The sequence below is a fragment of the Streptomyces sp. YJ-C3 genome (assembly GCF_053891275.1).
Genome location: NZ_CM132685.1, coordinates 1,194,501 through 1,251,482 on the forward strand (window position 1 = coordinate 1,194,501; position 56,982 = coordinate 1,251,482).

The following is a 56,982-nucleotide window of genomic DNA, read 5'->3' on the forward strand; positions in this document are numbered from 1 at the left end:
GCGGCGTCGGTCAGCAGCTCCATCACGCGCTCGCCGTTGAGTGAGTCGAGCGCGCCGGTCGGCTCGTCCGCGAACAGCACCCGCGGGTTCGTCACCAGGGAGCGGGCCACGGCGACGCGCTGGCCCTGACCGCCCGACACCTCGCCGGGCCGCTTGCCCGCGAGGCCGTCGACCTCCAGGCGCTCCAGCCAGGACGCGGCCCGGCGCTCGGCCTCCTTGCGCTTGACGCCGGTCAGCCGCAGCGGCAGCGCCACGTTCTCGACACAGGTCAGCTCCGGGACCAGCTGGCCGAACTGGAAGACGAAGCCGAACTCGGTGCGGCGCAGGGCGCTGCGCTCGGCGTCCGACATCGCGGTCAGGTCGCGGCCGTCGTACGTGATCGAGCCCGTGTCCGGGAGGACGATGCCGGCCAGACAGTGCAGCAGCGTCGACTTGCCCGAGCCCGAGGGGCCCATGACGGCGACGATCTCGCCCGGGTGGATGGTGAACGAGGCGCCGTCCAGGGCGGGCGTCGGCCCGTACGACTTGCCCAGATCGCGGGCGGCGAGGAGGGATCCGGCAGGGGTCATGAGGGGCGCACCTCCGCGGCGAGCCTGTCGAGGCGCGCGGCGGTCAGCTCCAGCCAGCGCAGGTCGGCTTCCAGGTGGAACAGGGCGTGGTCGCAGATCAGCTGGTCGGCGAGGTCGCCCTTGCGCTTGCGGTCCGTGAGGATGCGCATCAGACGCAGGTGCTCGGCGCGCTGGGTGTCGAGGATCTCGCCCGCGTCGCGCTCGGTGAGCAGGGCGAGGACGACCTTGGTGTAGAGCGTCGACTGGAGGTACGGCTCCGGCTTCTCCGGGGTCGCCAGCCACTGCTGGACGTCCGTGATGCCGGCTTCCGTGATCGCGTAGCGCTTCCGCTCCGGGCCGCCGCCGGCCTCTATCCCGTCGACCTCCACGAGGCCGTTCTTCAGGAGGCGGGACATCGTCGAGTAGACCTGCCCGTAGTGCAGCGGCTTGTCGTGCCCGAACGTGTCGTCGAAGGTGCGCTTCAGGTCGTAACCGTGGCGGGGCCCGGATTCCAGGAGCCCGAGAAGGGTGTGGCCGATGGACATGCGGAGCACTGTACACGGTGTGTATACCCGAGGTGTATAGGTGGGGTTCGTCACCGGGTGCGGGTGCGGGTGCGGGTGCGGTGCGGGGCGGTGGGGGCTGGTCGCGCAGTTCCCGCGACCAGCCCCCCCCGCTAGCCGTCGGCCGCCGAACCGTCCGTACCGTCCGGGCTCCGGGGCGGACGCCCCCGCCGCGGGATGGGCCCGGCCGAGCCGGGCAGCCGCCCCGCCTCGGCGAGGGCCCGGCGCAGGACGAACTCGATCTGCGCGTTCGCGGAGCGCAGCTCGTCCCCGGCCCACCGGGCCAGCGCCTCGTGCACCGCGGGATCGAGCCGCAGCAGAACCTGTTTGCGTGCCGGAGGCGGCGTCACTGGTAGAGCGTCCCGGTGTTGACGACCGGCTGCGCGGCCCGGTCCCCGCAGAGCACGACCAGCAGATTGCTCACCATCGCGGCCTTGCGCTCCTCGTCGAGGGCGACGAAGTCCTGCTCGGTGATCCGGGCGAGCGCGTCCTCGACCATGCCCACCGCGCCGTCGACGATCAGCCGGCGGGCGGCGACCACGGCGCCGGCCTGCTGGCGCTGGAGCATCGCCGAGGCGATCTCGGGCGCGTACGCGAGGTGCGTGAAGCGGGACTCGATGATCTGCACGCCCGCGGCCTCGACCCGCGCGTGCAGCTCGACCGCGAGCTTCTCGGTGATCTCCTCGGCGTTGCCGCGCAGCGAGAGCCCGCCCTCGTCGTGCGCGTCGTAGGGGTACTCGATGGCGATGTGCCGGACGGCCGCCTCGGTCTGCGTCGAGACGAACTCCAGGAAGTCGTCCACCTCGAACGTGGCCTGCGCGGTGTCCTCGACCTTCCAGACGACGACCGCGGCGAGCTCGATCGGGTTGCCGTAGGCGTCGTTGACCTTCAGCACGGCGGTCTCGTGGTTGCGTACGCGCGTCGAGATCTTGGTGCGCGAGGTGAGCGGGTTGACCCAGCGCAGGCCGTCCTCGCGGATGGTGCCCCGGTAGCGGCCGAAGAGCTGGACGACGCGGGCCTGGCCCGGCGCCACCATGTTCAGGCCGCCCATGGCGAAGAGCGACGCGATCGCGAGGAGGATGCCGACGACGATCAGCGCGGCCTTGGCGCCGGCCGAGGTGAGCGTGGCGCCGGTCGCTACCAGGACCACGCCGACGATCAGGCCGATGAGCCCGAGCAGCAGCGCGAGCCCGCCCCCGATGCTGTGCGCCGTGAACTCGCGCACACGGGCCTTCGGCATCGTCGGTACATCCGGTGTGGCGTCCGTCTCGGACATGGCAGTCCCCGTTTCTCTGAGCTGGAGGTTCGTGGCCGTCGCGGCCCGACCCTGTCTAGCAAAGTGATATCACTTTACTCCGCTCGGCAACCATAGGCACCCCTGGATCGTCGGTTCCCATGGGGCAGGTGCTGATTGTCACGTCCGGAAATGACCGGATCGGCAGGGTTTTGCCTTAAGTGGCGGTGTTAGCTTCATGAGCTGATTCGGCACAGAAGTGCACGGAAACACCAGTCGTGATCACGAACGAGAAGCGGAGCAACTGAGGTCATGGGCCGAGCGGATGCGAGGAAAGCGCAAAAGCGCGCGGCGCGGCCGTCGGGCATACGCCGCTTCTTCACGTGGAAGAAGCTCCTGGGTGCGTTCTTCGGGTTCGTGCTGCTGTGCATGGGCGCGTTCGTGGTGCTGTACCTGGTGATCGACGTGCCCGAGGGCAACCCCGACGCCAAGCTGCAGAGCAACGTCTACAAGTACAGCGACGGCACCACCATGGCCCGCACCGGTGAGGTCAACCGCGAGATCGTCGACCTGTCCGAGGTGCCGAAGCCGGTCCAGCGGACCTTCGTCGCCGCCGAGAACAAGACGTTCTACAAGGACAAGGGCATCGACCTGAAGGGCACCGCCCGCGGTGTCCTCAACACGGTCACCGGCAAGGGCAAGCAGGGTGGTTCGACGATCACCCAGCAGTACGTGAAGAACTACTACCTCACGCAGGACCAGACCGTCTCGCGCAAGCTGAAGGAACTGGTCATCTCGCTCAAGGTCGACCGCAAGAAGTCCAAGGACGACATCCTCGCCGGCTACATCAACACCAGCTACTACGGCCGCGGCGCCTGGGGCATCCAGGCCGCCGCCAACGCCTACTACGGCATCGACGCCTCGAAGCTGACGGTGGAGCAGGGCGCGTACCTCGCGGCGCTCCTCCAGGCCCCGAACCAGTACGACTGGGCGATCGCCTCCGACACCGGCAAGACCCTGGCGAAGCAGCGCTGGAACTACGTCCTCGACAACATGGTCGACATGCACTGGCTCAGCGCGAGCGAGCGTCAGGGCATGAAGTTCGAGGAGCCCGAGGCGCCGAAGGCGGCCGCCGGACTCCAGGGGCAGGAGGGCTACCTGTACACGGCCGCGAAGGAAGAGGTGCAGAAGGACCTCAACCTCACGGACGAGCAGTTCGCCGCGGGCGGCTACACGATCACCCTCAACATCGACCGCAAGAAGCAGAAGCAGCTGGAGAAGTCGGTCAAGCAGCAGCTCTCCGACAACCTCAACCGCAAGAAGAAGCCGGACTCCCGGGTACAGGCCGGCGCCGTCTCGGTCGACCCGAAGACCGGCAAGGTGCTCGCGCTGTACGGCGGCGAGGGGCTCAGCAAGCACTACGTCAACAACGCCACGCGCACCGACTACCAGCCGGCCTCCACCTTCAAGCCGCTGATCCTCGCGGCCGCCCTGGAGAGCAACGCCAAGACGCAGACCGACCAGTCGATCAAGGCGAGCACGGTCTACGACGGCACCAACAAGCGCCCCGTGGTCGAGAACGGCAAGAAGGTCGGCTTCGCCCCGCCGAACGAGGACAACCGCAGCTACGGTCCGGTCACCGTGCAGACCGCCATGAACAAGTCCATCAACTCCGTCTTCGCGCAGATGGGCGCCGACGTCGGCATGGACCAGGTCATGTCGATGGCGAAGAAGCTCGGCATGGACGACGCCGACCTCAAGCCGTACTACGCGCAGACCCTCGGCACCATGGGCGCCAGCCCGATGGAGATGGCGGGTGTCTACGCGACGCTCGACAACCACGGCAAGCAGGTCACCCCGCAGATCGTGAAGTCGGTCTCCAAGCAGGGCCAGCCGGTCGATCTGCCGAAGGCGATCGGCGAGCAGGTCATCAGCCGCGGCGCCGCCGACTCGGTCACCTCGGTGCTGACCGGCGTGGTCGACGACGGTACGGCGAAGACCTCGGTGCGGGACAACCCGGCCCGCGACGGTCAGCAGGTCGCCGGCAAGACCGGTACCTCCGACTACAATCGTTCGGCCTGGTTCACCGGGTACACCCCGGACCTGGTCACGTCGGTGGGCCTGTTCGGCGAGGGCGCGCTGAAGACGTCGGAGGCGGGCAAGCACGTCTCGATGGAGGGCGCCGGCGGCCTTCCCCGCGTCGACGGCGGCAGCTTCCCGGCCCGCATCTGGGCGCAGTACATGTTCAACTCGACCAGCGCCAACAGCAAGTTCGACCTCGACACCGACATGGGTGCGGGCGTCGAGCCGACCACGACGGCACCGTCGACGCCGACCCAGGAGCCGTCGACCCCGTCGACCCCGAGCGACACGCCGACCACGACGCCGCCGTCGACCCCGTCGACGCCGACCGAGACCCCGACCACCGGGCCGCCGACGGACGAGCCGACGGACGGCACCCCGTCGACCCCGTCGGACACCGGCTCGCCGACCTTGGGCATCCCGGAGAACCCGCTCGACGGCAACAACGACGACGGCAGAGGCGACTAGCAGAGGCGACTAAGGGCCACCCGCCCGAGACCGCCTCATATGCCGAGGGGCCGGAACCCAGCTGGGTTCCGGCCCCTCGGCACTGCGCTGTCCGGCCGCTGCCGCGCGGCCCGGCTCACTCCCCGTCCGGGGCGCGGTCGCCCGCGGGCCGCGCCAGCTCGAACCAGACGACCTTCCCGGTGCTCAGCCGGGTCGCTCCCCAGCGCCGGGCCAGCCGGTTCACCAGGAACAGGCCGCGCCCGCCCTCGTCGGTGGCCCGCGCCTGCCGCTGCCGGGGCAGCTGCGGCACGTCGTCACCGACCTCGCAGCGCAGCACATCGGTCCGCAGCAGGCGCAGCGTCACCGGCCGCGAGGCGTACCGCACCGCGTTCGTCACGACCTCGCTCACCAGCAGCTCGACCGAGTCGGTCATCTCCTCGAGCCCCCAGCGGGCCAGCGCACTGCGGGCCAGCCGCCGCGCACGGCCCGGCGCCGCGTCCTCCGGCTCCAGGAACCAGTACGCGACATCGCTCGGCGCGATCCCGTCGAAGCGGGCGGCGAGCAGCGCGATGTCGTCGTCCCGGTCGCCCGGACCGAGCATGTCGAGGACGTCGTCGCAGAGCGCCTCCAGCGGCGGCGGATGGTCCGGGCCCGTCAACTGCGCCGTCGCGGCGAGCCGTTCGCGCAGCTGCTCTATGCCGGTCCACACGTCCCGCAGCCGCGACTCGACCAGCCCGTCGGTGTACAGCAGCAGCGTGGCGCCCGCCGGGGCGTCCAGCTCGACGGCCTCGAAGTCGACGCCGCCGACCCCGATCGGCGCGCCCGGCGGCACCCGCAGCACCTCGGCGCGGCCGCCCAGGTGCAGCAGCACCGGCGGCGGATGCCCGGCGTTGGCGATGGTGATGCGGTGCGCGACCGGGTCGTACACCGCGTACAGGCACGTCGCCATCCGGTCCGTGCCGAGCCGCTGCGCCTGCTCGTCGAGATGGTGCAGCACCTCCTGCGGCGGCAGATCGAGCCCGGCCAGGGTCTGCGCGGTCGTGCGCAACTGGCCCATGATCGCGGCCGAGGTCATCGAGTGGCCCATGACGTCCCCGACGACCAGCGCGACCCGGCTGCCCGGCAACGGGATCGCGTCGTACCAGTCGCCGCCGACCCGCGCCGTCTCCGCCGCCGGCAGATAGCGCGAGGCGAGCCGCACCCCGGTCGGACGCGGCAGCGTCTCCGGCAGCATCGTGCGCTGCAGTTCGTCCGCGATGTACGCCTCGCGCCCGTACAGCACCGCCTTGTCTATGCCGAGCGCGCTGTGCGTGGCCAGCTGCCCGGCCACCAGCAGATCGTCGCCGTCGAACGCGGCCCGGTCCAGGCGGCGCAGGAACACCGCCGCGCCGATCACCCGGCGCCGCCCCCGCAGCGGCGCCAGAATCGCGCGACGCCCCGTGGGCAACGCCCGCTCCCCGCCGAGGAGTTCGGGCAGCGCGGCGAGCGCGGCGGGCGAGTCCGCGAAGACCGGCCGCACCCCGCGCAGCACCTCGGCCAGCGCGCCGCCGCCCCGCACCTCGCACAACTCGGCGCTGTCCGGAGCGAGTTCGACCTGCGGCACAAGGATGCTGGGCGCCGGGACGCCGTCCGCGTCCAGGTCCTCGGCGGCGTCCGGAACCCGGTCGCTGCGGCGCAGCCGCAGCACCATCGGGCCGGTCGGGCGCTCGTCGCCGACCGGCAGCGGCTCGCGCAGATAGACCAGGATCGCGTCCGCGAACGTCGGCACCGTCGCCCGGCACAGGCCCATCACGATCTCGTCGAGGTCGATGCCGCGCGCGATGCGCCGGGTCGCCGCGCCGACGAAGCGCAGCCGGTCACCGTCGCGGCGCATCGCCGTGGGCTGGCCCGGCGGCCGCGGCTGACCGGAGCGCCGCTCGCCGCCGTCCGGCGGGCCGGCCGGACGCACCGGCTCGGGCGAGGGCGAACGCGGCTGCGAGTGCTCCGCGTCCGCCGAGGCCGACGGGACGGAAGAAGGGGTGGCAGCGCGCCGTGGCTGCTGCGGTAAGCCGTCGCCGGCCGGGGTCCCGGAGGCCTGTGGGGTACGCCTGAGGGCCCCGCGGGGCTCGGCGGGGCGGGCCGCCGTGCCGTGGTGGCGGCCTTCGTGGGAGCCTTGATGAGAGGCTGAGTGCTCCGTCACGCGTGTCGAATCCGTCCGTCCGGGGCTGCGCGCCGTGTCACTGGCCGGTGCGTCGGCAGTTGAGGAACAGCTGGTGCTCGGGTGGGGCGTGGGTGCTGGCGGGAGCGTACGCGTACGTCTCCTCCCCGGTGATCTCGAAGCCCGCATCGCGTACGACCTGGCGCAGTTCGTCCCGCAGGAAACCCGATACCCGGATTGTGTGGCCCAGGAACGGAATTTCCGCGTCATCCAGGTCGGCCTCGACCATGGACAACGCCAACAGGCCGTCAGGCCGCAGCAGCGAGCGCAGCAGCCGCAGCGCGTCCGGTATCTCGGCGCGCCCCAGCATCAGCAGCGTGAAGAAACAGGTGACGACGTCGAACTGCCCCAGACCGTCCGGGCCCTGGGCGCTCAGCGTGGTCAGGTCGGCCTGGTGGAACTCCGCCTCGGGCACCTGCTTGCGGGCCAGCTCCAGCATGCCGGCGGACAGATCGACACCGACCACCTGGTGCCCCGCGTCCACGAGTTGACGGGCCGTCGGCACACCGGTGCCGCAGCCCACGTCGAGGACCCGCGCGCCGGGCCTCAGCTGCGACAGGAGCCGCTGCACGGCCGCCAGTTGGCCCTCCTTGTGCGGAAACGCTTCGTCATAGCGTCCGCCGATCGCGTCGAACGCCGCGGCCTGACCCGACCGGTCCGTCCTGTCCGTTCCGCCCACGTTCACGGTCTCCCGCCGCCCCTCGATGACCTCATTGACATCGTTGACATCGTGTCAGACCCACCGTATGCGCGAAGAGTTGCTGCTGGAGCCGCTCTTTGTGCTGCCTCCCGCGACACTGTGCGCTCTTGCGGAGGACGATCCTACGTTTCCCCCATGGGGGCGCATCAAGGGTCTCATGAGGACACGTGCGCGGGCGTACGGTCCCAGTCCGCCGGAAGCGCCGGGACCGGCCACGCGGGGTCGGGCCGCCAGTGCTGCCAGCCGTCCGAGAAAGGGTGCCCCCAGTCCTCGATCACCTCGATCGCCCGCTGCCCCGCGGCCCGCACCCCGGCGGCCCCCGCGGCACTCATCAGGCCCACGGCCTGCGCCTGAGCGAACTCGTCCTCGTCGTGCCAGCGCCAGCTCCCGTCCGGGTACACCGACAGATCGAGGAAGTGGTCCTCCGAGTCGACGCCCCCGGACCAGCGCACGCGCGGCTCCTCCAGGTTCACGTACCAGTTGCGGAACGACCAGTCCGGCTCCCAGAACAGCCACACCGACCAGGGCTCGCCCGGCCGCGCCACCTTCAGCACCCCCGCGCCGAACCAGCGGTCGCGCTGTACCGTGCGCGGCTTCGTGTAGCGGGTGGCGAGCGGCTCGCGGTGCACCGGGGTGCCGTCGGCGAGCACCGGCTTCACGCACTCGGTGCCCGGCGCCATCCACACGGCGAGCAGCTCGGGGGAGTCCTGGACGACCGTGACGGGACGACAGATGTGAAAACCGTCTCCCCCATTGGCGCGGTAGCGCCACAGGATCGACTCCCCGGGCACCCAGCGCCCGCCACCCTCGTCAGCCCGGTCGTAGTCCGTCATGGACAGATATTAGGTGCCGTTGGCATAGGACGCTGCGGTGCGCGTCACGAAATACGTCAACCGGCCACGAGCTGTTACGGGTGGGTCATCCGCAGGACATCCAGCGCCTCGTCGAGCTGCTCCACCGTCAGGTCCCCGCGCTCCACGTACCCGCCCGCCAGGACGACCTCACGGATCGTCCTCCGCTCGGCGAGCGACTTCTTGGCGACCTTCGCGGCCTCCTCGTAGCCGATGTACTTGTTGAGCGGCGTGACGACGGACGGCGACGACTCCGCGTACTCGCGGGCCCGCTCGCGGTTGGCGGTGATGCCGTCGACGGTGCGGTCGGCCAGCAGCCGCGACACGTTCGCGAGCAGCCGGATCGATTCCAGGACGTTCTTGGCGATGACCGGCAGCATCACGTTCAGCTCGAAGTTGCCGGCGGCGCCCGCCGCGGCCACCGTCGCGTCGTTCCCGGTCACCTGCGCGGCGACCATCAGCGTCGCCTCGGGAATGACCGGATTCACCTTGCCCGGCATGATCGACGAACCGGGCTGCAGATCCGGCAGGTTGATCTCGGCGAGCCCGGTGCGCGGGCCCGACGCCGCCCACCGCAGATCGTTGGCGATCTTCGTCAGGCCGACCGCGATGGTGCGCAGCTGCCCGCTGGTCTCCACGATGCCGTCGCGCGCGCCCTGCGCCTCGAAGTGGTCGCGGGCCTCCGTCAGCGGCAGCCCCGTGGCCCGGGCGACCTCGGCGATGACGGCGGCCGAGAACCCGGGCGGCGTGTTGATCCCGGTGCCGACCGCCGTGCCGCCCAGCGGGAGTTCGGCCAGCCGCGGCAGCGACGCGGTGAGCCGCTCGACGCCGTAGCGGACCTGCGCCGCGTAGCCGCCGAACTCCTGGCCCAGCGTCACCGGCGTCGCGTCCATCAGATGCGTACGCCCCGACTTCACGACGTCCGCGAACTCGGCGGCCTTGCGCTCCAGCGACGCCGCGAGGTGCTCCAGGGCCGGGATCAGGTCGTGCGTGACGGCGGCCGTGGCCGCGATGTGGATCGAGGACGGGAAGACGTCGTTCGACGACTGCGAGGCGTTCACGTGGTCGTTCGGGTGGACGTCGCGGCCCAGGCGCTCGGTGGCGAGCGTGGCCAGCACCTCGTTCGTGTTCATGTTGGACGAGGTGCCGGAGCCGGTCTGGAACACGTCCACCGGGAACTCGTCGTCCCAGCGGCCCGCGGCGACCTCGGCGGCCGCGTCCGCGATGGCGCCGGCGATGTCCTTGTCGAGCACGCCGAGCTCCGCGTTCACCTTCGCGGCGGCGGCCTTGATCCGGGCGAGCGCCTCGATGTGCGCGCGCTCGAGACGTGCGCCCGAGATCGGGAAGTTCTCCACGGCGCGCTGCGTCTGCGCCCGCCACTTGGCGTCCGCGGGCACCCGCACCTCGCCCATGGAGTCGTGCTCGATCCGGAACCCGTCGTCGTTCGGCATGCTCGTCTTCCTCCTCGTGGCTCTGTCCGTGCCAGCGTCGCGCACCCGGCGGGTATTCCGGCCGTGTCCGGTGCGGGTGTCGTGGGAACCCGCGGGACATGACGACGACACTCGGAGGATTCGTCCTCGGTACCCCCGACCCCGCCGCCCTCGCCGACTTCTACCGCGCCCTGCTGGGCTGGGAGGAGGCCGAGCACCAGCCGGAGTGGGTACGGCTGCGCGACCCGGCACAGGAGCGCCCCGGCCTCGGCTTCCAGCGGGAGACCGACCACACGCCCCCGGTGTGGCCGCAGCGGCCCGGCAGCCAGCAGATGCAGGGGCACCTCGACCTCCAGGTCGACGACCTGGAGGCGGAGACCGCGCGGGCCCGCGCGCTGGGCGCGACGCTGGAGGCGCACCAGCCGCAGCAGGACGTCCGCGTGCTGCGCGACCCGCACGGCCACCCGTTCTGCCTGTTCCTGCCCGGCGCCTGACGCGCGAAGGCCCCCTCCGCGCCGGGAGGGGGCCTTCACGTACCGAGAGATCAGGACAGCTGCGAGCCCTGGCGCACCGGGATGCTCGTGAACGTCGGCGCCGGGGCCGGGTCCTTGAAGAAGTCGTTGCCCTTGTCGTCGACGACGATGAACGCCGGGAAGTCCTCGACCTCGATCTTCCAGACGGCCTCCATGCCGAGCTCCTCGTACTCGACGACCTCGACCTTCTTGATGCAGTCCTGCGCGAGACGCGCGGCCGGGCCGCCGATCGAGCCGAGGTAGAAACCGCCGTGCGCGTCGCACGCGTCGGTGACCTGCTGCGAGCGGTTGCCCTTGGCGAGCATCACCTTGGAGCCGCCCGCCGCCTGGAACTGCTCGACGTAGGAGTCCATGCGGCCGGCCGTCGTCGGACCGAAGGAACCGGACGCGTACCCCTCGGGGGTCTTGGCCGGACCGGCGTAGTACACCGGGTGGTCCTTCAGGTACTGCGGCATCTCCTCGCCCGCGTCCAGGCGCTCCTTGATCTTGGCGTGCGCGATGTCGCGGGCCACGACCAGCGGGCCGGTCAGGGAGAGGCGGGTCTTCACCGGGTACTTGGTGAGCTCGGCGAGGATCGCGTCCATCGGCTGGTTCAGGTCGACGTTCACGACATCGCCCTCTTCCAGGTGCTCGTCCGTCGTCTCCGGCAGGAAGCGCGCCGGGTCCGTCTCCAGCTGCTCCAGGAAGACGCCCTCGGCGGTGATCTTCGCGACGGCCTGGCGGTCGGCCGAGCAGGACACGGCGATGGCGACCGGGCAGGACGCGCCGTGCCGCGGCAGGCGCACCACGCGCACGTCGTGGCAGAAGTACTTGCCGCCGAACTGGGCGCCGATGCCGATCTTCTGCGTCAGCTCGAAGACCTTCTCCTCCAGCTCCTTGTCACGGAAGCCGTGACCGAGCTCGGAGCCCTCGGACGGGATCTCGTCCAGGTAGTGCGCCGAGGCGTACTTCGCGGTCTTCAGCGCGTACTCGGCGGACGTGCCGCCCACCACGATCGCCAGGTGGTACGGCGGGCACGCGGCCGTGCCCAGCGAACGGATCTTCTCCTCCAGGAACTTCATCATGGAGCCCTCGTTGAGGACCGCCTTCGTCTCCTGGTAGAGGAACGACTTGTTGGCGGAGCCGCCGCCCTTCGCCATGAAGAGGAACTTGTAGGCGCCGCCGTCGGTCGCGTACAGCTCGATCTGCGCGGGCAGGTTCGAGCCGGTGTTCTTCTCGTCCCACATGGTCAGCGGGGCCATCTGCGAGTAGCGCAGGTTCAGGTTCTTGTACGCGTCGTAGATGCCCTTGGAGAGCGCCTTCTCGTCCTCACCTTCGGTGAGGACGTTCTGCCCGCGCTTGCCCATGACGATCGCGGTGCCGGTGTCCTGGCACATCGGCAGCACTCCGGCCGCGGCGATGTTCGCGTTCTTCAGCAGGTCGAGCGCGACGAACTTGTCGTTGTTCGACGCCTCGGGGTCGTCCACGATGCGGCGCAGCTGCGCGAGGTGGGCCGGGCGCAGGTAGTGCTGGATGTCGTGGATGGCCTCCTCGGCGAGCTTGCGCAGCGCCTCCGGCTCGACCTTCAGGAACGTACGGCCGTCCGGCCCCTCGGCGGTGGTGACGCCCTCCGAGGTCACCAGGCGATACGGGGTGGTGTCCTCGCCCTGGGGGAGCAGATCGGTGTACGCGAACTCAGGCATCTCGCCCATTCCTCTTTCGGCCGGTGGCAGCTGGCATCCGTTGGCAGCGCCAACCAGCGTAGAACCTGGCCGCGCCGGCGGGCCTGTGAGGTAAGGCTCAGTTCGCACCTCGCAGGCTCTGGGGTCTGCCCGGCGGGTCAGGTCGCGTCCGGGTGGCGTGCTGGTCGGCGTGCCAGGCCCCGCGCCCGCGACAAGATCCGCCGGACAGACCCTAGTCGCGATCTATCGCGTTTGGGTACGCTGCTGTCGTGGACCTTGAGAAGCGCCCCCAGCAGAGCGCCCCCGTGGCGGAGCCGACCGACCTGCGTGCCTCGGACGCCGACCGCGACCGCATCGCGGACATCCTGCGCGAGGCGCTCGCCGAGGGGCGGCTCGACGCGGAGGAGCACGCCGAGCGCGTCGAGGGGGTCTACCGCGCCAAGACGGTGGGTGAGCTGGAGCCGTTGGTCAGGGACCTGCCCGGCGCACACACGCCCCGCCCCGAGGTGGCCGCGGGCCCGCCGCCGAGCCGCCCGGCGCCCGGCACCATCCCGGCCGTCGCGAGCGAGAACCTCGTGGCGGTGTTCAGCTCCACCACCCGCAAGGGACGCTGGCGCGTGGGCCGCCGCACGCACGCGTACGCCGTGTTCGGCAACGTCGAGATCGACCTCAGCGAGGCGATCTTCGAGTACCCGCAGGTCTACATCAAGGCCGTCTCGGTCTTCGGCAACGTCGAGGTCCGCGTTCCGGAGAACATCTCGCTGCGCGGCAGCGGCGGCGGCGTCCTGGGCAACTTCGAGGTGGACACGCTCGACGCCACGGAACCCGAGGCGCCCGTCGTGTACGTCGACGGCATCGCGGTCCTCGGCAACATCGAGGCGCGGCCCAAGCGCGGCCGGCTCGTCCGCAACCTCGAGAAGCACCTGCGCAAGCACCTCGGCTGAGGCGCGCGCTCCGCCGCCCGAACTCCCGTATGCGCTCGGGAACTTCCGTGCTTCGGAACTCAGTGCATAGGCGTCGACACAGCGGGTAGAGCTTGCTGCATCGTCTCTCGCTCGCGAAAGCCGTCGTAAGCCGTCGTCAGGAGTAGACCGTGCTGCATCCGCCGCATCAGTCCCTGCAGGTCGCTGCCGTACCGCCCCAGCGGGTGCCAGTGAGTGACAGGGATCAGGACGCACCGTGGCACACGGAGGCCGTGTGCAGGCGCGACGAGGCGGGACTCTTCTTCGCCCCATCCAAGGAACCCACCGCCGCGCGCCTGTCGCGCGAGGACGCGGCCAAGCGGGTCTGCGCCCGCTGTCCCGTCCTGGTCGAGTGCCGCGAGCACGCCCTGCTCCAGCCGGAGCCGTACGGAGTGTGGGGCGGCCTCACCGCGGCCGAGCGCCGTGTCGTCCTGGCGCGCAGGCGCCGCCGCGAGGTCGAGCTGAAGAAGGCGGCTCCGACGACGGTGGCGGCCGCCGGATAGACCGAGCGTGAACGTGGTCGGGGGCGCCCCCTTGCACAAGGGGGCGCCCCCGACCACGTGTCCGCCGAAGCGGCTCCGGACGGCTCCGGACGGCTCCGGTCCGGCTACTTGGCCCGGTCGAAGTCGATCGCGCTGTACGCCCTCAGCTTGCTCAGCCGGTGCTCGGAGTCGATCTGCCGGATCGTGCCGGACTTGGACCGCATCACGAGGGACGACGTCGTCGCCGTCTCGGAGCGGTAGCGCACGCCGCGCAGCAGTTCGCCGTCGGTGATGCCGGTGGCGACGAAGAAGACGTTCTCGCCGGAGACCAGGTCGTCCGTGGACAGCACCCGGTCCAGGTCGTGCCCGGCGTCCACGGCCCGCTGACGCTCCTCGTCGTCCTTGGGCCACAGCTTGCCCTGGATGACGCCGCCCAGGCACTTGATCGCGCAGGCGGAGATGATGCCCTCGGGGGTGCCGCCGATGCCGAGCAGCAGGTCGACACCGGAGTCCTCGCGCACCGCGAGGATCGAGCCCGCGACGTCGCCGTCGGAGATCAGCTTGATCCGGGCGCCGGTCTCGCGGACCTCCTTGATGATGCCCTCGTGGCGCGGCCGGTCGAGGATGACGACGGTGACGTCCTCGGGGGAGGCCTTCTTCGCCTTGGCGACCCGGCGGATGTTCACCGACACCGGCGCGTTGATGTCCACGTAGTCGGCCGCCTCGGGGCCGGCCACCAGCTTGTCCATGTAGAAGACGGCGGACGGGTCGAACATCGTGCCGCGGTCGGCGGCGGCGAGCACGGCGATCGCGTTCGGCATGCCCTTCGCGCACAGCGTCGTGCCGTCGATCGGGTCGACGGCGATGTCGCACTCGGCGCTCGTCCCGTCCCCGACCCGCTCGCCGTTGAACAGCATCGGCGCCTCGTCCTTCTCGCCCTCGCCGATGACGACGACACCGTTCATCGAGACGGTGGAGACGAGGGTCCGCATGGCGCGCACGGCCGCGCCGTCCGCGCCGTTCTTGTCCCCGCGGCCGACCCAGCGGCCTGCGGCCATCGCCGCCGCTTCCGTGACGCGGACGAGTTCCAGGGCGAGGTTGCGGTCCGGGGCCTCGGAGGGGACCACGAGTTCGGACGGCAGCTGGTGATGTTGCTCGGTCATCGAGGCGCACCTTTCTGTTCCGGCTTTTCACCGGGATACGACGACGGCCGGATGAGGGTTGATGGCGACGACTCTATCGCCAGTCCGACAATCTGAGCAGACCGCCCCACGGATGAGCGGACCCGGCGATGTCGGGCCGCACATATCGGGACCTCCCGGCGGAGATCATCCGGCGACCTGCGACGATGGGGCGCGTGGCAGGAAGAAATGGCAAGAAGACGGTCGGCAGCCTGGTCCTCTCGCTCGGCGTCTGCGTCGTCGCGGCGGGTGTCGCGTACGTGTTCATCCCGCACGACGACTCCAAGGAACCGCAGGTCAAGCGGGTGGACTACCGGATCGAGCTGCTGACGGCCCGGCGCGCGGCCTCGTACCCGGTGGCCGCTCCCACCGGTCTCCCGACGGCCTGGAAGCCGACGTCCGTGCGCTACCAGGGCGACCCGAACGAGGCCTGGCACCTCGGCTTCCTCGACCCCGACGGCCAGTACGTCGCCGTCGAGCAGTCGACCGACAAGCCGGTCCGGTTCATCGACGACGCGAGCCAGGGCGCCGAGGAGACCAGCCGCACACAGACCATCGGCGGCGAGAGCTGGCAGCGGTACAAGGGCGAGAAGTACGACGCCCTGGTGCTGAAGCAGAAGGGCTCCACGACCATGGTGACCGGCACCGCCGGCTTCGGTCAGCTGACGAAGATGGCCGAGGCGCTGGAGATGAAGAAGGAAAAGGCTTCCTAGTACGCGCGCGCCGGTGCGTGCGCATGCGTGAAAGGGCCCCGGCTTCGAGTGAAGCCGGGGCCCTTTCAGGTATGCGTGGGGGAACCAGGCGTCCTCGCCGGGCTTGCCGATGTTGACGACCATGAGCGGGGTGTGGTCGGCGTCCAGGAACTCCTTCTGGAGGCTGGCGAAGTCGACACCGGTCATCGGGCCCGCGGCGAGCCCGGCGGCGCGCACGCCGATGATGCTGTGTTCTCCCGGGGGGTGACACCCGGACCCCCAGCCGGACAAACGGGTCGCGCCGGTGCGGGGGTGTGCGAGAGGGCCCCGGCTTCACTCGAAGCCGGGGCCCTCTCGCAGGTGCGGGTGTGGCTCAGACGGTCGTGATGACCTGGTCCAGCTCGAGGCGCGGGGAGCGGGGGAACCAGGCGTCCTCGCCGGGCTTGCCGATGTTGATGACCATGAGCGGGGTGTGGTCGGCGTCCAGGAACTCCTTCTGGAGGCCGGCGAAGTCGACACCGGTCATCGGGCCCGCGGCGAGCCCGGCGGCGCGCACGCCGATGATGAAGTAGGCGGCCTGCAGCGCCGCGTTCAGCAGGGCGGCCTGCTCGCGGACCGGGCGCTCCGAGAAGAAGGCGTCCTTGGCCTGCGGGAAGTGCGGGAGCAGCTGCGGGAGCTCCTCGTGGAACTCGTTGTCCGCGGAGAGGATCGCGACCAGCGGGGCGGTGGCGGTCTTCGGGCGGTTGCCCTCGGCCATGTGCTGCACGAGGCGCTCGCGGGCCTCGGGGGAGCGGACCAGGGTGATGCGCAGCGGCGACTGGTTGAAGGCGGTCGGGCCGAACTTGACCAGGTCGTAGATCGCCTGAACCTGCTCGTCGGTCACCGGCTCGTCGGTGAAGGTGTTCGCGGTGCGGGCCTCGCGGAAGAGCAGGTCCTGGGCGGCGGGGTCAAGAACGAGAGACATCGATCAACCTTCTCGGTACGACGTGACGGCTGCGGCGATCCGATCCGTCCGGATCAGCCGGTGCGTCCGACACTACGCCGATGAGGTTCAACTTTCAACCAAACCCCTCGTGACCCTGTTCACAAGCGTCCCTCACTCCTCCTCGGCGTCGTCCCCGGCGGCCTCGCCGTCGCCGTCGTCCGTCTCGGCCAGCGCCGCGTCGAGCCGGGCCCGCGCCCCGTCCAGCCAGCGACGGCACACCTTCGCCAGCTCCTCGCCGCGCTCCCACAGGGCGAGGGACTCCTCCAAGGACGTGCCGCCGGCCTCCAGCCGCCGTACGACATCGATCAGTTCGTCCCGCGCCTGCTCGTAGCCGAGCGTCTCGTCGGCCGTCTTCGTGGTCATGCTGCTGTCCGTCCTCACGCTTCGGTTTCTGTGGCCAGTGCTTCCGTGGCCGGTCCATCTGTGTCCGGTGCCTCTGCGGCCGGTGCCTCTGTGACGCGTACGGTGAACTCGCCCTCCGCGACCCTGGCCCGCAACTCCTCGTCCGGCGCCGCCTCGGCCGGGGCGCGCACCACATGACCGTCCGCCTTCTGCAGCACCGCATAGCCGCGCTTGAGCGTCGCCGCGGGGGAGAGGGCGACCACGCGCGCGTGCGTGTGCGTCAGCTCGGACTCGGCGCGGTCCAACAGATGGCCGAGCGTGCGCCGGGCCCGCTCGGTCAGCGCCGCGACCTGCTCCTCGCGCTCGTCGACCATGCGGTGCGGGTCCTCTATCGAGGGCCGGGACAGCGCCGCGGCCAGGCCCCGCTCCTCGCGCTCGACGAACGCCTCCACGCTGCGCCGCGCCCGGTCGCGCAGCCAGCGCACCCGCTCGTACTCCTCCCCGACGTCCGGCACCACCTTCTTCGCCGCGTCGGTGGGCGTCGAGGCGCGCAGATCGGCGACGTAGTCGAGCAGCGGGTTGTCCGGCTCGTGCCCGATGGCGGAGACGACGGGCGTACGACAGGACGCCACCGCCCGCACCAACTGCTCGTCCGAGAACGGCAGCAGGTCCTCCACGCTGCCGCCGCCCCGCGCCACGATGATCACGTCGACGTCGGCCCGCGCGTCCAGGTCCTTGACCGCCTGGACGACCTGCGGCACCGCGTGCACACCCTGCACCGGCACATTGCGCACCTCGAAGCGGACGGCCGGCCAGCGGTGCCGCGCGTTCTCCAGCACATCGCGCTCGGCCGCCGAGGCGCGGCCGCAGACCAGCCCGATCAGCTGCGGCAGGAACGGCAGCGGCTTCTTGCGGTCGGCCGCGAACAGCCCCTCCGCCGCCAGCGACTTCTTCAGCTGCTCCAGACGCGCCAGCAGCTCACCGACCCCGACCGGGCGGATCTCGGCGGCGCGCAGGGAGAGCTGCCCGCGCGGCGCGTACCACTCCGGCTTCGCGTGCACGACGACCCGGGAGCCCTCGCGCACCACGTCCGCCACCGCGTCGAACACCTGCCGGTAGCAGGTGACCGACACCGAGATGTCGTACGACGGGTCGCGCAGCGTCAGGAACACCACGCCCGCCCCGGGTCTGCGGGACAGCTGGGTGATCTGCCCCTCGACCCACACGGCGCCGAGCCGGTCGATCCATCCGCCGATGAGCCGGGAGACCTCGCCCACGGGCAGCGGGGTCTCGGGGGACGTGTTGGCAGCCATGCCGCGAGGGTAGCCGCCGGGACCGACAGCGATGTGGGGCACACGGGTTGTCCTGACCGGGCCCCGGCGTGACCTCCCGGGCTCGCGCGCGCACCGTCCTTAGCGTCGGCCGGTATGACAAGAGTGATCAAAGCAGCGGTCCCGGCCGCGGCGGTGGCGACCTGTGCCGTGTGCGCGGGCGGGCTGCTGCTGGCCGCGGGCCCGGTGAGCTCCGCGCCGGCCGCCGCCCTGCGCGACACCGTGACCATCGGCAACCCCGTCGCCGGGAACAACGGCTTCGGGGTCGTCACCGAAGACGACGCCTACCTCGGCAGCACCGAGTCGGAAGGGCCCGTCGCCGTCGGCGGCGACCTGCGCTTCGGCGCCGGCTACAACGTCTCCCTGAACACCGCCGGCTCCTTCACCGCCCCCGGCGACACACGGCCCACCGCGCTGCTCGTCGGCGGCCGCGTCCGCTACGACCAGAGCGACCCGTCCGGCGTCCTCAAGGTCCTGCAGAACGGCTACGTCAAGATCGGCGACATGACCGGCGGGCACGCGCTGGACACCGACAGCAACGGCGCCTCCGTCAACACGCACGTCAACGCCGCCGGCGCCCCGTACGACGCCACGCCTCGGATCGAGCTGAGCACGCGCCAGGCCGCCGCGAGCGTCGGCCCCGCGAACCTGATGGACTTCCCCGGCCTGTTCACCACGTACCGGGACCGCGCGCAGCAGATGGCGACCTGTGCGAACAACGTCGTGCTGCGCGACGGCAACGGCGATCCGCTGCCCGACCAGACGACCGTCGCGCCGAACTCCCAGATCAAGATCTCCCTCGACAGCGGCCGCACCAACGTGCTGCACGTCACCGGCGCGATGCTCAACAACATCTCGACCCTGACACTGCTGAACCAGCCGACGGCCGACGCGCCCCTGGTGATCGTGGTGGACACCAGCGCGGAGGGCGGGGACTTCACCTGGCACACGCCGACGATGGCCGGGGTCGGCAGCTCCCAGACCCACATCCTGTGGGACTTCCCGGACGCCACGAAGATCACCAACCCGGACGGCGACGAGATCGAGGGCACGGTCTACGCGCCGAGCGCCGAGTTCATCGACCTCGACTCCTCGAACATCGAGGGCGACGTCATCGTGAAATCGCTGGTCCAGGGCTCGACCGCGGCCGTAGGGGGCAGCGCGGTGAACGCGGGGGAGATCCACTACCGCCCGTTCGACGGGAAGGTGCAGTGCGAGGACGAGCCGACGCCGACCCCAAGTCCTACGCCGACGAAGTCGCCCGACGGCGGTACGGCCACCCCCAGTCCCACGCCGACCCCGACGCCCACCGCGACACCGACGGGGAACACGTCGCCGACCCCCTCGCCCACCCCCACCCCGACCGGGAGCACCTCGACGCCCACCCCGACGCCCACCCCGACCGGGGGCACGAACACGCCCACGTCGCCCGCCCCGACCCACTCGACGCCCACGAGCCCCTCGCCGACCGGCCCCGCGCTCGCGCACACCGGCTCGGACCGGCGGACCTCCGCCGTCCTCGGCGGCATCGCGGTCGCCCTGGTCGTCACGGGTGCCGGAGCGATCGCCCTGGGCCGACTGCGCAGGAACGGACGCCACCGCTGACCCCCTGACCAGCCCCAGGGGCGGGCGGCGGCCGGACTACGCCGGGTCCGCCGCCCGCCCCCGCTGCGCCACCAGCACCACGAGCCCCACGACCAGCCAGATCGCACCGACCACCTGGGCCGCGCCGGACGCCTCCACGATCACCGCGACGGTGATCGCCGCGCCGAGCACCGGGACCAGGACGTGCCGCCACCAGCTCACCGGACCGCCCCGGCGCCGTACCGCGAAATAGCCGACCACACTGGCGTGCAGCAGCGTGAAGGCGGTCAGCGCGCCGATGTCGACGACCGAGACCAGGTGGTCCATGCCGTCGTCGCGCCGCGCCGCCCACACCGCCGCCACCAGCGTGATCACCGCCGCGATCAGCAGCGCCACCCGCGGCACCCCGGAGTCCGTCCGGGACAGCGCCTTCGGCAGCCGCCGGTCACGGGCCATCGCGAACAGCAGCCGGCCCGCCGCGGCCTGCCCGGCCAGCGCCGCGAACGCCGCGCCGATCGCCTTGCTCACCGCCACCAGGTCGTGCAGCCACCCGCCGACCGACGCGTCCACGGCGTCGTAGAACGCGGACCCCTGCTTGCCCGGATCCGCCGCCAGCTGCGCCGAGGTCGTCGGCTCAAGGAGCGCCACCAGGTACGTCTGCAGCACGAACAGCACACCCGTGAACGCCAGACAGAACAGCACCGCCCGCGCCACCTTCGCCGAGCCGCCCGTCACCTCCTCGGCGAACGTGGCGATCGCGTCGAAGCCCAGATACGAAAGGACCGCCACCGATACCGCGCCGATCACCGCCGACAGGGCGAACGCGCCCTGTGTACCGTCCCCGGTCAGCGGCGACAGCCAGTCCCGCTCCGCGCCGTCCCGGGCCAGCACCACGATCGCGGACACCACGAACACCAGCAGCACCACGATCTCCAGCGCCAGCACCGCGAAGCCGACCCGGGCCGCTGCCCGTACGCCCCACAGGTTCAGCAGCGTCGTGATGACCACCGCCAGCGCCGTCCACACCCACCGCGACACCGACGGCACCAGCGCGTTCATGGCGATGCCCGAGAAGAGATACGCCACGGCCGGGATCAGCAGATAGTCCAGCATCGCCATCCAGCCCGCGATGAACCCCGGCCCCTTGCCGAGGCCCACGCGCGCGTAGGCGTACACGGACCCCGCCCGCGGAGCGACCCGCACCATCTGGGCGTAGCTGAATGCGGTGAACGCCATCGCGACCGTCGCCACGATGTAGACCAGCGCGACCGCGCCGTGCGACTTCGCGTCGAGGGTGCCGAAGACACCGACGGGCGCCATCGGGGCGATGAACAACAACCCGTAGACGACGAGGTCCCGGAAACCGAGAGAGCGCCGCAGCGCCGCCTCTTCATGGGTCGTGTCGGCGGACATCCTGCCTCCGTGGGTCGCGAGGATCCCAGTCTCACCAGACGGGGGATCTTTGGCCTCCTGGGCGCGCCCTTACGATGGGAGGCATGACTGCTACGACTGGCTCCCGCCGCGTCCTGCTCGCCGCCCCCCGTGGCTACTGCGCCGGTGTGGACCGTGCCGTGATCGCCGTCGAGAAAGCCCTGGAGCAGTACGGTTCCCCGATCTACGTCCGCCACGAGATCGTGCACAACAAGTACGTCGTGCAGACCCTCGAGCGGAAGGGCGCCATCTTCGTCGAGCAGACGGACGAGGTCCCCGAGGGCTCCATCGTGATGTTCTCCGCGCACGGCGTCGCCCCGACCGTCCACGAAGAGGCCGAGCGCGGCAAGCTCGCCACCATCGACGCGACCTGCCCCTTGGTCACCAAGGTCCACAAGGAAGCGATCCGCTACGCCAACGACGACTTCGACATCCTCCTGATCGGCCACGAGGGCCACGAGGAGGTCATCGGCACCTCCGGCGAGGCCCCCGACCACATCACGCTGGTCGACGGCCCCGAGGACGTCGCCAAGGTCGAGGTCCGCGACCCGGACAAGGTCGTCTGGCTCTCCCAGACCACCCTCTCCGTCGACGAGACGATGGAGACGGTCGACGCCCTCAAGACCAAGTTCCCCGGTCTCGTCTCGCCGCCCAGCGACGACATCTGCTACGCCACGCAGAACCGCCAGCTCGCCGTGAAGCAGATGGGCGCCGAGTCCGACCTCGTCATCGTCGTCGGCTCGCGCAACTCGTCGAACTCGGTGCGCCTCGTCGAGGTCGCCAAGCTGGCCGGCGCGAAGGACGCCCACCTCGTCGACTTCGCGAGCGAGATCGACGAGGCCTGGCTGGACGGCGTGACCACCGTCGGCGTCACCTCGGGCGCCTCCGTCCCCGACGTCCTCGTCGAGGAGGTCCTGGAGTACCTCTCCCAGCGCGGCTACGCGGACGTGGAGATCGTCAAGGCGGCCGAGGAGTCCATCACCTTCTCGCTGCCGAAGGAACTCCGCCGCGACCTGCGCGCCGAGGCGGCCGCTCTGGTGGACGGTTCCCCGGCCGAGAAGTGACCGGAGCCACGGCGTCGTACCGTGGTGCCCATGGAGATCTTCGGTGTGGACATCGGCGGATCCGGGATCAAGGGCGCCCCGGTCGACCTGGAGCGCGGTGATCTCGCCCAGGAGCGGTTCAAGGTACTGACCCCGCAACCGGCCACGCCCGACGCCGTGGCCGACGGGGTCAAGCAGGTCGTCGACCACTTCGAGGGCGGCTGCGACCGGGTCGGCATCACCTTCCCCGGCGTCGTCACCGGCGGCTCCACGATCCGTACCGCCGCCAACGTCGACAAGAGCTGGGTCGACGTCGACGCCCGGGCCCTGCTCAGCGAGAAGCTCGGCGGCCTGCCCGTCACGATCCTGAACGACGCGGACGCGGCGGGCGTCGCCGAGATGAGCTTCGGCGCGGGACGCGGCCGCAAGGGCACCGTGCTGCTGCTCACCTTCGGCACCGGCATCGGCAGCGCCCTGTTCAGCGAGGGCGTCCTCGTCCCCAACACCGAGCTCGGCCACCTGGAGCTCGACGGCCACGACGCCGAGCACCGCGCCTCCACCAAGGCCAAGGAGGACCACGACCTGAGCTGGGAGCACTGGGCCAAGCGCGTCACGAAGTACCTGGCCCACGTCGAGATGCTGTTCTCGCCGGAGCTGTTCATCATCGGCGGCGGCGTCAGCCGCAAGGCCCACAAGTTCCTGCCCCTGATCGAGGGCATCAAGGCGGAGATCGTCCCGGCGCAGCTGCAGAACAACGCCGGGATCGTGGGCGCGGCGATGACGGCGTCGCGCACCTGAGGCAGGCCCTGGCCGCTCTCGCTACGCGGTACGCCGCCGAGGGGCCGGGGCCTTCGACGGCGGCGCGGACCGGTCGGCCCGCCGCTGCGCGGCCCGGCGGGCCATCAGCCGGACCTTGCGCACGGTCACGATGACACCGGCGACGAGCGTGCCGCCGTACAGCCAGCCCGCGTTCATGGCGAGCGTCGTGAAGACACCCATCAGCTGCGCACCGAGCCCGCCCGCGCCGTCGGCGATCGGCACCGCTCCGACGGCGAACGCGATCGGCACCGTCACCGGCGCCGTCACCAGGTCCGCCTTCCGCACCCACACCGCCGTCAGTCCGCTGACCAGCAGGAACAGCACGCCGTACACGGCCGGCGCCCCGCCGAACAGCAGCATGTCCAGCAAGCCGAGCACCAGCATCACGGCCGCGCAGAACAGGCCGCTGCCCAGCCCCGTCAGCCGCGGGTTCGGGAAACGGCGCAGGGCGAGCACGATCGGCGGCACCCGGCGGCCCTGGCGGGCGGCCCGGTAGACGGTGGCGGACTCGGCGGTCGTGGCGGCGCGCTCGCCCTGCGCCTGCGGCGGCAGCGGGGCCGTGCGGCGGGGGCGGGATTGCGGGGGACGCGTCCTGGGTTGCTCCACACGCCCAACATAGGTGGGCTTATGTGCGGAATAGGCCACGGGACACGCCCTTTGGCCGAGCTTGACTGTCGCTGGTCGCGTGTTCGATACATCGCCGGGGCGGGTGCGGTGAGGCCGTAGACTGGTGGACTGCCCACACCTCTCCTCTTGTACGGGAAGTCGCAACGTGTCGCTCACGATCGGAATCGTCGGTCTGCCGAATGTCGGCAAGTCGACCCTGTTCAACGCCCTGACCAAGAACGACGTGCTCGCGGCCAACTACCCGTTCGCCACCATCGAGCCGAACGTCGGCGTGGTCGGCGTCCCCGACACCCGCCTCACCAAGCTCGCCGAGATCTTCTCCTCCCAGAAGGTCCTCCCGGCGACGGTCGACTTCGTCGACATCGCGGGCATCGTGCGCGGCGCCAGCGAGGGCGAGGGCCTGGGCAACAAGTTCCTGGCGAACATCCGGGAGTCCGACGCGATCTGCCAGGTCATCCGCGCCTTCAAGGACGAGAACGTCGTGCACGTCGACGGCAAGGTCTCGCCCAAGGACGACATCGAGACGATCAACACCGAGCTGATCCTCGCGGACCTCCAGACGATCGAGAAGGTCCTGCCGCGCCTCCAGAAGGAGTCGCGCATCAAGAAGGACATCGCGCCGAAGGTGAAGGCCGTCGAGGAGGCCAAGGAGATCCTGGAGCGGGGCGACACGCTCTTCTCGCAGGGCATCGTCCAGGGCTCCGGCAACGAGGAGCTCCTGCACGACCTGCACCTCCTCACCACCAAGCCCTTCCTCTACGTCTTCAACGTCGACGAGGACGAGCTCACCGACGACACCTTCAAGGCCGAGCAGAGCGCCCTGGTCGCCCCGGCCGAGGCGATCTTCCTCAACGCCAAGCTGGAGGCGGACCTCGCCGAGCTCGACGAGGAGGACGCGATGGAGCTCCTGGAGTCCGTCGGCGCCGAGGAGCCCGGCCTCGCCACGCTCGCCCGCGTCGGCTTCAACACCCTCGGCCTCCAGACCTACCTGACGGCCGGCCCCAAGGAATCCCGCGCCTGGACGATCAAGAAGGGCGCCACGGCCCCCGAGGCGGCCGGCGTCATCCACACGGACTTCCAGAAGGGCTTCATCAAGGCCGAGGTCATCTCCTTCGACGACCTGGTCGAGACGGGCTCGGTCGCGGACGCCCGCTCGGCGGGCAAGGCCCGTATGGAGGGCAAGGACTATGTGATGCAGGACGGGGACGTGGTGGAGTTCCGCTTCAACGTGTAGCCGCAGACGCACCGCTACGTCGCTGATCCGGCAACACCCAGCTCATCGGGGGCCCGACTCTTCGCCGTCGGGCCTCCGCTCTTTCCCGGGTCGTCATTGCTCCTCGGCCAGGTCTTCGGCGACGCCACGTTTCGGCATGAATGCTAACGTCAATGTTACTAACATTGTTGTTAGTCTCATGCGTGGAGGTCGGCAGACGTGGTGGACTTCGTTGGCCGGCGCCAAGAGCTGGCGACGCTGGAGCGAGAGCTCCAGAAGGTGGCGGCCGGGGTCGGCGGGGAGCGGCCCGGTCGGTGCGTGATGTTGCGTGGGCGGCGCCGGGTGGGAAAGTCGCGACTGGTCGAGCGGTTCGCGGAACGCTCGGGGGCCCCCTTCTTGTTCTACGCCGCTACCGGGGCGTCCCCGGCGGATGATCTGGCACGGCTGGCCCGGGACGCCCAGGCGTCGACGCTGCCGCTGGCGCGGCTGGTGGCCGCCGCGCGGCCGGAGAGCTGGGACGCCGCGTTCGATGTGCTGGCCGCGGCGCTGCCCGCCGACCGGGCGAGCGTGCTGGTCATCGACGAAGTGCCGTATCTGATGGACAGCGGCGGCGCCTTCGAGGGGATGCTGCAACGGGCCTGGGACCGGGTCCTGGAGACCAAGCCGGTGCTGCTGGTCCTCATCGGCTCCGATCTTTCGATGATGGAGGCGCTGAACGGTTACGGGCGCCCCTTCCACCAGCGCGGCCGGGAGATGGTGCTGGGGCCGCTGAACCCCGCCGAGGTGGGGAGGATGCTCGGGCTGGATCCGGCAGAAGCGTTCGACGCCGCGCTCGTCACCGGTGGGCTGCCGCTGATCTGCGCGGAGTGGCCACGGGGCGCGGGGCTGTGGGACTTCCTCGGTGAGGCGCTGAGTGACCCGGTCTCCGCCCTGCTGGTGTCGGCCGAGCGCTCGCTGGCGGCCGAGTTCCCGCCGCAGGCGCAGGCACGCACGGTGCTGGCGGCCATCGGCAGTGGCGAGCGGACCTTCACCAACATCGCCCGTGCGGCCGGCGGCATCGGGGCCACGCCGCTGCAGCGCGCGCTGGAGCTGCTCACGGACAAGCGGATCGTCGCCGCGGAGCTGCCCGTGTCACCGCGTCCGTCGAAGGACCGCCGCTACCGCGTGGCAGATCCCTACCTGCGGTTCTGGCTGCACCTGCTCGGCCCGTCCATGGAGGAGATCGAGCGAGGGCGGGGCGATCTGACCCTGGCGCGCATCCGGGAGAACTGGACCAGTTGGCGCGGCCGGGCAGTCGAACCCCTTGTCCGTGAGGCCCTGGCGCGGATGCTCCCCGACGACCGGTTGCCCGCGGCCCCCGCGGTGGGCGGCTACTGGACCCGCACCAACGACGTCGAGATCGACATCGTCGGCGCGGACCGTGCCCCCGTCGCCAAGGAGCTGTTCTTCGTCGGCTCCATCAAGTGGCTGGAGCGGTCCCCCTTCGACCGGCACGACCTGGCGGCTCTCCACCGACACCGGGCCGCCCTCACCGACGGACCCGTTCCGGTCGTGGCGGTCGCGCGCAGCGGCGTCGACGCTCCGGGCCTCGATGCCGCCTACGGCCCCGGCGATCTGCTCGCCGCCTGGCCGCTGTGAGGGGGCGGGACGGTCTGTCCCGCCCCCTCACCCGGGCGGATCAGCCCAGCTTCGCCGCCTGTGCGTCGATCACGGCCGTCGGCTGCTCGAACGCCTCACCGCGGGTGACCGCCGCGATGTTGAAGGAGGAGAACCCGGCGAGCGTGTTGCCCTGCCGGAAGACGACGACCTTGGTGTCGGCGGGAGTGCCGTCCTGCTTCGTCCCCACCGTCCAGGCGACCGCGTCCTGCCCGGCGGCGACCTTCTCCTCGCTGACCTTCGTGACCTGCTGCTTCTCCCCGTCGACCGTCATGGTGAAGCCGCCGGCGCACTTCTTGCCGGCCTCCCGCAGCGCGGTGAGGGCCCGCTCGGCGCCGTCGGCGTCGTAGGACCACAGGGAGGTGAGGGTCTTGGTGATGTCGAGCGAGTCGATCGTCGCGTCCTCGGCCTCCTTCTCCGTCATCTTCCCGAGCTCCGCCGTCGAGGGCATGCCCTTCTTGGCCTTCTCGGACTTGTGGACGACGAGCCGCTGGACGGTCGCGGCGGGCTCGCCCGCGGGGAGGGCCGACAGCGCCTGGGCGACGGGCTTGCACTGCGACTTGTCGACGGACAGCGCGTCGGCCTCGAAGACGTCGTCCTTGCCGGGCTTCGTGATCTCGTGGTCCTTGACGTCGCCCTGGGCGACCGCGAGCTTCTCCAGCTCGCCGGCGGTGAGGGTCTTCGCCGCCGTCTTCTCCGCCGCGGCGCCGCCCGCCTTCTTGTCCCCCTCGTCCGAGTCGCTGCCACCGCAGGCGGTGACGAGAAGGACGAGGGAGACCGCGGAAGCGGTCAGGGCGGTACGGCGAAGGGTGGTGGCTCGCATGGTGCTTCTCCAACTGATCAACGCCCCGCGCTCGGATGCGGCGCGGGGTTCACGTGAGCAGGACAAACATGGCCCGGCCAGGGTTGTGCTCTCTCCCGCAATTGATCGAACTCGAACGGCCCGCCGCGGGCGCCGCCCGCCTGACTAGGGTCGACCCGTGACCACAGCCCTGAACCCCGCCGCCCCCCTCGACCCCCTCGACCAGCGGATCGTCGCCGCCCTGCAGATCGACGGCCGGGCCTCCTGGCGGCGGATCGCCACCGCGCTGGAGGAGCCGGAGCGCAAGATCGCCCGCCGGGGACTGCGGCTGCTGGAGAGCGGGGCCGTCGTGGTGCGCGGGCTCGTCGTGCGGGGCGAGACCGTGATCCTGCGGATGAACTGCCGGCCCGGCGCGGTGCGGGACACGGCCGTCGCCACGGCCCGCCGCGAGGACGCCATCTTCTCGTACGTACTCGCGGGCGCCGCCGACTGTGTCGCCGAGCTCCAGTGCGCGCAGGGTGGGCTGGCGCGGCTGATGCTGGACGAGGTGCCCGCGCTGCCGGGGCTCGTCGAACAGCAGGTCTCGCCGGTGCTCCGCTACTTCCGCACCGTGCACGAGTGGTCGCCCGGGATCCTCGGCGCCGACGAGATCGAGGCGCTCGGCGGACGGTCACCGGTGACCGACGGGGTCGGGGCGCCGGACGCCGAGGCGGCCGGCCCTGAGGAGCGGGCGATCCTGCGGGCGCTCGCCGAGGACGGCCGCCGCACGCACGACGAACTCGCCGCGGCCGCCGGGGTGTCGGTGGCCACGGCCCGCCGCCGCGTGGAGTCCCTGACGCAGCAGGGACTCGTCAGCATCCGGGCCGCCGTGGAACCCGCGCTGCTCGGGCTGCCCGTCGAGGCGCTGCTGTGGATCAGGACCCGGCCCGACGAGGTCGAGGCGGTGGGGCGACTGCTCGTCGAGTCGCCGCTCGTGCGCTACGCGGCCGTGGTGATGGGCGAGCACCAGCTCCTGGTCGACGTGACCCAGCCGTCGAAGTCCGCGCTGCACGCGTTCCTCACCGAGTCGCCGTGGGTGCGGCGGGTGGAGGCCGTGCAGTCGCATCTGGTGGTGGAGGCGTGGAAGCGCAGCGGGGTGCCGACGCGAGGGCCGGTGCACTGAGTCTCACGACCACCCGCTACCGCGAAGTCGTCCAGAAGTTTCATGTAAATGAATTCAGCGTCTTAAAAGTTCATGGTGTACGAGTCATTGACTGAAACGGTCATCGGCCCGCAGTGTGGTGGCGCACACCGTCGCCTCCCGCCCGAGGACCGCCATGCCCGCACGCCCCACCGGTTCCGATGACCTCTGTGCCCTCGACGCCGTCGAGCTCGCCACCCGGATCCGCCGCCGCGACCTGTCGGCACGCGAGGTCGTCACCGCCCACCTCGACCGCATCGAGCGGATCAACCCGGCCGTCAACGCCATCGTGACCCTGGATGCGCAGGGCGCGCTCGAAGCGGCTGACCGTGCCGATGAACTCGCCGCTTCCGGTGCCGAGTTGGGGCCGCTCCACGGACTGCCCATCGCCTTCAAGGACACCCACCTCACCCGCGGGATGCGCACCACGCACGGCTCCCCGCTCTTCGCCGACCACGTGCCCGACGAGGACGAACTCCTCGTCCAGCGCATCCAGTCGGCGGGCGCCATCCGCATCGGCAAGACCAACGTCCCCGAGTTCGCCGCCGGTTCGCACACCTTCAACCCCGTCTTCGGCGCGACCCGCAACCCGTACGACCTCACCCGGTCCGCCGGCGGCAGCAGCGGCGGCGCCGCGGCCGCGCTCGCCGCCCGCCTCCAACCCCTCGCCGACGGCTCCGACATGGGCGGCTCGCTGCGCAACCCGGCCTCGTTCTGCAACGTCGTCGGACTGCGCACTACCCCGGGCCGAGTGCCCTGCCTGCCCTCCGGCGACCTGTGGGAGACCCTCGCCGTCGCCGGGCCCATGGGCCGCACCGTCGCCGACACCGCCCTGCTCCTGTCGGTCATGGCGGGCCCCGACCCGCGCAGCCCGCTGTCCCTGGAGACCCCCGGATCCGTCTTCCGCGCTCCGCTGGACCGCGACCTGACGGGACTGCGCGTCGCCTACGCCCCCGACCTCGGCGGACGCGTCCCGGTGGACCCCGACGTGCGTGCCGTCGTCGACCGGCAGGCGGCCGTCCTCGAAGACCTGGGCTGCACGGTCGCCGAGGACTGCCCCGATCTGGACGGCGCCGACGACGTGTTCCTGACGCTGCGCGCCCACACCTTCCAGCACGCCTTCGGCCGCTACCTCGCGGCCTCCCGCGACGCCCTCAAGCCCAGCCTCGTACGGAACATCGAGCAGGGGCAGAAGCTCAGCGGCGCCGACCTCTCCCGCGCCCGCGCCGAGCACACCCGCCTCCACCTCGCCGCCGTCGCCTTCTTCGAGCGCTACGACGTACTCATCGCCCCGGTCAGCCAAGTCGCGCCCTTCGACGTCGAGTCGGAGTACCCGACGCTCGTCGACGGACAGCAGCAGCACACCTACCTGGACTGGATGCGCTCCGCGTACCTCCTCTCCGTCCTGGGCGCACCCGCACTCTCCGTCCCCGCCGGCTTCACCGCGGCCGGACTCCCCGTGGGCCTGCAGATCGTGGGCCCGCCGCGCGCCGAGCGCACCGTCCTCGAAGTCGGCGCCGCCCACGAGGCGGCCACCGGCCACGGACGGCGCGCCCCCGACCTGCCCTAGACCGCACGTATCCGCGACCTCACCGCCTCGGCCTGCACTCCGGGCGCTCAACTCCCCTCAGCTGGAGCCCTGATGAGATCACCGCACGCGCTCTGGGCCGCCGTGCCCGTCCTGGCCTTCCTCAGCACACCGTTCCTGCCGTTCGTCGACGGGGCGCACCTGTGGCTCGGCATCCCGTCCGTCCTGTGCTGGTGCCTGATCTGGACCGCGGGCACGACGGCCGCGCTCGTCCTGGCCGACCGCCTCACCGGCCCTCGCGATGACGAAGAGGACGGGGTGACCGCGTGAACAGCACCATGGTCATCACGGTCCTCGGCATCGTCGCCATCGCCGTGGTCGGGGTCAGCGGACGCCGGCCCCCGAGCGGCGAACTGGGGGAGTGGACCGTCGGCCAGCGCCGCTTCTCCACCTTCACCACCTGGTTCCTGCAAGCGGGCGAGGCGTTCACCACGTTCAGCTTCCTCGGCCTCGCGGGCATCGCGTTCGGCGGCGGCGTCGCCGCGTCCTTCGCCCTGTGCTACCTCTCCATCAGCCTCGTCCTCCAGTACTTCACCTCACCCCGGATGCGCCAACTCGGCCTGCAGGGCGGCTATCTGACCCAGGCGGACTTCTTCGTCGACCGCTACCGCAGCCCCCTGCTCGGGAAGGTCGTCGCCGTCGTCGGCGCGGTGTTCCTGCTGCCCTACCTCCAGCTCCAGATCACCGGCCTCGGTCTCATCGTGCAGCTCGCCACCGGCAGCCGTGCCGGCGGCAACTGGAGCATGGTCCTCGCCACCGTGCTCACCGTCGGCTTCGTCCTGTGGTCCGGCATCCGCGGCATCGCCCGCGTCGCCTACCTCAAGGACGCGCTGATGATCGCCGGGCTCGTGGTGCTCGTCGTGGCCGTCGCGGTCTCGGTCGACGGCGGCATCGGCGGCCTCTTCACGACGATCCGGGACACTCATCCCCAGCTCCTGACCCTCCATCAGGGCGACTACGACGGAACGTTCTTCGTCACCGCGGTCATCATCTCCAGCATCGGCGGCGGCCTCGGCACCATGGCCCACCTGTGGCCGCCCGTCCTCGCCGCCCGCAGCGGACGTGCCCTGCGCTCCAACGCGATCTGGCTCCCGCTCTACCAACTCGCCCTCGGCATCCCGATCATCGTCGGCTTCGCGGGCGTCCTCCTCGTCCCGAAGGACGCGGCACCGAACTCCGTCGCCCTCACCCTCGCCGGACAGACCCTGCCCGGCTGGCTCGTCGGACTGGTCGCCGTCGCGGCCGCCTCCGCCGCGATGGTGCCGTCCGCGGCGATCGTCGTGGGCATCTCCAGTCTGCTCTCGCGCAACCTGTTCAGCGTCCGCGACCCCCGCACGCAACTGCGCACCAACCACGTGTGCGTCATCGCCGCGGCCACCCTCGCCCTCGTCCTCGGCCTGGCCCGCCCCGGCCTCCTCTCCGACCTGCTCCTGCTCACCTACGGCGGCCTCACCCAGCTCGCCCCGGCGATCGTGATGGGCCTGGCGCGGACGGTACGACTGCACTGGGTGCCCGCCCTGCTGGGCATCGTGACCGGCGTCGCCGTACTGACCTGGCTGACGTTCGGCGGCGTGGACGTCGGCACGGTGGACACGGGCCTGATCGCCCTCGCGGTCAACCTGGCCGTCACGGCAGGGGCGCAGCTCGCGGTGCGGCGCCCCCGGCCGGAACCGGCCGCCGCCGCCCTGGACCCGGTGGGCTGAGAGCCCGGGCGGCGCGGCGCGGAGTGCTATCGCACGGTCAACTCACCGACGGGCCGCGCCTTTTCACCGGTCTGCGTCACCCGCACGTACCGCGCCGTCCCGCCCGCGGCGAACGGCACCCAGCGCCGGCCGTCCCCCGACATCCGGACCCGGTACGACCGCGTACCCGTCACCGTCACCCGGGACAGGGTCCGCCCCGCCCCCAGGTCCACCGTCAGCGAGGCGCCGGGGCGCGCGGGCAGCCAGGTCGTCGCCGGGTTGCCGTCGACCGCCGCGCCCGCGTACTGGCCGGGGTCCTCGGACGTCGCCGACGCCGGGCGGCAGCGCGCCAGATCCGCCGTGGGGACGAGGTCGGGGCGCCGGGTCGGCAGGGTGAGACCGGTGGCGGTCACCCGCTTGCGGCCGGCCGGCGTGTCCACCGTGAACGGCTCGCCCGACGTGAGCCGCACCGTCGTCCGCTCCGCCCCGATCGCCACGTCGTACGACCGTCCCCGCCACCGGAGCCCCGTGACCTTCACCCCCGTCGAGAGCTGCGGCGGCAGCATCGGATCCAGGTGCACGGCGTCGTCGTCCCGCAGCCTGAGCCCCGTCAGGCCGTGCGTGAACACCTGCAGGAAACCGCCCTTGCCGGTGAGGAAGTCCTGCGCCGGTGAACCCGCGAGCGCGTCCCCCGCACCCGCCTTCGCGCCGCGCGACTCCGAGAACGTACCGAACGGCCCCCGGAAGAACGGCCGCGACGCCCGCTCCAGGAAGGTGTACGTCGAACATCCCGGCTCACCGATCGCCGCCGCCGCGACCGCGTGCACCGAGTCCGTCATCGCCGGGCCGTCGCGGTCGGTGTGCGCCGCGTAGTAGTCGAGCGTCGCCGCCGCCGCGCCCTTCGGCATCGGCCGCCAGTCCAGCGGATACAGCAGCAGCACGGCGTCGGCCTGCTTGATGTCGGAAGCGCCGCCGCCGATGTCGTACCCCGCGTACTGGAGGAACACCTTGCGCCGCGCGTCGTACGGAATCCGCAGCCGGCCGGCGATCCGCGTCCACTCCGGCGACGGCTCCGCACCGACGAGCCGCGCCGCCCGCGCCGCCGACCGCAGCGACATCGCGGCGACGGCGTTCGTGTAGACCCCGTCGTCGACACCGTTGCTGTACTCGTCCGGCCCCGCCACGTCCTTGATCGAGTACGAGTACCGGCCGGCCCCGTCGTCGTTCTTCGTCACCCGCGAAGTCCAGTACTCCGCAAGGCCCTTGAGCAGCGGCCAGCCCTTCGCGCGCAGCCACGCGCGGTCCCCGGTCGCCTGGTAGTACTGCCAGGCCGCCAGTGCGATGTCTCCCTGGAGATGGTTCTGGATGACACAGTGCGGCGGGTACCAGCTCTGGCACTCCTTCCAGAGCGATCCCGAACGCGCACTCGTCCAGGGGTACATGAGGCCGCCGACGGACGTCTTGCGCGCGTTGTCCGCCGCGGCGGCGCGGGTGCGGTGGCGGTACTCCAGTACAGGCCGGGCGAGTTGTGGCCGCGTGGCGAGCAGCGAAGGGAACATCCAGGTCTCGGCGTCCCAGAACACCATCCCCGCGTAGCCGTCGCTGCTCAGGCCGGTGGGCGGGATGCTGTCACGCGCGCCGGGCCGGACGGAGGCCAGCAGGCCGTACTGGGCCGCGCGCACCTGTCTCTGCAGCGCGGGGCGCCCGGGGACCTCGATGTCCGACGCCCACAACTTCTGCCAGGCGTCCGTGTGTTCACCCATGAGCGCGTCCCAGCCCGCGGCCGCCGCGCGCTGGGAGGCCGTGACCGCGTCGGCGCGGGGCGAGCGGGAGGTGCGGGCCGTGTCGACGCCGACGTACTTGACGACGTCGTAGCGGGTACCCCTGCTCACGCCGAAGTCCGCGCTCTGGCGTGAGCTCAGGCCGTCCGTGCGGGCCGCCGGGCGGGTGCGGCCCGGCGCGCGCAGCGTGGACGCCACCGCGCCCTCCGTCCCCGTCCCGTCCGTACGGAACCCGACCGCCGTCGTGCGCTTGCCCGCCGGGCCCGCGCCGGTCGCCGTGACGCGGCGGGCGCCGCGGCCGTCGATGCGATCGGTGACGCCGACCCTGCCGCTCCAGCGCGGCGTCAGGCGCAGCCGGACCGCGCCCACGTGCGGGCGCGCCCGGTCCGCGAGCACCTCGAACGTCAGATCCGTACGGCGGCCGTCCTGGTGCACCCACGTGAGGGACGTCCGCACGATGCCGCAGCGCAGATCGAGACTCTGCCGGTAGCCCGTGGTGCGGCTGCCGGGCCCGTACGTCTCGCCGTTCGCCGTCACGTCGAGGCCCGTCCAGGTGGGGAGGGCGGCGAGGGCCTGGCGGTGGGCGGTGTTGGCGGGGCCGCGGGCGTAGAGGCCGGACACGAAGGCGCCGTCGTACGGGTGCGTGTACAACGGCCAACCGGTCTTGGCGTCGGGGCCGCCCGGGGCGGCGTATCCCGTGCCGGTGGGCGGGACGCGGAGGCCGAGGTATCCGTTGCCGGCGTAGGCGTGGAACGGGTCGTCGGGTGGGGGCGGGGTGCGGGCGGAGAGGGTCCAGGCGGGGGTGTCGCAGGGTGGGGTCCGGCTTGTGTCCGGCGCGGCCCGGGCGGTGGTGGCGGGGAGGAGGGAGGTGGTGAGGGCGGTGGCGAGGGCGAGGGCGCTGAGGAGGCGGCTTGTGGCGGTGGCGGTGGTCACGGGTCGAGGGTGCGGGGTGGGGGCGGGACGGTGTGGCATGCGCGCCGGGGGTGTAGGCGGGGCGGGCGAATTCTGGTGCCGGGTGGGGTTACGCATGGAAGGGAGGGTGGCCGATTGGGGCCGCCGTGGCGGCTTTCCCTCGTCTCCGACAGGTGCCGGGTCGGGTGCGGGGCCGCCCTGGGCATGTCCGTGCTCGCCATCTTGATGGCCCCGCCGACTGCTTCGGCCGCCCTCACCGCGTGCACTGTGCTGCGCGCGCACATACCCAGACCGGCCCCTCCCGTCTCGTACGCGAGTGATCGCCGGTGGATCCGACCCGCGCCCCTGATCGAGCTCCTCCGGCGATCGAAGCGCGTCAGGTGGACGGAGCGGGGGCTGCCAGGCCCGTTTTGAGGCCCGCGCCGCAGAGGGGGACCACGGCGGTACGGCCGTTCAGGATGGCCGAGAGGGAGCCTCCGTCGCGGGTCGCGGCCCAGCAGGCGACGCCGGTCGACTCGACGTACAGGCCGCGCGAGGCGAGGTCGAGCTGTGCGTGCCTGATCTGATCCTCCGTCACCGTATGGAAGGCGCCGCCGGATTCGCGTACTGCCCGAAGGATCTGGCGGGCGCGGGGCGGGCGGGGGATCGCGATGCCCTCCGCGAAGGTGGGGGCCATGGGGGTCACGCCCACCAGGTCGTCCGCTCCCGCCTGCCAGGCCTCGGCCAACGGTGCGACCGCCGCGGCCTGTACGGCGTGCAGCGCGGGCCGCCGGTCGATCAGGCCCGCGGTGTGCAGCTCGGCGATGGCGAGGGCGGCGCCGAGGAGAAGGGTGCCGTTGCCGACGGGTACGACGAGCGCGTCGGGAAGGCGGCCACCGAGGTCCTCCCAGAGCTCATGGACGTAGGTCTTCGTGCCGTGCAGGAAGTAGGGGTTGTGGACGTGGCTCGCGTAGAAGACGCCGCCGTCGTCGGCCGCCGTACGGGCCGCCTGCGCCGTGGCCTCGCGATCCCCTGGCACCACTTCGAGCCGGGCGCCGTGCGCCCCGATCTGCTCCAGCTTCTTGGGGGACGTGCCCGAGGGAACGTAGACGGTGCACGGCAGTTGGGCGCGGGCGCAGTACGCGGCGACGGCCGTCCCGGCGTTGCCGCTGCTATCGGCGATGACGCGTTCGGGCCGTAGCCGGGCGGCCAGGGCGGCGAGCATGACGGCCCCGCGGTCCTTGAAGGACAGCGTAGGCATGAGGAAGTCCAGCTTGGCCGAGACGTTGTCGGTGAGCCGGACGACCGGTGTGCGGCCCTCGCCGAGCGTGCAGTCGGGTGTGGGGAGGGGCAGGCACTCGGCGTAACGCCACAGCGAACTCACCCGCCCGGCGAGGGACTTGAGCGGTGCTGGAGTGGGCGCGTAGTCGAGGTCGAGCGGTCCTCGGCAGGCCGGACAGCACCAGTCGAGCGACCCGGCGGGCACACGGGTCCCGTCGAGGGGGCAATAGCAGTCGGGAAGGGCGGTCATGGGAGCACCCTAGGCAAATCGACGTAGGAGAAGGACGCGCACGAGGGGGAGTGTTCGGTGTCCGGGCGGTCGTCGGCAACGCCTCCCCGGCGATCACTCGCGTACGAGACGGGAGGGGCCGGTCTGGGGATGTGCGCGCGCAGCGCAGTGCACGCGGTGAGGGCGGCCGAAGCAGTCGGCGGGGCCATCAAGATGGCGAGCACGGACATGCCCAGGGCGGCCCCGCACCCACCCATACACCTGTCGGAGGCGACGGAAAGCCGCCACGACGGCCCCGGACGGCCACCCTCCCTTCCACGCGTAACCCCGTCCCACCCCAACCGCACGCACACTCGATCCAGGAGTCGATGTGTGAAACATGCACTACCTGGAGAAAGTCGCTGGGTAAAGCCCTCAGAGCCTGCTTGTCATCACTTCGAGTGATTCCTTGGCCTTTGCTTGCACGGCTCAACCCACGGTTGCCAGGCTGTTGCTGTCTGTCAATCTGATGGGATCTGAGGGGAACAACCAGTGACATTCGGTGAGCAGCCGGCGTACCTGCGCGTCGCGGGAGATCTGCGCAGGAAGATCGTCAATGGTTCGCTGCCGCCGCACACACGTCTTCCCTCACAGGCCAGGATCCGCGAGGAGTACGGGGTCTCGGACACGGTCGCCCTGGAGGCCCGCAAGGTTCTCATGGCCGAGGGGCTCGTCGAGGGGCGGTCCGGGTCCGGGACGTATGTGCGCGAGCGACCCGTGCCGCGCCGCGTGGCCCGCTCCGGTTACCGGTCGGGTGGTGGCTCCACGCCGTTCCGGCAGGAGCAGGCCGACCCGGCGGCGCGCGGGACGTGGGAATCGCGCAGCGAGCAGGGCGAGGCGGACAGCGGGGTCGCCGAGCGCCTCGGCATCCGCGCGGGCGACCGCGTGATGTGTACGAGGTACGTGTACCGGGACGCGGGCGAGGCGGTCATGCTGGCCACGTCGTGGGAGCCGCTGGCCGTCACCGGCCGCACCCCGGTGATGCTCCCCGAGGAGGGCCCGCTGGGCGGCTGCGGCGTCGTCGACCGCATGGCGGCGATCGACGTGATCGTGGACAACGTGACGGAGGAAGTGGCCGCCCGCCCCGGCCTGGCCGAGGAGTTGAGCGCGCTCGGCGGGGTGCCGGGGCATGTGGTGCTCGTGATCCACCGGACGTTCTTCGCCTCGGGCCGACCGGTGGAGACGGCCGACGTCGTGGTCCCGGCCGACCGGTACCGCATCGCATACCACCTGCCGGTGAAATGACCCGGGCGAGGCCCGCAGAGGCCCGGAAGATCCCGGGAAGTGACCGATACCCGGGGCGGCCCGTCCGGACCATGTGATCGCGAGTTAACCCGGGCCGAGCCGACGTAACCGGCGGGCAATCCCGCGCGGCACCGCATTGTCATGCACGCCTCCTACCTTCCTTCTGCGTACCGGCCGTACCGGTATACCGCTGACGGATGGACGAACGGGAAGCCGACGATGACCGAGACCGCCCTGCCCACCGCCGATCCGGCGGCCCCCGAACCGCCCGACGGGGGCACGCCCAAGCGCAGTTACGCCAAGCTGGCGGCCGACGAGTCCCGCGAGGACTTCTCGCTGCGCTACGCCCCGCACTCCTACCGGCGCTGGTCGCCGACGATGGTCGCGTCCACGGCGCTCGGCGGCATCGCCTACCTCGCGGACTTCGCGATCGGGGCGTCGATCGTGTTCACGTACGGATTCACCAGCGGTCTCGCCTCGATCCTGTGCGCGGCGACGATCATCTTCCTGACCGGCATCCCGATCGCCCGGGCCTGCGCCAAATACGGCCTGGACATGGACCTCATCACGCGCGGCGCCGGCTTCGGCTACTTCGGGTCGACGTTGACCTCGCTGATCTACGCCTCGTTCACGTTCATCTTCTTCGCGCTCGAAGGCTCGATCATGGCGCAGGCGATGCACGAGGTCGTCGGACTCCCGCTGCCCATCGGATATCTGATGACGACGCTCATCGTCATCCCGATCGTGTTCCGCGGGATGGGCGCGCTGGCCAAGGTGCAGGCGTGGACGCAGCCCATCTGGCTGATCGGGCTGGTGCTGCCGTTCGTGATCCTGCTGTTCCACTCGCCGGGCTCGTTCGGGGAGTTCACGCACTTCGGCGGCACCGAGGGGGCCGGCAGCGGCTTCTCCTGGCTCGGCTTCGGGCTGGGGACCGGCGTAGCGCTGTCCCTCATCGCGCAGATCGGCGAGCAGGCCGACTACCTCCGCTTCATGCCGGCCAAGACGGACGCGAACAGGAAGCGATGGAATCTGGCCGTTCTCGCCGCGGGTCCCGGCTGGGTGATCATCGGTGCCGCGAAGCAGATCGGCGGCGCGCTGCTCGCCTTCGTGGCGCTGGAGGCCGTCGGCAAGACGCACGCGCTGGAGCCCATCGCCCCGCAGGTCGAGGCGCTCAAGCCGTGGCTGGGCTCGGTGGCGCTGCCGATCGCCGCGCTGTTCGTCGTCGTGTCACAGATCAAGATCAACGTCACGAACGCCTACAGCGGCTCGCTGTCCTGGTCGAACTTCTTCTCCCGCGTGACCCACCGTCACCCGGGCCGGGTCTGGTACATCTTCCTCAACCTCGCCATCGCGCTGACGCTGATGGAGATGAACATGTTCGCCGCGCTCAACAAGCTGCTCGGCTTCTACTCGAACGTGGGCATCGCCTGGATCGCGGCCGTCGCCGCCGACCTCGTCATCAACAAGCGGGTGGGCTGGAGCCCCAAGTACATCGAGTTCAAGCGCGCGTACCTGTACGCCGTGAACCCCGCGGGCTTCGGCTCGATGGTGATCGCGTCGGTCGTCTCCATCATGGCGTTCTTCGGCCTCTTCGGTGAGTACGCGGAAGCCTTCTCGACCTTCATCGCGGCCGGCCTCGCGCTGATCCTGTGCCCGCTGATCGCCTGGGCGACGAAGGGCAAGTACTACCTGGCCCGCCCGAATCCGGTGAACGGTCCGGACGTGGATGTCGAGGACATCACCGCGACGCATCTGTGCAGCGTCTGCGAGACGGCGTACGAACTCCCGGACATCGCCGACTGCCCCGTGCAGTCCGGACCGATCTGTTCGCTGTGCTGCTCCCTGGATGCGGAGTGTGGCGACGCCTGCACGAAGCGGCCGTCGGGCGAGCCGGTTCTGATGCCGATACCGACGGTGCGCACGAGCTGAAACGGCACCACTGGGGGACAGGGGGCGCATCTATGCAGATGCGCCCCCTCGGCGTGGTCGCGAAGCGTCGCCGCGGTGGCTTGTTGCGTATCTCTTTGTGCCAATGCGTATCCGCTCCGTAAAGGTCAGGCGTACGCTCGGGCATATGCGGATTGCGGTTTCCTCAGAATCCTTAGGGGGCGGGGCGCGATGCGAGCCGGAGTCGGGGAGTGGAGGGGCGCGATGACGGACAGCACGACCACACTTCCGTGGCTTGTCATACGTCAGGACGACAACGGCAACCGCTACCGCGTCGGGCGGTACGCGACGAGGGCCGAGGCCCAGCGCATCGCCGACAGCCTCGACGACCGCGGCCACAAGCAGCTCTACTGGGTCGAGCGCCTCGCCCAGACCGCGGGCCCGGGACAGAACGGAACGGTGCGCTGACGGAGCCGTAGGCTCCGGCACATGTCTTCCGCACCCTCAGCAGAACCGATCGTGGTGGTCGCCGCCGCCCTGTACGACGACGCGGGCCGCCTGCTCGCCGCGCGACGGAGTGCGCCCCCCGAGCTCGCGGGCCGCTGGGAACTGCCCGGTGGCAAGGTGGAGCCGGGCGAGACCCCCGAGGACGCCCTGGTCCGCGAGCTGGACGAGGAGCTCGGCGTGGCGGCCGAGCCGGTCGACCGGGTGCCGGGCGAGTGGCCCCTGAAACCCGGCTATGTGCTGCACGTATGGCGCACCCGCCTGCTCTCCGGAACCCCGGCCGCGCTCCAGGACCACGACGAGCTGCGCTGGCTGTCGACCGGCGAGATCTGGTCGGTCGACTGGCTGGATCAGGACGTCGGCGCGGTGCGGGAGGTGCTCGACGGGACGCTGCGGGACGCCGGCGGGCCGCCGTCCCGCCACGGCGCACAGGCGTGATCCGGGCCGACCGGAAGAGCCGCGCGTACGCCGTCCGTACCACCGCGCCCCCATGGAGGCGATAGCACGCGGCCACGTCAGGGTATATCCCGATTAACACTCTGAAACCGGACAGATCTCTCGCGGGCCAGGGAAGTGATCGGCGTGCTCCACACCGACGGCGACTGCGCCGAGTGGGCCTTCCCCGCCGACCCGACGGCGGTCCGCAGGGCCCGCTGGGCGGTCCGGACGCAGCTCGGCGACTGGGGCCTCGACGAACTCGGAGACGTCACCGCACTGCTGGTCAGCGAGCTGGTCACCAATTCACTGCGGTACGCGTCGGGCCCCATCGGGGTCCGCCTGTGCCGCTCGCCCGGACCCGGCGGCGCTCGCGGCGCCCTCCTCGTGGAGGTCTCCGACCCGCTGCCCGACCCGCCCCGGGCCCGCGCCGCCGACCCCGACGACGAGGGCGGCCGGGGTCTGCAACTGGTCGCGGGTGCCTCGCGGCGCTGGGGCACGCGGCCGGGGGACGCGCGGACGGGCGGCAAAACCGTGTGGTTCGAGCTGGCCCTGCCTGGTTAGACGAGAGGTCAGAGCAGCAGGTGTGGGACGCCGTGTGTGGGTGCACCCGCACCCTGGGTACGGAAAGAGTCGGTCCTGACGGGCCAAAAAACGTCGGGAGCGTGGTGTGATCGTGAACACCGTGTTGTGCGGCTCCGTAGTGCTGGATACTGCGGGCAGCCGCCCCGGTGACCGGTGCCGGACGTGGTGAGCTGGAGGGGACGGTTCGCGTGAGCGAGATACCAGCGAAGGCCAAGGTGTCCGAGGGTCCCTCGGACACGGCGTCGACGCGGGATGCGGACCGGACGCCGCAAGACGGGATCGGGCCGAGTGCGGCCGATACCTGGCAGTCGAGCCCGCCGGGTTCGATCTACGACTACATCAAGGTCGCCTCCTTCTCCCTGGGGCCCGACGGACTGATCGACCAGTGGAGCCGACGGGCCGCGCGCCTCTTCGGCGTCGCGCCGGAGGACGCCGTCGGCAAGGACCCCATCGAGGCGTTCGTCCCCGCCGATCTGCGCGAGCGCGGTCACCGCAAGATGGCGGAGATCCTCGACGGCCGCGAGTGGACGGGCGTCGTCCCGTTCCGGATGCCGCCCGAGGACGGCGCGGACGCGTCGGCGGACCGGCCCACCGGCCGCGCCGAGGTCTACGTGATGCCGACGACCACCGATTCCGGCGAGCACGCCGCGGTCTGCATCGTCGTGGACGTACGGACCCTGCGGCGCATCGAGACGGACCTCGCCTCCTCGCAGGCGATTTTCGGTCAATCTCCGTTCGGCTTCCTGCTGTTCGGCACCGACCTCAAGGTGCAGCGGGCCAACCGCACCTTCACCGCGGTCTTCGGCGGCCAGGTCGACGACCACCGCGGCCGCACCGTCCACGACTACCTGCCGCGCCACGAGGCCGACCGCGTGCAGGGCGCACTGCGCCGGGTCCTGGAGACCGGCGACGCCGTCACCGACATGCAGCTGGTGGGGACCGCCCCGGACTCGTCCGAGCGGCGCCACTGGTCCATCAACCTCTACCGCGTGCACAGCGGTTCGGGCCGCCCCATCGGCGTGGCCGGGCTCTCCACCGACGTCACCCGGCGCCACGCCGCCGCCCGTGAGGCCGCGCACGCCCGCCGCAACCTCGCGCTCCTGAACGAGGCCGGCGCGCGCATCGGCAACTCCCTGGACCTGGAGACGACCGCCCGCGAACTCCTCGACGTCGTCGTCCCCGGCTTCTGCGACCTGGCCTCCGTCGACCTGTACCAGGGCCTCCTCGCCGGCGACGAGGCCCCGCCGGGACTCGCCGACGGCAGCGCCGAGCTGCGCCGGGTCGCCGCCGCGAGCGCCGTCGCGGACGTGCCGTTCCTCGACCTGGGCGGCGAAGCGCCCGTCAGCGTAGGGGCGGTGCACCGCTTCGCGTTCAACTCGGCCTGCGCCGACGCCCTGCGCACCGCGCGCCCCCAGCTCCTGCCCGCCGAGCCGGGCGACCTCGTACAGTCCACGCTCGCCGTGCCGATGGTCGCGCACGACACGGTCGTCGGGCTCGTGCAGTTCTCCCGTACGAAGGGCAGCGAGCCGTTCAACGAGCGGGACCGGGCGCTCGCCGTGGAGCTGGCCGCGCGCGCCGCGGTCTGTATCGACAACGCGCGCCTGTACCGCCGCGAGCACGAGCGCGCGCTGATCCTGCAGCGCTCGCTCCTGCCGCCCGACAACCCCGAGGCGTCCGGCCTCGACATCGCCTGCCGCTATCTGCCCGGCAACGCGGCGACCGAGGTAGGCGGCGACTGGTTCGACGTCATCGAACTCCCCGGGCACCGGACCGCGCTGGTCGTCGGCGACGTCATGGGGCGCGGTCTGCGCGCCGCCGTCGCCATGGGCGAACTGCGCACGGCGGTACGGACCCTGGCGCTGCTCGACCTCGAACCGGCCGAAGTGCTCAGCGCGCTCGACGAGATCGCGCGCGGGCTCGGCACGCCCGGCGGCGTCCAGCAGGCGACGCGCGCGGCCCGCAGCAAGCCGTCCGACGCCGACCTCTCCGAGGTCTACCTCGCCACCTGCGTCTACGCGGTCTACGACGCCGTCACCCGGCGCTGCACCTTCGCCAACGCGGGGCATCTGCCGCCCGTCCTCGTCGAGCCGGGCGAGGGCGCTCTCATGCTCGACGTGCCGCCCGGGATGCCGCTCGGTGTGGGCGGCGAACCGTTCGAGGAGGTGGAGGTCGAACTGCCGGAGGGCTCGCTGCTCGCCCTTTACACGGACGGCCTCGTCGAGTCCCGGGACCACCCCCTGGACGAGGGGCTCTCCGCGTTCCGCGCGGCACTCGACGACCCGTCACCGGCGCTGGAGGACGTGTGCGACCACGTCCTCACCACCCTGGACACGCACCACGGCGAGGACGACATCGCCCTGCTCATGGCCCGGATCCAGGGGCTGCCGAGCGGGCACGTCGGCGACTGGACGCTGCCGCGCGAGCCGAAGTCCGTCGGGCGGGCCCGCGAGTTCACGCGGGCGCAGCTGACCGCCTGGGAGCTCGAACCCCTGGTGGACACCACCGAGTTGCTCGTCAGCGAGCTGGTCACCAACGCCCTGCGTTACGGAGAGGGCGACATCAGGCTCCGGCTGCTGCTCGACCGCACGCTGGTCTGCGAGGTGTGGGACGCGGGCCTCGTGCAGCCGCGGCGCCGCCGCGCCCGGGACACCGACGAGGGCGGCCGCGGCCTCCAGCTCGTCGGTCTGCTCAGCGCCGCCTGGGGCTCGCGCCGCACACCGCGCGGCAAGACCGTGTGGTTCGAACTCCCGCTGCCGGACGGCGGGTCGGCCCTCGTGGACCCCACGGAGGCGCTGCTCAGCCTGTTCTAGGAGGGGCTCTGGGACCCTGCCTTCAACGAGGCGAGCCGTGCCTCGATCTCGGCCGCGTCGCCGAGCGAGTCCAGCTGCTCGAACTGCGCGTCCAGTGAGGACTCGGCGAGCTCCTGCTTGCCGAGCGCCTTGGCCTCCTCGCGGCGCACCTTCTCCTCGAAGCGGTTCAGCTCGCTGGTGGGGTCCAGCACGTTGATGTTCTTCGCGGCGTCCATCATCTGGTTCTGCGCCTGCGCGGTCTTCGCGCGGGCCACCAACTGGTCGCGCTTCGACTGGAGGTCCGTCAGCTTGGCCTTCATCTGGTCCAGGCCCGACTTCAGCTTGTCGACCACCTCGGTCTGCGCGGCGATCGTCGGCTCGGCGCTCTTGGCCTCCTTCTCGGACTGCAGCTGCCGCCCGAGCGCGACCTTCGCGAGGTTGTCGAACGTGTCGGCCTCCGCCGCGGTCCCGGCGGCCCGCAGCTCGTCCGCCTTCTTGCTGGCGGCGAGCGCCTTGGTGCCCCACTCGGCGGCCGCGTCCACGTCCTCCTTGTGGTCCTGCTCCAGCATCCGCAGATTGCCGATGGTGGCCGACACGGCGTCCTCGGCCTCCCGGATGTTGTTCGTGTAATCGCGGATCAGCTGGTCGAGCATCTTCTGGGGATCCTCGGCGCTGTCGAGCAGCGCGTTGATGTTCGCCTTCGCGAGCGTCGCCACCCGGCTGAAGATTGTCTGCTTCGTCATGGTCAAGTCCCTTGGAGCGTAGGCTCGTCGTGGTGGTCGAGGTGGGCGAATGCTGGTCAGAAACGTCCGCCGCCGCCTCTGCGGCCGCGGGTCCCCCCTCCGCCGAAGCTGCCGGGCCCGCCGCCCCCGCCGCCGAACCCGCCGCGTCCGCCGCCGCCCATGCCACGACTCGCGCCGCCCAGGATCTGGCCGAGGATGATCCCGCCGAGCACGGCGCCACCGGTGCCGCCCCCGCCCCGGCCGCCGCCTCCGTAAGGGTTGCCGTACGAGCGCACGTCCCGCTCGGCGAGCGACTGCGCCTGCCGGGCCAGCGCGTCGGCCTGCTGCGCCTCCGCGAGCGCCGCCGACGCGTCGCTCTCCTCGGCGCCCTGCGCGTTCGCCAGATGCCGCTGGGCCTCCGCGAGCCGGGTGCGGGCCTCGCTGCCGACGGCGCCGCGGTGCGTCGTGATGAAGTCGGCCGCCGCGCCGGTGCTGCTGCGCGCCGCGAGCAGGGCCTGCCCGAGGAGCGAGCGGGCACGCGCGGTGCCCGCCTCGCGCTCCCGCGCCGCCGCGAGCGCCTCGTCGAGCGCCGCGTCCGCCTCCTCCACCCGGCGCAGTGCGTCGATCGGGTCGTACGAGCCCGCGGCCAGCTCCCTGCGGACGTCGCCGACGACGGACTCGGCGCGGGCGATGCGGCCGCGCAGATCGGCCGTCGACACGCCCTGCGTGGTCCCTTCGAGCAGGCCGCGCGCGTCCGCGAGATCCGCCTCGGACTCGGTGAGCGCGGCGGGCAGCTTCTCCTGCGCCTCGGCGAGTTCGCCGGCCAGCCGCTCGATCGCGGTGACGAACGTGCCGGCCTGGTCGACGGCGCCCTCGGCCGCCCGCAGGAAGACGGCGGCCTTGCCGTTGTCGCCCGCGTCGACGGACTGGCGGGCCTGGTTGAGGTTGGTCGTGGCGAACACGAGCCGGTCCTTGGCCTGTTCGAGGTGACCGGCGACGGGCAGCAGCGCGGCGGGCGCGTACCGCGCGCCGAGCGCGGTCAGGGTCTCCTGCGCGCGGCCGGTGTGCGCCGTGAGCTCGCGGAAGGCCCGCTCGGCGTTGGCCAGCGCCTCGGGCGCCGTCTGCTCCAGGGAGCGCAGCCGGTCGAAGTCCTCGGACTCCTTGTCGAGCCGCCGTCCCGCCTCGGTGCAGCGGCTGATGATCTCGTCGAGCATCCGCCGTTTCGTCGCGTCGTCCTCGGGGAACGCGTCGTCGAGCTGCTGGCGCAGCTTGAACGCCGCCGTCAGCTCCGACTGCGCATAGCCGAGCGCCTCCTGGAACGGCTTCACCGCCTCCTCCCCGAACTGGGCGGTGGCGAAGCCGAGTTCCTCGGTACTGGTGCGCACCGAGTCGTCGGTCTCCACCAGCAGGTGCCGGGCCTGCTGGTCGAGCTCGGGCAGCGGTGTGGCCTGCGGCTTGCCCCAGCCCTGGGTGCCCGCCGCGCCCCCGCCCGGCGTGGTGCGGCCGTTCATCCGCTTCTTGCGCCGGGTGTACGAGTACGCGGCCAGGGCCCCCGCGCCGCCGACGGCGATGACGGGGAGCACCAGGTCCCCGGTGCCGGTCCCGCCGCTGTCGCCGCTCGCGCCCGGGTCGGCGGCGCCCGGCGTGATCGTCGGGGTGGGCACGGGCCGGCCCGCGACGACGGCCCCGATCCCGTCCGCGGCACCGATCGCGGCGCCGGCCCAGTCGTTCTTGCGCAGGGCCGGCTCGACGGCGGTCCCCGCGATCTCCTGGATCTGGGCGTCGGTCAGCCGGGAGTCCTGGTCCACGGAGAGCGCGTACTGCCGGTCGTGGGTCGCCACGGCGAGCAGCACGTCGTTGAGGCCGAGGCCGTTCTTGTCGGCGGTGGCGTCGGCCCAGTCCTGCGCGGAGCGGCCGGAGAAGTCGCGTACGTAGGTGACGAAGAGCTGGATGCCGCGCTCGTCGTCGAGGTCGCCGAGCGCGGAGGCGACGACGTCCTCCCGGTCCCCGAGGGCGTCCACCTTGTCGGTGATCTGGCCGGTGCGGGAGAGGGTGACCGGGTCGTCGGCGCGGGCGGAGGCGGCGGGCAGCAGCAGCCAGAGCAGTGCGAGCAGCGCGGCCGCGGCTGTCCGCACGGCTATCGGGGCCGGGCGTGGGCGACTCTCGGACGGGGGCACATTTCGGAGGTTATGTCCGTATGGAGGGTGTCGCGACCGGGGCGCCCCCACAGCGCCCACGGCCGCGGCACCCGGTCTGCGGCGGCCCGGGCCCTCCGGGCCGGCCCCGCTCTCGCGGGCCCGCGGGGTCAGGGGCCGCGGGCCCGCGAACGGGCCGGGTCCGCGGGGTCAGGGTCCGCGGTCCCGTACGTCTCGGAGCGGCCGGCGGGGGGTGCGCCGCTCCGGACGGTCATGGGGCGGGTGCCGGCGTCTGCTGCGCGGGCACCCACCGGCAGGGAGGGGGGTCAGCCGCGCGGCAGGACCCGCTCGCGCCCCAGGCCGCCGAGCCAGACGGCGGCGGGCTTCGCGGTGCGCTCGAAGGTGCCGGGGGCGACGGAGATCAGGCCGAAGGTCGCCTTGTAGGTGCCCCACTCGTAGTTGTCGAGCGCGCTCCAGGCCAGGTAGCCCCGGACGTCGATGCCGTCCTCCATGCAGGCGGCGACGGCGTCGAGCGCGCCCGCGTAGTAGTCGATACGGCGGTCCTCGTCACCGGTGGCGATCCCGTTCTCGGTGACGATCAGCGGCACGCCGGGACCTACCAGCGCGGCGGTGTGCCGGATCGCGTGGCCGACGGCGGCCGGGTAGTACTCCCACTGCGTCAGGGTCCGCTCCGCGTCGTCCGGCGCCGGGACGGGACCCTGCGCACCGATCTTCGTCCGGGTGTAGGACTGTACGCCGATCCAGTCGTCGCCGCGCGCGGCCTCGATGAAGACGTCCTCGCGCGGGGCCCGGTAGGCGGCGGCGACGTCCTCGGCGCCGGGCAGCGCCTGGTAGACCTGATTGGCGATCGTCCAGCCCACCTGGATCCCTGCGTCGAGGGACCGCACCGCCTTCACCGCGGCGTGGTGCGCGGCGATGACGGCGTGGGTCGTCTCCTCGTCGGGGAACGGCAGACCGGCGGGCGGGAAGCCCTGCTCGCCCCGCTTGGCGAGGCCCGCCATCACGGCGATCATGTTCGGCTCGTTGATGGTGCAGACGTGGCTCACGCCCTCGCCGATGATGGGCGCGCACTCCTCGACGTACCGCGCGAAGAGCTCCACGGCGCCGTCGGCGGTCCACCCGCCGAAGTCCTCGAACCACTGCGGGACGGTGAAGTGGTGCAGCGTCACCATCGGCCGCAGCCCGCGGGCGAGCGCGCCCTCCACCATCCGCCGGTAGTGCGCGATCTCGGCCTGGGAGAAGTACCCGCGGGCCGGCTCGATCCGGGCCCACTCCACGCTGAACCGGTAGTCGGTGAAGCCGAGTTCGGCGAGCAGGTCCATGTCCTGCTCCCAGCGGTGGTAGCTGTCGCAGGCGTCCAGGCTCGGCTCCTGGATCCCCGCTGCCGGGTCGTGCTCCTTGCGCCACCAGTCGCTGTTGATGTTGTTGCCCTCGATCTGGTGGGCGGCGGTGGAGGCGCCCCACAGGAAGCCGTCGGGGAAGGGGGTGCTGCTGCGCGTCATGGTGATGGCTGTCTTTCTGCGTGCGGGGGGAAGTGTGCGGGTCCGCGCGGGACCGGGGCGCGACGGTGGCCGGCGCCGGCTACTTCATGCCGGCGGTCGCGATGCCCTGGGTGAAGTGCCGTTGCAGGACGGCGAAGACCAGCAGGACCGGCAGGACGACGAGCAGCGAGCCCGCCATGAGCATTCCGTTGCCGCCGCCCACCGTGCGGTTGGGGTCGTTGGCGAAGGTCGCGAGGGCCACCGGGAGCGTGTACTTGCCGGGGTCGTTGGTCGCGATCAGCGGCCAGATGAAGTTGTTCCACGACCCGAGGAACGTGAAGATCGTCAGCGTCGCGAGGGCGGGCTTGACCAGCGGGAGAACGATCCGCCAGAAGATGTACCACTCGCCCGCGCCGTCCATCCGGGCCGCCTCGAGCAGCTCGTCGGGGATGGTGACCATGAACTGCCGCATCAGGAAGACCCCGAAGGCCCCGGCGGCGAAGGGCAGGACGAGCCCCATGTAGCTGTCGAGCAGATTCAGCTTGTTCATCAGCACGTACAGCGGAAGGATCATGAGGTTGCCCGGCACCATCAGGGCGGCCAGCACGACCCCGAAGACCTTCGAGCGGCCGCTGAAGTTCAGCTTGGCCAGGGCGTAGCCGAGCATCGAGCAGAACAGCAGATTGCACACGGTCACGAGCACCGCGACGATCAGCGAGTTCAGGAAGTAGCGCGGCATGTCGAGCTGGTCGAGCAGGTCGCTGAAGTTCTGCAGCGTCCAGGTCGAGGGGAGCCACACCGGCGGGCTGGCCGTCAGGTCCTTCTTGGTCTTGAAGGCGCTGAGCGCCATCCACAGGAAGGGGGCGGCCATCACCAGCAGGCCGAGCGAGGCGACGACGTAGAGCAGTGGTCTGCGGACGCGGCCCTCGCGGCGGCCCGGACGGGCCGGGGCGGTGGACGGCGGAGCCGGTGCGGCGTGCTGGGCGCTCATTTCGTGTTGTCCTTCATCAGTCGCAGCTGCAGCACCGTGATGCCCATGATCACCACGAAGAGGACGTACGCCATGGCGCTCGCGTAGCCCATGTTGAAGAAGTTGAAGCCTTCGCGGTACATGTCGAGCGACACGGTCAGCGTGGCGTCGGACGGCCCGCCCTGCGTCATCACGAACGGCTCCTCGAACACGTTCAGGTAGCCGATCGTCGTGATGACCGTGGCGTACAGCAGGGTCGGGCGCAGCAGCGGCACCGTGATGCGGCGCAGCTCCTGCCAGGCGCCGGCCCCGTCGAGCCGGGCGGCCTCGCGCACCTCGGTGGGGATGGCCTGGAGTCCGGCGATCATCAGGACCATGACGGTGCCGAGGTTGCGCCAGACCGCCATCGCGATCAGCGAGGGCATGGCCCAGGTCTCGGAGCCGAGGAAGTCCGGTGTGGAGAAGCCGAACTGCGCGCCGAGGCCCGCGATCAGACCGTCCGACGGGTCGAGCACGAACCGCCAGACGATCGCCACGGCGACGATGGTCGTGACCACCGGCGCGTAGAAGCCGACCCGGAAGAAGGTGCGGGCCCGGTCGATGCCGTTGTTGAGCAGGATCGCGATGAGCAGTCCGAGCCCGATGGTCAGCGGCACCCCGACGACGACGAAGTAGGCCGTGTTGAACAGGGCCTTGAGGAACTTGTCGTCGCCGAACAGCTGGACGTAGTTGTCGAAGCCGACGAACTTCGCCTCCAGCGGCCGGGTGACGTTGCGCCGCCCGAAGTCGGTGAAGCTCATCAGGAGCGTCGCGACGATCGGGAAGAGCATGAAGACGCCGAACAGCACCAGGAAGGGGGTGGAGAACAGCCAGCCGGCCAGGTTCTGCTTTCCCATCGAGCGCTTCCTGCCGCGCCCCTTGCCGGGAGCGGTCCCGGGATCCGGGGCCTTGACGGCCCCGGACCGCGGGGGAGTGGGCCGCTCAGCGGCGGCGCCACCGGGTGTCGTGGTGGACGACATGGTCTGCCCTTCGGACCGATTGCGTACGCGATCTCACAGCTGGAGCGTCGGTTACTTCACGAGGCTCTCGATCTCGCCCTGGGCCTTGTCGAGCGCTTCCTTCGCGGAGGACTTGCCCTGGGTGACGGACTCGACGGCCTCGTCGATCTTCGAGGTGATCTCGGTCCACTTCGGCTGGACCGGGGAGACCTTGGCGGACTCCATCTGGGCCTTCCAGACCTTCATGTTCGGGTCGGTGGCGAGCTCACCGGACTTCCAGGCATTGAGATTGGCCGGGAGGTCCTTGGTGCGCTTGAACCAGTCGGACTGCCCCTTGGCGTCGGTCAGGTACCGGATGAACTCCTTGGCGGCGGCCTTGTGCTCGCTGTCCGCGGAGATCGTCAGGGCGGAGCCGCCGGCCATGGACGCGGAGGTCTTGTCGGTGGGCACGCTCGCGACGGCCCACTTGCCCTTGAGGTCGGGGTAGTTGTCGTCGAGCAGCCCCATGATCCAGGGACCGCCGAAGAACATCGGCACGGCGCCGGTGTTGAAGTCCTTGGTCACGTCGTAGCCGGGACGTACGGACTTCTCGCTGAGGCCCTTCTTGAAGTAACTGCCGTAGTTCTGAAGGGCCTTGACGGCGGCGGGGCTGTTGGCGACGACCTTGCCGCCGTCCGTGACGATCTCGCCGCCGGCGGAGTACAGGAACTGGTAGAAGCTCTGCACGGTGTCGAGCCCGCCCGGCTGGATGGACAGGCCCCACTTGGAGCCGGCCTTGGCCTGGTACTTCTCGGCGGCCTGCTGCAGCTCGGCCATGGTGGCCGGGGCCTTGTCGACGCCGGCCTTCTTCGCGAGGTCGGTGCGGTAGAAGAGCACGCGGGTGTCGACGTACCACGGCACACCGTAGGTGTCGCCGTCGACGGTGCCCTGCTGCCAGCCCGCCGGGAAGAAGTCCTTCTCCTGGAAGACCTTGGTGTCGACCGGCTCCAGGGCGCCCATGTCGGCGAACTCGCCCATGTAGCTCCCGCCCATCTGCATCACGTCGGGCAGCCGTCCGGCGGCCGCGGCGGCGACGAGCTTCTGGTGGGCGACGTCCCAGCCGATCGGGGTGACCTTGACCGTGATGTTCGGGTTGGCCTTCTCGTAGACCTTGGCGACGTCGGCGAGCTTCTCGCCCTCGGTGCCCATGGCCCAGACCGACAGGGTCTGCTTCTTGTCCGCCGCGACGTTGCCGCCGCCGGAACCGCCACAGGCGGTGAGGGTCAGCGCGGACGCCAGGCTGACGGCGATCGCGGCGGTGGTGGCGCGGCGGTTCATGGACGGCTCCTCCTTGAGCGGACCGTGGATGTATGCGCTGTCTGTAAGCGCATACATCACTCTGTGGCAGCCCGGCCGGATGTGGCAAGAGGGGTCTTGGTCACACTCCCGTAACGGGAGTGACATCCGGTGGCCGTCCGATGCCGCGGCGCCGGCGCGCGGCGCGGCCGCACGCTCGCGTACCGCACCGAACGTTTGCAAACCGAAAATATCTGACCTACCCCGATTCACCGCGGTCCACTTGGCGCGAAGTGGCCTGGCGGGGATGTGACACCGACCGCACGGACCGGCGACGGCCGGGCATATGCCCGAGTCCTGGGAAGCCGGGCACCGCCTCGCCTAAGGTCACGCCCATGACTGCCACGCACCCAGCCTTCGTGCACGACTTCCCGTTCGACCCCGCCTACGGCCTGACCCTCGACGACCTGCTGCGCGTCCCGGCCCCCGAGGCGCCCGCGGACTTCGCCGACTTCTGGCGCGAGCGGTACGAGGAGGCGCTGCGGGTGGCGCCGAAGCCGGAGGTCGGCCGGGTCGTCGAGGAGCGCGACGGGGTGCGGGTGCACGAGGTGACGTACGCGTCCCTGGGCGGGGTCCGCCTCGGCGGCTGGCTGGTGCTCCCGGTCGAAGGGCCGGTGGAGCACGGCTTCGTCATCGGGCACGGATACGGCGGCCGGGACGCGGCCGGCCCGGACGTCCCGCTGCCGCTGCCGCGAGCGGCGGCGATCCTGCCGTGCGTACGGGGGATGGGGGAGCGCGGTCTGCTGCCCGGGGTGCCGTCGGTGTCGGCCGAGCACGTCCTGCACGGGATCGCGTCCCGCGACTCGTACGTCATCGGGGAGTGCGTCGCCGACCTGTGGTGCGCGGCGACGGCCCTGCTCGAACTCGTCCCGGAACTCGCCGAGTCGGGCCCCCGCCTCGGGTATCTCGGGGAGAGCTTCGGAGGCGGCCTCGGGGCGCTCGCGCTGCCGTGGGACGACCGTTTCGCGGCCGGTCAGCTGACGGTCCCGACGTTCGGCAACCATCCGCTGCGCCTGACCCTCGACTGCATCGGCAGCGGGGCCTCGGTGCGCCGCCACCACCAGGACCACCCCGAAGTCATCGACGTACTGCGCTACTTCGACGCGGCGACGGCGGCGACCCATCTCCACAAGCCGATACTCGTGGCCCCGGCCCTCTTCGACCCCTCGGTCCCGCCGCCGGGGCAGTTCGCGATCCACAACGCCGTGGCCTCCGGCGGGGAGCTGCACGTCCTGGAGGCGGGGCATTTCGAGTGGCCCGGGCTGGAGCGGGCCGTCTCTGAACTGGCCGCGGCCAAGGGGGATTTCTTCGAGAGGGAGCTGAAGTAGGAGGCCGGTTCGAGGGGGCCCGCTGGTCTGTCGCCCTGCGCTGTGCCCCAGCCTCGGGGCTCCGCTCCTCAATCGCCGGAGGGGCTTGATTGGTGCACTCGCGTACGAGACGGGAGGGGCCGGTCTGGGTATGTGCGCGCGCAGCACAGTTCACGCGGTGAGGAGGCCCGAAGCAGTCGGCGGGGGCATCAAGATGGCGAGCACGGACATGCCCAGGGCGGCCCCGTACCCGACCACACACCTGTCGGATCGAAACGGATAGCCGCCAGCCAAGCCCCAATCGGCCACCCTCCATTCACAGCGCGCTACCGCACCCACAACTCGCCCGCCGCGCCACAGACACCGGCAGCATCATCGACACCGGCTCACCGCCCCGCGGCCCCCCGTTCAGCCGCCGCACCAACAGCTCCACGGCCTCCTCGCCCATCCGCCGCATCGGCTGCCGCACCGTGGTGAGCGCCGGCCGCACCAGCCGGCTCAGCGCGATCCCGTCGAACCCGGTGACCGCGACATCGTCCGGCACCCGCACACCCCGTCGCTCCAGCGTGTGCAGCGCTCCCACCGCCATCTGGTCATTGGCGAACAACAGCGCCTCGGGCCGGTCACCGTCACTGCCGCCGCCACCGTCACCGGCCCGGTCGAGCAGCACACCCGCAGCACGCGCCCCCTCTGCCTGGGTCATCATCCCGACCCGCAGATCCGGCTCGGCCGGCACCGCGAGACCCGCGGCCCGGCACGCCTCGACGTACCCCCGGAACCGCGCCTCGACATCCGGCGACTCCTCGGCCGAACCGACGTACGCGAGCCGCCGCAGCCCGTGGTCCTCGATCAGGTGCCGGGTCAGTTCGCGCTGGCCGTCGGCGTTGGCCACCTCGATGTGGTCGAGGTGGTCGAGGTGGTCCTGCTCGCGCGGCCCGGCGAGCATCACCACCGGCTGACGGCGCGAGATGACCTCCAGCTCCTCGGTGGGAACGGTGCGGGCCAGCACCGCGAACCCGTCGACGCGACCGGCCACCTTCGCCACCAGGCTCTCCGGCCCGCCCTTGAGGGACGCCGCGATCAGCAGGGCGTACCCGTGGCGGCGCGCGGCGCGTTCCATGCCGCGGATGATCTGGTCGGAGTAGAGCATCGCGGCGTCGTCGTCCGCCTCCTCGCCCGTGCCGGCCTCCGCCTCGGACTCGGCGTCCGGGTCGGAGTAGTCGGGGAAGCAGAGGCCGAGCACGCCGGTGGACCGGCTGGCGAGGCCGCGCGCGTTGCCGCTGGGGACGTAGCCGAGCTCGCGGGCCGCGGCGAGGACCCGTTCTCGGGTCTGGACGCGGACCGAGTCGGGGTTGCGGTAGACCCGGGACACGGTGGCGATGGAGACGCCGGAGCGGTCGGCGACGTCGTACACCGTGGGGGCTGTGCTCACTGGGTGGGACCCCCGAGTCTGAGTGAGGCGGCAAATGAAAGCGCATTCACCCTAGGTCGGGATCCCACGAGGGAGCAAGACCGGCCAGCCGGCACAAGCTGCTGCGCGGGCGCGCCGGGCACGGGCACGAACCGCTACGGCCCGAGCACCAGCGGCACCAGCCCGACCGCACTCCTCAGCCGCGAGGGCGTAGACATCGGCGGTGCGGCCGCGGCCGCATCAGGGGCAGGGGCAGGGGCAGGGTCATGGTCAGGGCGACAGTACGAGCCGCGGCAGCTCGGTCGTGCGGTGCTGGTCGCCCGGGCGCAGGCCCGACTTCTTGCTGTTCTTCCAGGTCATGGAGACGACGGGGGTGTCACCATCGCCGATGGTCACCTTCGACCCGGCGAACCGCTCGCCCGGGGCCGTCTTCGTGCGCAGTTTCCCGGCGATCTTCTCGGCGGACTCCTGCGAAATGGCCAGCGCGCAGAGCTTCTCGGTCGACGCGGAGCCCTGCGCCCGTGCGCCGATGCCGAGCAGGGTGACGCCCTGCTTCCGGTAGCCGGGGCGCTTGCCGTACAGGCCGGCTTCGTACACGTCGTCGCCCAGGCACGCGACGACCTCCTTGTACGCGGCGTCGTCCGCCACGGTGCGTCCGGGCGGATCGAGGGGCAGTGTGACGGTGCCGGTGAAGCGGGTGACGCGGGCGGAGCCGGACACGTCGACATCGGCCTGTCCCCGCTTGCGCAGCCGCAGGGCGCCGGAGTCGTCGTCGGTGGCCTTGTAGCCGCGCTTCTTCATGGCGTCCCGCACGGCGCCGACGTCGAACGTGCCGGTCAGCCGCTGGCCGTCGCCGTTGTTCGGCATCACCGCCGTCTCGACGTTCTTCGCGTCGAAGCCGTACGTGCTCTTCAGCGGCTTCCCGGAGTAGGGCTGCCCGGTCAGCTCGATGATCCCGTAGCCGTCGAGGCCGCGGTAGAGCGACCTGTCCGCGGCGGTGAGACGGCGCGCGGCGGCGACATCCCAGTACGTGACGCCCTGCTCGGCCACCTTCGCCGGCACCCCGGACAGGGCGGCGGTGAGGCCCTTGCCCCCGCCGCCTCCCTTGTCGTCCTTTGCCCCGCAGGACACCACGCCCACGCTCAGCACTCCGGCCAGCGCCGGCGCCACGAATCTCTTGGTCACCATCCCCATGCGCGGCAGTCTGGCACGCGCGGATCACGGCCCGGCTACGACGACGACCTCCGCCGGATCTTGTTCCCCAGCCACACCACCGGATCGTACTTACGGTCAACTGCCCTTTCCTTCAAGGGAATCAGCGCATTGTCCGTGATCTTGATGCCTTCGGGGCACACCTCGGTGCAGCACTTCGTGATGTTGCAGTAGCCCAGGCCGTGCTCGTCCTGGGCGGTCTTCTTGCGGTCCAGGCCGCCCTCGGCCGCCGCGTCCAGCGGATGCATGTCCAGCTCGGCGACGCGCATGAGGAAGCGCGGGCCCGCGAAAGCCGTCTTGTTCTCCTCGTGGTCGCGCACCACATGGCAGGTGTCCTGGCACAGGAAGCACTCGATGCACTTGCGGAACTCCTGCGAGCGGTCCACGTCCTCCTGCATCATCCGGTACTCGCCGGGCCCCACCCCCTCCGGCGGCACGAACGCGGGGACCTCGCGCGCCTTCGTGTAGTTGAACCCGACGTCGGTCACCAGGTCCCGCACCACCGGGAACGCCCGCAGCGGCGTCACGGTGATGACGTCGTCCCGCCCGAAGACGGACATCCGCGTCATGCACATCAGCCGCGGACGCCCGTTGATCTCCGCGGAGCACGAACCGCACTTGCCCGCCTTGCAGTTCCAGCGGACCGCCAGATCGGGGGCCTGGGTCGCCTGCAGCCTGTGGATGATGTCGAGGACGACCTCCCCGTCGTTCACCTCGACGTCGAAGTCCTCCAGGCCGCCGCCGTCCGTGTCCCCGCGCCACACCTTGAAGCGGGCCTCATACGCGCTCACTCGTACAGCTCCTCTTCGGCCAGGTACTTGACCAGCTCCTCTTTCTCGAAGAGGGCCAGCAGGTCGGGGCGGATGGGTTCGGTGGTCTCGCGTACGAGGTCGATCTGGCCGCGCACCGGGTCCGTGGCCGCCAACCCGCCGGTGGGATCGCGGAGTTGGCACAGCAGGTTCACCCGCCGCCACTCCCGGTCCATCGCCGGATGGTCCTCGCGGGTGTGGCCGCCGCGCGACTCCTCGCGCTCCAGGGCGGCGCGGGCGATGCACTCGCTGACCAGCAGCATGTTGCGCAGGTCGAGGGCGAGGTGCCAGCCCGGGTTGAACTGCCGGTGCCCCTCGACGCCGGCCCGCCGTGCCCGTACCCGCAGATCCGCGAGCTTGCGCAGCGCCTCTTCCATCTCGGGCTCCCGGCGGATGATGCCGACCAGGTCGTTCATCGTCTGCTGGAGTTCCTGGTGCAGGGTGTACGGGTTCTCGGGGACGGTGCCGTCCTCCTGGCCCTCCGCGGAGAAGGGGCGCAGTGCCTCGGCGGCCGCGGTGTCGAGCTGGAGGTCGGCGAGCGCGGGCCGGTCGGTGAGGCCGAGCGCGTAGGTCGCGGCGTGCAGGCCCGCGCGGCGGCCGAAGACCAGGAGGTCGGAGAGCGAGTTGCCGCCGAGCCGGTTCGAGCCGTGCATGCCCCCGGCCACCTCGCCGGCCGCGTACAGGCCGGGCACGCCGCGGGCCGCAGCCGTGTCGGAGTCGACGGCGATGCCGCCCATCACGTAGTGGCAGGTCGGCCCGACCTCCATGGCCTCGGCGGTGATGTCGACGTCCGCCAGCTCCTTGAACTGGTGGTACATGGACGGCAGCCGGCGCCGGATCACCTCGGCGGGCATCCGGGAGGAGACGTCGAGGAACACGCCGCCGTGCGGTGAGCCGCGCCCGGCCTTCACCTCGGAGTTGATGGCCCGCGCCACCTCGTCGCGCGGCAGCAGTTCGGGGGGCCGCCGGTTGTGGTCGGGGTCGTCGTACCAGCGGTCGCCCTCGGCCTCCGACTCGGCGTACTTCTCCTTGAAGACGTCGGGGATGTAGTCGAACATGAACCGCTTGC

General features: G+C 71.3%; 49 protein-coding genes (2 of these 49 running past the window's edge). 21 read left to right on the top strand and 28 right to left on the bottom strand.

Translation table 11 applies throughout. The features are described 5' to 3' along the window. From ACVHNB_RS05310 to ACVHNB_RS05325, 4 genes are all read right to left on the bottom strand, one after another. Nucleotides 1–569 carry the 5' portion of an ABC transporter ATP-binding protein gene (locus ACVHNB_RS05310; protein ID WP_456227520.1) on the bottom strand. Its footprint begins 118 nt before the window's first position, so only the first 569 of its 687 coding nucleotides appear in the window; the start codon lies at nt 567–569; the stop codon falls past the left edge of the window. Beyond that, nucleotides 566–1,093 (bottom strand): PadR family transcriptional regulator, encoded by a 528-nt coding sequence (locus tag ACVHNB_RS05315; protein WP_428952569.1) that lies wholly within the window; start codon nt 1,091–1,093, stop codon nt 566–568. The genes ACVHNB_RS05310 and ACVHNB_RS05315 overlap by 4 nt, the downstream gene beginning before the upstream one ends. Before the next feature lie 131 nt (nt 1,094–1,224). After that, entirely contained in the window at nt 1,225–1,461 is a 237-nt protein-coding gene (locus tag ACVHNB_RS05320; RefSeq protein ID WP_428952568.1) for a hypothetical protein, read from the bottom strand. Beyond that, entirely contained in the window at nt 1,458–2,387 is a 930-nt protein-coding gene (locus tag ACVHNB_RS05325; RefSeq protein WP_428952567.1) for an SPFH domain-containing protein, read from the bottom strand. Before ACVHNB_RS05325 ends, ACVHNB_RS05320 begins: the two co-directional genes overlap by 4 nt. Nucleotides 2,388–2,657: 270 nt before the next feature. On the opposite strand from ACVHNB_RS05325, the gene ACVHNB_RS05330 reads away from it, so the two are divergent. Next, nucleotides 2,658–4,895 (top strand): transglycosylase domain-containing protein, encoded by a 2,238-nt coding sequence (locus ACVHNB_RS05330; RefSeq protein ID WP_428952566.1) that lies wholly within the window; start codon nt 2,658–2,660, stop codon nt 4,893–4,895. 115 nt (nt 4,896–5,010) lie between these two features. Here the strand turns inward: ACVHNB_RS05330 and ACVHNB_RS05335 are convergent, their stop codons facing one another. The 4 genes from ACVHNB_RS05335 to ACVHNB_RS05350 form a co-directional block, all read right to left on the bottom strand. Further along, a complete protein-coding gene (locus ACVHNB_RS05335; RefSeq protein ID WP_456227521.1) occupies nt 5,011–7,053 on the bottom strand; it encodes a SpoIIE family protein phosphatase in 2,043 nt (680 codons plus the stop codon). 37 nt (nt 7,054–7,090) lie between these two features. Continuing rightward, nucleotides 7,091–7,756, bottom strand: a complete 666-nt coding sequence (locus ACVHNB_RS05340; RefSeq protein WP_456227522.1) for a class I SAM-dependent DNA methyltransferase — start codon at nt 7,754–7,756, stop codon at nt 7,091–7,093. A gap of 170 nt (nt 7,757–7,926) precedes the next feature. After that, nucleotides 7,927–8,604 carry a cytidylyl-2-hydroxypropylphosphonate hydrolase gene (gene fomD, locus ACVHNB_RS05345; protein ID WP_428952563.1) on the bottom strand — a complete coding sequence of 226 codons (678 nt, stop codon included), beginning with the start codon at nt 8,602–8,604 and terminating at the stop codon, nt 7,927–7,929. Between the two features lie 74 nt (nt 8,605–8,678). Continuing rightward, a complete protein-coding gene (locus ACVHNB_RS05350) occupies nt 8,679–10,073 on the bottom strand; it encodes a class II fumarate hydratase (RefSeq protein WP_428952562.1) in 1,395 nt (464 codons plus the stop codon). A 98-nt stretch (nt 10,074–10,171) separates the two neighbouring features. Between ACVHNB_RS05350 and ACVHNB_RS05355 the strand changes: the two genes are divergently transcribed. Then, the gene (locus ACVHNB_RS05355; protein ID WP_428952561.1) at nt 10,172–10,546 is read left to right on the top strand and encodes a VOC family protein; all 375 of its coding nucleotides are present in this window, start codon (nt 10,172–10,174) and stop codon (nt 10,544–10,546) included. A gap of 50 nt (nt 10,547–10,596) precedes the next feature. Here ACVHNB_RS05355 and ACVHNB_RS05360 read toward each other — a convergent pair whose 3' ends face one another. After that, a complete protein-coding gene (locus ACVHNB_RS05360) occupies nt 10,597–12,267 on the bottom strand; it encodes a fumarate hydratase (protein ID WP_428952560.1) in 1,671 nt (556 codons plus the stop codon). A gap of 248 nt (nt 12,268–12,515) precedes the next feature. On the opposite strand from ACVHNB_RS05360, the gene ACVHNB_RS05365 reads away from it, so the two are divergent. Further along, nucleotides 12,516–13,190, top strand: a complete 675-nt coding sequence (locus ACVHNB_RS05365; protein ID WP_428952559.1) for a DUF1707 SHOCT-like domain-containing protein — start codon at nt 12,516–12,518, stop codon at nt 13,188–13,190. Nucleotides 13,191–13,339: 149 nt separating this feature from the next. Next, on the top strand, nt 13,340–13,711 hold the full coding sequence (locus ACVHNB_RS05370) for a WhiB family transcriptional regulator (RefSeq protein WP_428952558.1): 372 nt from the start codon (nt 13,340–13,342) through the stop codon (nt 13,709–13,711). A gap of 104 nt (nt 13,712–13,815) precedes the next feature. Here the strand turns inward: ACVHNB_RS05370 and glpX are convergent, their stop codons facing one another. After that, nucleotides 13,816–14,853, bottom strand: a complete 1,038-nt coding sequence (gene glpX, locus ACVHNB_RS05375; RefSeq protein ID WP_428952557.1) for a class II fructose-bisphosphatase — start codon at nt 14,851–14,853, stop codon at nt 13,816–13,818. A 194-nt stretch (nt 14,854–15,047) separates the two neighbouring features. Here glpX and ACVHNB_RS05380 point away from each other — a divergent pair, with 194 nt between their 5' ends. Further along, complete coding sequence (locus ACVHNB_RS05380; protein ID WP_456227523.1) at nt 15,048–15,584, top strand: DUF4245 domain-containing protein; 537 nt, start codon at nt 15,048–15,050, stop codon at nt 15,582–15,584. A gap of 352 nt (nt 15,585–15,936) precedes the next feature. On the opposite strand, the gene ACVHNB_RS05385 is transcribed toward ACVHNB_RS05380, so the two are convergent. From ACVHNB_RS05385 to xseA, 3 genes are all read right to left on the bottom strand, one after another. Further along, nucleotides 15,937–16,527 carry a malonic semialdehyde reductase gene (locus ACVHNB_RS05385; RefSeq protein ID WP_428952555.1) on the bottom strand — a complete coding sequence of 197 codons (591 nt, stop codon included), beginning with the start codon at nt 16,525–16,527 and terminating at the stop codon, nt 15,937–15,939. Nucleotides 16,528–16,659: 132 nt separating this feature from the next. Then, nucleotides 16,660–16,911 (bottom strand): exodeoxyribonuclease VII small subunit, encoded by a 252-nt coding sequence (locus ACVHNB_RS05390; protein WP_456227524.1) that lies wholly within the window; start codon nt 16,909–16,911, stop codon nt 16,660–16,662. 14 nt (nt 16,912–16,925) lie between these two features. Further along, complete coding sequence (xseA, locus tag ACVHNB_RS05395; RefSeq protein WP_456227525.1) at nt 16,926–18,203, bottom strand: exodeoxyribonuclease VII large subunit; 1,278 nt, start codon at nt 18,201–18,203, stop codon at nt 16,926–16,928. 114 nt (nt 18,204–18,317) lie between these two features. Between xseA and ACVHNB_RS05400 the strand changes: the two genes are divergently transcribed. Then, nucleotides 18,318–19,826: a collagen-binding domain-containing protein gene (locus tag ACVHNB_RS05400; protein WP_456227526.1), complete on the top strand. Its 1,509-nt coding sequence runs from the start codon at nt 18,318–18,320 to the stop codon at nt 19,824–19,826. A 36-nt stretch (nt 19,827–19,862) separates the two neighbouring features. Here the strand turns inward: ACVHNB_RS05400 and ACVHNB_RS05405 are convergent, their stop codons facing one another. Next, entirely contained in the window at nt 19,863–21,218 is a 1,356-nt protein-coding gene (locus ACVHNB_RS05405; protein WP_428952551.1) for an APC family permease, read from the bottom strand. 74 nt (nt 21,219–21,292) lie between these two features. On the opposite strand from ACVHNB_RS05405, the gene ACVHNB_RS05410 reads away from it, so the two are divergent. After that, entirely contained in the window at nt 21,293–22,300 is a 1,008-nt protein-coding gene (locus tag ACVHNB_RS05410; RefSeq protein WP_428952550.1) for a 4-hydroxy-3-methylbut-2-enyl diphosphate reductase, read from the top strand. Between the two features lie 30 nt (nt 22,301–22,330). Then, the gene (gene ppgK / locus ACVHNB_RS05415) at nt 22,331–23,077 is read left to right on the top strand and encodes a polyphosphate--glucose phosphotransferase (protein ID WP_428952549.1); all 747 of its coding nucleotides are present in this window, start codon (nt 22,331–22,333) and stop codon (nt 23,075–23,077) included. Between the two features lie 21 nt (nt 23,078–23,098). On the opposite strand, the gene ACVHNB_RS05420 is transcribed toward ppgK, so the two are convergent. Further along, the gene (locus ACVHNB_RS05420; RefSeq protein WP_428952548.1) at nt 23,099–23,704 is read right to left on the bottom strand and encodes a DUF6542 domain-containing protein; all 606 of its coding nucleotides are present in this window, start codon (nt 23,702–23,704) and stop codon (nt 23,099–23,101) included. 166 nt (nt 23,705–23,870) lie between these two features. Between ACVHNB_RS05420 and ychF the strand changes: the two genes are divergently transcribed. Together ychF and ACVHNB_RS05430 are read left to right on the top strand one after the other, a co-directional pair. Continuing rightward, nucleotides 23,871–24,959, top strand: a complete 1,089-nt coding sequence (ychF, locus tag ACVHNB_RS05425) for a redox-regulated ATPase YchF (protein ID WP_428952547.1) — start codon at nt 23,871–23,873, stop codon at nt 24,957–24,959. Between the two features lie 198 nt (nt 24,960–25,157). After that, a complete protein-coding gene (locus tag ACVHNB_RS05430; protein WP_428952543.1) occupies nt 25,158–26,576 on the top strand; it encodes an ATP-binding protein in 1,419 nt (472 codons plus the stop codon). 40 nt (nt 26,577–26,616) lie between these two features. Here ACVHNB_RS05430 and ACVHNB_RS05435 read toward each other — a convergent pair whose 3' ends face one another. Next, the gene (locus ACVHNB_RS05435; protein ID WP_456227527.1) at nt 26,617–27,417 is read right to left on the bottom strand and encodes a hypothetical protein; all 801 of its coding nucleotides are present in this window, start codon (nt 27,415–27,417) and stop codon (nt 26,617–26,619) included. Between the two features lie 157 nt (nt 27,418–27,574). Between ACVHNB_RS05435 and ACVHNB_RS05440 the strand changes: the two genes are divergently transcribed. The 4 genes from ACVHNB_RS05440 (at nt 27,575) to ACVHNB_RS05455 (ending at nt 31,867) form a co-directional block, all read left to right on the top strand. Then, nucleotides 27,575–28,558 carry an Lrp/AsnC family transcriptional regulator gene (locus ACVHNB_RS05440; RefSeq protein ID WP_456227528.1) on the top strand — a complete coding sequence of 328 codons (984 nt, stop codon included), beginning with the start codon at nt 27,575–27,577 and terminating at the stop codon, nt 28,556–28,558. A gap of 154 nt (nt 28,559–28,712) precedes the next feature. Next, on the top strand, nt 28,713–30,146 hold the full coding sequence (locus ACVHNB_RS05445) for an amidase (RefSeq protein WP_456227529.1): 1,434 nt from the start codon (nt 28,713–28,715) through the stop codon (nt 30,144–30,146). Between the two features lie 72 nt (nt 30,147–30,218). After that, complete coding sequence (locus tag ACVHNB_RS05450) at nt 30,219–30,434, top strand: hypothetical protein (RefSeq protein ID WP_456227530.1); 216 nt, start codon at nt 30,219–30,221, stop codon at nt 30,432–30,434. Next, nucleotides 30,431–31,867, top strand: coding sequence for a sodium:solute symporter family protein (locus ACVHNB_RS05455; protein ID WP_456227531.1), 1,437 nt, complete (start codon nt 30,431–30,433; stop codon nt 31,865–31,867). Before ACVHNB_RS05450 ends, ACVHNB_RS05455 begins: the two co-directional genes overlap by 4 nt. Nucleotides 31,868–31,893: 26 nt before the next feature. On the opposite strand, the gene ACVHNB_RS05460 is transcribed toward ACVHNB_RS05455, so the two are convergent. Both ACVHNB_RS05460 and ACVHNB_RS05465 read right to left on the bottom strand, forming a co-directional pair. Continuing rightward, complete coding sequence (locus tag ACVHNB_RS05460; protein WP_456227532.1) at nt 31,894–34,599, bottom strand: glycosyl hydrolase family 65 protein; 2,706 nt, start codon at nt 34,597–34,599, stop codon at nt 31,894–31,896. A 316-nt stretch (nt 34,600–34,915) separates the two neighbouring features. Continuing rightward, nucleotides 34,916–36,049: a threonine synthase gene (locus ACVHNB_RS05465; RefSeq protein WP_456227533.1), complete on the bottom strand. Its 1,134-nt coding sequence runs from the start codon at nt 36,047–36,049 to the stop codon at nt 34,916–34,918. 510 nt (nt 36,050–36,559) lie between these two features. On the opposite strand from ACVHNB_RS05465, the gene ACVHNB_RS05470 reads away from it, so the two are divergent. The 6 genes from ACVHNB_RS05470 to ACVHNB_RS05495 all read left to right on the top strand — a co-directional run bounded on the left by ACVHNB_RS05470 (nt 36,560) and on the right by ACVHNB_RS05495 (nt 43,533). Beyond that, a complete protein-coding gene (locus ACVHNB_RS05470) occupies nt 36,560–37,312 on the top strand; it encodes a GntR family transcriptional regulator (RefSeq protein ID WP_428952535.1) in 753 nt (250 codons plus the stop codon). A gap of 219 nt (nt 37,313–37,531) precedes the next feature. Then, the gene (locus tag ACVHNB_RS05475) at nt 37,532–39,241 is read left to right on the top strand and encodes a purine-cytosine permease family protein (RefSeq protein ID WP_428952534.1); all 1,710 of its coding nucleotides are present in this window, start codon (nt 37,532–37,534) and stop codon (nt 39,239–39,241) included. 222 nt (nt 39,242–39,463) lie between these two features. Then, nucleotides 39,464–39,667 carry an SPOR domain-containing protein gene (locus tag ACVHNB_RS05480; RefSeq protein ID WP_428952533.1) on the top strand — a complete coding sequence of 68 codons (204 nt, stop codon included), beginning with the start codon at nt 39,464–39,466 and terminating at the stop codon, nt 39,665–39,667. A 21-nt stretch (nt 39,668–39,688) separates the two neighbouring features. Then, nucleotides 39,689–40,141 carry a (deoxy)nucleoside triphosphate pyrophosphohydrolase gene (locus ACVHNB_RS05485; RefSeq protein WP_428952532.1) on the top strand — a complete coding sequence of 151 codons (453 nt, stop codon included), beginning with the start codon at nt 39,689–39,691 and terminating at the stop codon, nt 40,139–40,141. A 144-nt stretch (nt 40,142–40,285) separates the two neighbouring features. After that, nucleotides 40,286–40,702 carry an ATP-binding protein gene (locus ACVHNB_RS05490; protein ID WP_428952531.1) on the top strand — a complete coding sequence of 139 codons (417 nt, stop codon included), beginning with the start codon at nt 40,286–40,288 and terminating at the stop codon, nt 40,700–40,702. 209 nt (nt 40,703–40,911) lie between these two features. Then, nucleotides 40,912–43,533, top strand: a complete 2,622-nt coding sequence (locus ACVHNB_RS05495) for a SpoIIE family protein phosphatase (RefSeq protein ID WP_428952530.1) — start codon at nt 40,912–40,914, stop codon at nt 43,531–43,533. Here ACVHNB_RS05495 and ACVHNB_RS05500 read toward each other — a convergent pair. From ACVHNB_RS05500 to ACVHNB_RS05525, 6 genes are all read right to left on the bottom strand, one after another. Beyond that, complete coding sequence (locus ACVHNB_RS05500; protein WP_428952529.1) at nt 43,530–44,255, bottom strand: PspA/IM30 family protein; 726 nt, start codon at nt 44,253–44,255, stop codon at nt 43,530–43,532. The two genes, ACVHNB_RS05495 and ACVHNB_RS05500, sit on opposite strands and share 4 nt — an antisense overlap. Before the next feature lie 56 nt (nt 44,256–44,311). After that, on the bottom strand, nt 44,312–46,369 hold the full coding sequence (locus ACVHNB_RS05505) for a TPM domain-containing protein (protein WP_456227534.1): 2,058 nt from the start codon (nt 46,367–46,369) through the stop codon (nt 44,312–44,314). Nucleotides 46,370–46,695: 326 nt separating this feature from the next. After that, nucleotides 46,696–47,892: a glycoside hydrolase family 1 protein gene (locus ACVHNB_RS05510; RefSeq protein ID WP_456227535.1), complete on the bottom strand. Its 1,197-nt coding sequence runs from the start codon at nt 47,890–47,892 to the stop codon at nt 46,696–46,698. A gap of 79 nt (nt 47,893–47,971) precedes the next feature. Beyond that, entirely contained in the window at nt 47,972–48,862 is an 891-nt protein-coding gene (locus tag ACVHNB_RS05515; RefSeq protein ID WP_428952526.1) for a carbohydrate ABC transporter permease, read from the bottom strand. Continuing rightward, entirely contained in the window at nt 48,859–49,860 is a 1,002-nt protein-coding gene (locus ACVHNB_RS05520) for a carbohydrate ABC transporter permease (protein ID WP_428952525.1), read from the bottom strand. Before ACVHNB_RS05520 ends, ACVHNB_RS05515 begins: the two co-directional genes overlap by 4 nt. 51 nt (nt 49,861–49,911) lie before the next feature. After that, the gene (locus ACVHNB_RS05525; RefSeq protein ID WP_456227536.1) at nt 49,912–51,156 is read right to left on the bottom strand and encodes a sugar ABC transporter substrate-binding protein; all 1,245 of its coding nucleotides are present in this window, start codon (nt 51,154–51,156) and stop codon (nt 49,912–49,914) included. 353 nt (nt 51,157–51,509) lie between these two features. Here ACVHNB_RS05525 and ACVHNB_RS05530 point away from each other — a divergent pair, with 353 nt between their 5' ends. After that, on the top strand, nt 51,510–52,502 hold the full coding sequence (locus tag ACVHNB_RS05530; RefSeq protein WP_456227537.1) for an acetylxylan esterase: 993 nt from the start codon (nt 51,510–51,512) through the stop codon (nt 52,500–52,502). 295 nt (nt 52,503–52,797) lie between these two features. Here ACVHNB_RS05530 and ACVHNB_RS05535 read toward each other — a convergent pair whose 3' ends face one another. The 4 genes from ACVHNB_RS05535 to ACVHNB_RS05550 all read right to left on the bottom strand — a co-directional run. Further along, nucleotides 52,798–53,913, bottom strand: coding sequence for a LacI family DNA-binding transcriptional regulator (locus ACVHNB_RS05535; RefSeq protein WP_428952522.1), 1,116 nt, complete (start codon nt 53,911–53,913; stop codon nt 52,798–52,800). A gap of 249 nt (nt 53,914–54,162) precedes the next feature. Beyond that, nucleotides 54,163–55,080, bottom strand: coding sequence for a hypothetical protein (locus tag ACVHNB_RS05540; RefSeq protein WP_456227538.1), 918 nt, complete (start codon nt 55,078–55,080; stop codon nt 54,163–54,165). A gap of 41 nt (nt 55,081–55,121) precedes the next feature. Continuing rightward, entirely contained in the window at nt 55,122–55,895 is a 774-nt protein-coding gene (locus ACVHNB_RS05545; RefSeq protein ID WP_428952520.1) for a succinate dehydrogenase/fumarate reductase iron-sulfur subunit, read from the bottom strand. Beyond that, nucleotides 55,892–56,982 carry the 3' portion of a fumarate reductase/succinate dehydrogenase flavoprotein subunit gene (locus tag ACVHNB_RS05550; protein ID WP_456227539.1) on the bottom strand. Its footprint extends 844 nt past the window's final position, so only the last 1,091 of its 1,935 coding nucleotides appear in the window; the start codon falls outside the window, past its right edge; its stop codon occupies nt 55,892–55,894. Before ACVHNB_RS05550 ends, ACVHNB_RS05545 begins: the two co-directional genes overlap by 4 nt.

Excerpts from the sequence above, each read along its gene's own strand:
- ACVHNB_RS05315 (WP_428952569.1), bottom strand. The coding sequence starts at position 1,093 with ATGTCCATCGGCCACACCCTTCTCGGGCTCCTGGAATCCGGGCCCCGC.
- ACVHNB_RS05325 (WP_428952567.1), bottom strand. The coding sequence starts at position 2,387 with ATGTCCGAGACGGACGCCACACCGGATGTACCGACGATGCCGAAGGCC.
- ACVHNB_RS05330 (WP_428952566.1), top strand. The coding sequence starts at position 2,658 with ATGGGCCGAGCGGATGCGAGGAAAGCGCAAAAGCGCGCGGCGCGGCCG.
- fomD (WP_428952563.1), bottom strand. The coding sequence starts at position 8,604 with ATGACGGACTACGACCGGGCTGACGAGGGTGGCGGGCGCTGGGTGCCC.
- ACVHNB_RS05350 (WP_428952562.1), bottom strand. The coding sequence starts at position 10,073 with ATGCCGAACGACGACGGGTTCCGGATCGAGCACGACTCCATGGGCGAG.
- ACVHNB_RS05355 (WP_428952561.1), top strand. The coding sequence starts at position 10,172 with ATGACGACGACACTCGGAGGATTCGTCCTCGGTACCCCCGACCCCGCC.
- ACVHNB_RS05360 (WP_428952560.1), bottom strand. The coding sequence starts at position 12,267 with ATGCCTGAGTTCGCGTACACCGATCTGCTCCCCCAGGGCGAGGACACC.
- glpX (WP_428952557.1), bottom strand. The coding sequence starts at position 14,853 with ATGACCGAGCAACATCACCAGCTGCCGTCCGAACTCGTGGTCCCCTCC.
- ACVHNB_RS05385 (WP_428952555.1), bottom strand. The coding sequence starts at position 16,527 with ATGTCTCTCGTTCTTGACCCCGCCGCCCAGGACCTGCTCTTCCGCGAG.
- ACVHNB_RS05390 (WP_456227524.1), bottom strand. The coding sequence starts at position 16,911 with ATGACCACGAAGACGGCCGACGAGACGCTCGGCTACGAGCAGGCGCGG.
- xseA (WP_456227525.1), bottom strand. The coding sequence starts at position 18,203 with ATGGCTGCCAACACGTCCCCCGAGACCCCGCTGCCCGTGGGCGAGGTC.
- ACVHNB_RS05400 (WP_456227526.1), top strand. The coding sequence starts at position 18,318 with ATGACAAGAGTGATCAAAGCAGCGGTCCCGGCCGCGGCGGTGGCGACC.
- ACVHNB_RS05405 (WP_428952551.1), bottom strand. The coding sequence starts at position 21,218 with ATGTCCGCCGACACGACCCATGAAGAGGCGGCGCTGCGGCGCTCTCTC.
- ACVHNB_RS05410 (WP_428952550.1), top strand. The coding sequence starts at position 21,293 with ATGGGAGGCATGACTGCTACGACTGGCTCCCGCCGCGTCCTGCTCGCC.
- ppgK (WP_428952549.1), top strand. The coding sequence starts at position 22,331 with ATGGAGATCTTCGGTGTGGACATCGGCGGATCCGGGATCAAGGGCGCC.
- ACVHNB_RS05435 (WP_456227527.1), bottom strand. The coding sequence starts at position 27,417 with ATGCGAGCCACCACCCTTCGCCGTACCGCCCTGACCGCTTCCGCGGTC.
- ACVHNB_RS05445 (WP_456227529.1), top strand. The coding sequence starts at position 28,713 with ATGCCCGCACGCCCCACCGGTTCCGATGACCTCTGTGCCCTCGACGCC.
- ACVHNB_RS05450 (WP_456227530.1), top strand. The coding sequence starts at position 30,219 with ATGAGATCACCGCACGCGCTCTGGGCCGCCGTGCCCGTCCTGGCCTTC.
- ACVHNB_RS05460 (WP_456227532.1), bottom strand. The coding sequence starts at position 34,599 with ATGCCACACCGTCCCGCCCCCACCCCGCACCCTCGACCCGTGACCACC.
- ACVHNB_RS05465 (WP_456227533.1), bottom strand. The coding sequence starts at position 36,049 with ATGACCGCCCTTCCCGACTGCTATTGCCCCCTCGACGGGACCCGTGTG.
- ACVHNB_RS05475 (WP_428952534.1), top strand. The coding sequence starts at position 37,532 with ATGACCGAGACCGCCCTGCCCACCGCCGATCCGGCGGCCCCCGAACCG.
- ACVHNB_RS05480 (WP_428952533.1), top strand. The coding sequence starts at position 39,464 with ATGACGGACAGCACGACCACACTTCCGTGGCTTGTCATACGTCAGGAC.
- ACVHNB_RS05485 (WP_428952532.1), top strand. The coding sequence starts at position 39,689 with ATGTCTTCCGCACCCTCAGCAGAACCGATCGTGGTGGTCGCCGCCGCC.
- ACVHNB_RS05500 (WP_428952529.1), bottom strand. The coding sequence starts at position 44,255 with ATGACGAAGCAGACAATCTTCAGCCGGGTGGCGACGCTCGCGAAGGCG.
- ACVHNB_RS05510 (WP_456227535.1), bottom strand. The coding sequence starts at position 47,892 with ATGACGCGCAGCAGCACCCCCTTCCCCGACGGCTTCCTGTGGGGCGCC.
- ACVHNB_RS05515 (WP_428952526.1), bottom strand. The coding sequence starts at position 48,862 with ATGAGCGCCCAGCACGCCGCACCGGCTCCGCCGTCCACCGCCCCGGCC.
- ACVHNB_RS05520 (WP_428952525.1), bottom strand. The coding sequence starts at position 49,860 with ATGTCGTCCACCACGACACCCGGTGGCGCCGCCGCTGAGCGGCCCACT.
- ACVHNB_RS05525 (WP_456227536.1), bottom strand. The coding sequence starts at position 51,156 with ATGAACCGCCGCGCCACCACCGCCGCGATCGCCGTCAGCCTGGCGTCC.
- ACVHNB_RS05530 (WP_456227537.1), top strand. The coding sequence starts at position 51,510 with ATGACTGCCACGCACCCAGCCTTCGTGCACGACTTCCCGTTCGACCCC.
- ACVHNB_RS05540 (WP_456227538.1), bottom strand. The coding sequence starts at position 55,080 with ATGGTGACCAAGAGATTCGTGGCGCCGGCGCTGGCCGGAGTGCTGAGC.